General features: G+C 65.7%; 58 protein-coding genes and 3 tRNA genes (2 of these 61 cut by a window edge). 37 read left to right on the plus strand and 24 right to left on the minus strand.

The window, feature by feature from the left end:
- Window positions 1-1,004: the 3' portion of a helix-turn-helix domain-containing protein gene (locus AC13D8_RS14360; protein WP_482969389.1), read on the plus strand. It extends 211 nt beyond the left edge of the window; the window shows 1,004 of its 1,215 coding nt (coding positions 212-1,215); its start codon lies off the left edge, out of view; its stop codon occupies window positions 1,002-1,004.
- Between the two features lie 69 nt (window positions 1,005-1,073).
- Window positions 1,074-2,198 (plus strand): flavodoxin-dependent (E)-4-hydroxy-3-methylbut-2-enyl-diphosphate synthase, encoded by a 1,125-nt coding sequence (gene ispG, locus AC13D8_RS14365; protein ID WP_482969390.1) that lies wholly within the window; start codon window positions 1,074-1,076, stop codon window positions 2,196-2,198.
- Between the two features lie 121 nt (window positions 2,199-2,319).
- Here the strand turns inward: ispG and AC13D8_RS14370 are convergent, their stop codons facing one another.
- From AC13D8_RS14370 to AC13D8_RS14420, 11 genes are all read right to left on the minus strand, one after another.
- The gene (locus AC13D8_RS14370; protein WP_482969391.1) at window positions 2,320-2,562 is read right to left on the minus strand and encodes a hypothetical protein; all 243 of its coding nucleotides are present in this window, start codon (window positions 2,560-2,562) and stop codon (window positions 2,320-2,322) included.
- 49 nt (window positions 2,563-2,611) lie between these two features.
- On the minus strand, window positions 2,612-2,974 hold the full coding sequence (gene grxD, locus AC13D8_RS14375; RefSeq protein ID WP_482969392.1) for a Grx4 family monothiol glutaredoxin: 363 nt from the start codon (window positions 2,972-2,974) through the stop codon (window positions 2,612-2,614).
- Entirely contained in the window at window positions 2,971-3,228 is a 258-nt protein-coding gene (locus AC13D8_RS14380; protein ID WP_482969393.1) for a hypothetical protein, read from the minus strand. The genes grxD and AC13D8_RS14380 overlap by 4 nt, the downstream gene beginning before the upstream one ends.
- The gene (locus tag AC13D8_RS14385) at window positions 3,228-3,464 is read right to left on the minus strand and encodes a BolA family protein (RefSeq protein WP_104019011.1); all 237 of its coding nucleotides are present in this window, start codon (window positions 3,462-3,464) and stop codon (window positions 3,228-3,230) included. The genes AC13D8_RS14380 and AC13D8_RS14385 overlap by 1 nt, the downstream gene beginning before the upstream one ends.
- A gap of 66 nt (window positions 3,465-3,530) precedes the next feature.
- Window positions 3,531-4,100, minus strand: a complete 570-nt coding sequence (locus tag AC13D8_RS14390) for a hypothetical protein (RefSeq protein WP_482969394.1) — start codon at window positions 4,098-4,100, stop codon at window positions 3,531-3,533.
- Window positions 4,101-4,260: 160 nt separating this feature from the next.
- A tRNA-Asp gene (locus AC13D8_RS14395) sits at window positions 4,261-4,337 on the minus strand.
- A 118-nt stretch (window positions 4,338-4,455) separates the two neighbouring features.
- Window positions 4,456-4,531 (minus strand) — tRNA-Val (locus tag AC13D8_RS14400).
- A 71-nt stretch (window positions 4,532-4,602) separates the two neighbouring features.
- Complete coding sequence (locus AC13D8_RS14405; protein WP_482969395.1) at window positions 4,603-6,471, minus strand: SLC13 family permease; 1,869 nt, start codon at window positions 6,469-6,471, stop codon at window positions 4,603-4,605.
- 31 nt (window positions 6,472-6,502) lie between these two features.
- Window positions 6,503-6,817: an HPF/RaiA family ribosome-associated protein gene (locus AC13D8_RS14410; RefSeq protein WP_129432855.1), complete on the minus strand. Its 315-nt coding sequence runs from the start codon at window positions 6,815-6,817 to the stop codon at window positions 6,503-6,505.
- A gap of 127 nt (window positions 6,818-6,944) precedes the next feature.
- Window positions 6,945-7,019, minus strand: a tRNA-Val gene (locus AC13D8_RS14415).
- A gap of 18 nt (window positions 7,020-7,037) precedes the next feature.
- Entirely contained in the window at window positions 7,038-7,472 is a 435-nt protein-coding gene (locus AC13D8_RS14420) for an HU family DNA-binding protein (RefSeq protein WP_129432856.1), read from the minus strand.
- Between the two features lie 147 nt (window positions 7,473-7,619).
- On the opposite strand from AC13D8_RS14420, the gene AC13D8_RS14425 reads away from it, so the two are divergent.
- Entirely contained in the window at window positions 7,620-7,817 is a 198-nt protein-coding gene (locus AC13D8_RS14425; RefSeq protein WP_104019006.1) for a hypothetical protein, read from the plus strand.
- 218 nt (window positions 7,818-8,035) lie between these two features.
- Here the strand turns inward: AC13D8_RS14425 and lon are convergent, their stop codons facing one another.
- Both lon and tgt read right to left on the minus strand, forming a co-directional pair.
- Window positions 8,036-10,450, minus strand: a complete 2,415-nt coding sequence (gene lon, locus AC13D8_RS14430) for an endopeptidase La (RefSeq protein WP_482969396.1) — start codon at window positions 10,448-10,450, stop codon at window positions 8,036-8,038.
- 203 nt (window positions 10,451-10,653) lie between these two features.
- Window positions 10,654-11,784 carry a tRNA guanosine(34) transglycosylase Tgt gene (gene tgt / locus AC13D8_RS14435; protein WP_482969397.1) on the minus strand — a complete coding sequence of 377 codons (1,131 nt, stop codon included), beginning with the start codon at window positions 11,782-11,784 and terminating at the stop codon, window positions 10,654-10,656.
- Window positions 11,785-11,851: 67 nt separating this feature from the next.
- Here tgt and rimK point away from each other — a divergent pair, with 67 nt between their 5' ends.
- From rimK to tpiA, 4 genes are all read left to right on the plus strand, one after another.
- The gene (gene rimK / locus AC13D8_RS14440) at window positions 11,852-13,261 is read left to right on the plus strand and encodes a 30S ribosomal protein S6--L-glutamate ligase (protein ID WP_482969398.1); all 1,410 of its coding nucleotides are present in this window, start codon (window positions 11,852-11,854) and stop codon (window positions 13,259-13,261) included.
- A 109-nt stretch (window positions 13,262-13,370) separates the two neighbouring features.
- Window positions 13,371-13,730, plus strand: a complete 360-nt coding sequence (locus tag AC13D8_RS14445; protein WP_104019002.1) for an SUF system Fe-S cluster assembly protein — start codon at window positions 13,371-13,373, stop codon at window positions 13,728-13,730.
- Window positions 13,731-13,759: 29 nt separating this feature from the next.
- The gene (locus AC13D8_RS14450; protein WP_482969399.1) at window positions 13,760-14,110 is read left to right on the plus strand and encodes a HesB/IscA family protein; all 351 of its coding nucleotides are present in this window, start codon (window positions 13,760-13,762) and stop codon (window positions 14,108-14,110) included.
- Between the two features lie 38 nt (window positions 14,111-14,148).
- Window positions 14,149-14,901: a triose-phosphate isomerase gene (gene tpiA, locus AC13D8_RS14455; RefSeq protein ID WP_482969400.1), complete on the plus strand. Its 753-nt coding sequence runs from the start codon at window positions 14,149-14,151 to the stop codon at window positions 14,899-14,901.
- A gap of 81 nt (window positions 14,902-14,982) precedes the next feature.
- On the opposite strand, the gene AC13D8_RS14460 is transcribed toward tpiA, so the two are convergent.
- Entirely contained in the window at window positions 14,983-15,444 is a 462-nt protein-coding gene (locus tag AC13D8_RS14460; RefSeq protein ID WP_104018999.1) for an Lrp/AsnC family transcriptional regulator, read from the minus strand.
- 146 nt (window positions 15,445-15,590) lie between these two features.
- Here AC13D8_RS14460 and cobA point away from each other — a divergent pair, with 146 nt between their 5' ends.
- The 6 genes from cobA to AC13D8_RS14490 all read left to right on the plus strand — a co-directional run bounded on the left by cobA (window position 15,591) and on the right by AC13D8_RS14490 (window position 20,440).
- Window positions 15,591-16,379 (plus strand): uroporphyrinogen-III C-methyltransferase, encoded by a 789-nt coding sequence (gene cobA, locus AC13D8_RS14465; RefSeq protein WP_482969401.1) that lies wholly within the window; start codon window positions 15,591-15,593, stop codon window positions 16,377-16,379.
- A gap of 1 nt (window position 16,380) precedes the next feature.
- Window positions 16,381-16,692: a DUF2849 domain-containing protein gene (locus tag AC13D8_RS14470; RefSeq protein WP_482969402.1), complete on the plus strand. Its 312-nt coding sequence runs from the start codon at window positions 16,381-16,383 to the stop codon at window positions 16,690-16,692.
- Window positions 16,693-16,720: 28 nt separating this feature from the next.
- Complete coding sequence (locus AC13D8_RS14475) at window positions 16,721-18,391, plus strand: nitrite/sulfite reductase (protein ID WP_482969403.1); 1,671 nt, start codon at window positions 16,721-16,723, stop codon at window positions 18,389-18,391.
- Window positions 18,378-19,112 (plus strand): phosphoadenylyl-sulfate reductase, encoded by a 735-nt coding sequence (locus tag AC13D8_RS14480; protein ID WP_482969404.1) that lies wholly within the window; start codon window positions 18,378-18,380, stop codon window positions 19,110-19,112. The genes AC13D8_RS14475 and AC13D8_RS14480 overlap by 14 nt, the downstream gene beginning before the upstream one ends.
- Window positions 19,109-19,513 carry a DUF934 domain-containing protein gene (locus tag AC13D8_RS14485; RefSeq protein WP_104018994.1) on the plus strand — a complete coding sequence of 135 codons (405 nt, stop codon included), beginning with the start codon at window positions 19,109-19,111 and terminating at the stop codon, window positions 19,511-19,513. The genes AC13D8_RS14480 and AC13D8_RS14485 overlap by 4 nt, the downstream gene beginning before the upstream one ends.
- A 72-nt stretch (window positions 19,514-19,585) precedes the next feature.
- On the plus strand, window positions 19,586-20,440 hold the full coding sequence (locus AC13D8_RS14490) for a ferredoxin--NADP reductase (RefSeq protein ID WP_129432868.1): 855 nt from the start codon (window positions 19,586-19,588) through the stop codon (window positions 20,438-20,440).
- Window positions 20,441-20,514: 74 nt separating this feature from the next.
- On the opposite strand, the gene AC13D8_RS14495 is transcribed toward AC13D8_RS14490, so the two are convergent.
- Entirely contained in the window at window positions 20,515-21,186 is a 672-nt protein-coding gene (locus AC13D8_RS14495; RefSeq protein ID WP_482969405.1) for a translation initiation factor 3, read from the minus strand.
- A gap of 268 nt (window positions 21,187-21,454) precedes the next feature.
- Here AC13D8_RS14495 and infC point away from each other — a divergent pair, with 268 nt between their 5' ends.
- The 4 genes from infC to AC13D8_RS14515 all read left to right on the plus strand — a co-directional run bounded on the left by infC (window position 21,455) and on the right by AC13D8_RS14515 (window position 23,416).
- A complete protein-coding gene (infC, locus tag AC13D8_RS14500; protein ID WP_241691127.1) occupies window positions 21,455-21,949 on the plus strand; it encodes a translation initiation factor IF-3 in 495 nt (164 codons plus the stop codon).
- A gap of 22 nt (window positions 21,950-21,971) precedes the next feature.
- Entirely contained in the window at window positions 21,972-22,307 is a 336-nt protein-coding gene (locus AC13D8_RS14505; RefSeq protein WP_482969406.1) for a DUF4177 domain-containing protein, read from the plus strand.
- Window positions 22,308-22,468: 161 nt separating this feature from the next.
- The gene (locus tag AC13D8_RS14510; protein WP_104018991.1) at window positions 22,469-23,092 is read left to right on the plus strand and encodes a J domain-containing protein; all 624 of its coding nucleotides are present in this window, start codon (window positions 22,469-22,471) and stop codon (window positions 23,090-23,092) included.
- 117 nt (window positions 23,093-23,209) lie between these two features.
- On the plus strand, window positions 23,210-23,416 hold the full coding sequence (locus AC13D8_RS14515; RefSeq protein WP_482969407.1) for a YgaP family membrane protein: 207 nt from the start codon (window positions 23,210-23,212) through the stop codon (window positions 23,414-23,416).
- Window positions 23,417-23,536: 120 nt separating this feature from the next.
- Here the strand turns inward: AC13D8_RS14515 and cysE are convergent, their stop codons facing one another.
- Window positions 23,537-24,370 carry a serine O-acetyltransferase gene (gene cysE / locus AC13D8_RS14520; protein WP_482969408.1) on the minus strand — a complete coding sequence of 278 codons (834 nt, stop codon included), beginning with the start codon at window positions 24,368-24,370 and terminating at the stop codon, window positions 23,537-23,539.
- Between the two features lie 85 nt (window positions 24,371-24,455).
- On the opposite strand from cysE, the gene AC13D8_RS14525 reads away from it, so the two are divergent.
- From AC13D8_RS14525 to gap (AC13D8_RS14545), 5 genes are all read left to right on the plus strand, one after another.
- Window positions 24,456-24,794, plus strand: coding sequence for a TraR/DksA family transcriptional regulator (locus tag AC13D8_RS14525; protein ID WP_482969409.1), 339 nt, complete (start codon window positions 24,456-24,458; stop codon window positions 24,792-24,794).
- 28 nt (window positions 24,795-24,822) lie between these two features.
- A complete protein-coding gene (locus tag AC13D8_RS14530; RefSeq protein WP_482969410.1) occupies window positions 24,823-25,524 on the plus strand; it encodes a CbiX/SirB N-terminal domain-containing protein in 702 nt (233 codons plus the stop codon).
- Between the two features lie 153 nt (window positions 25,525-25,677).
- The gene (gap, locus tag AC13D8_RS14535; RefSeq protein WP_104018986.1) at window positions 25,678-26,679 is read left to right on the plus strand and encodes a type I glyceraldehyde-3-phosphate dehydrogenase; all 1,002 of its coding nucleotides are present in this window, start codon (window positions 25,678-25,680) and stop codon (window positions 26,677-26,679) included.
- 70 nt (window positions 26,680-26,749) lie between these two features.
- The gene (locus AC13D8_RS14540) at window positions 26,750-26,893 is read left to right on the plus strand and encodes a hypothetical protein (RefSeq protein WP_482969411.1); all 144 of its coding nucleotides are present in this window, start codon (window positions 26,750-26,752) and stop codon (window positions 26,891-26,893) included.
- Window positions 26,894-26,985: 92 nt separating this feature from the next.
- Window positions 26,986-27,990, plus strand: a complete 1,005-nt coding sequence (gene gap, locus AC13D8_RS14545; protein ID WP_482969412.1) for a type I glyceraldehyde-3-phosphate dehydrogenase — start codon at window positions 26,986-26,988, stop codon at window positions 27,988-27,990.
- A gap of 13 nt (window positions 27,991-28,003) precedes the next feature.
- Here the strand turns inward: gap (AC13D8_RS14545) and coaD are convergent, their stop codons facing one another.
- The 3 genes from coaD to AC13D8_RS14560 form a co-directional block, all read right to left on the minus strand.
- The gene (gene coaD / locus AC13D8_RS14550) at window positions 28,004-28,495 is read right to left on the minus strand and encodes a pantetheine-phosphate adenylyltransferase (protein ID WP_482969413.1); all 492 of its coding nucleotides are present in this window, start codon (window positions 28,493-28,495) and stop codon (window positions 28,004-28,006) included.
- A 64-nt stretch (window positions 28,496-28,559) separates the two neighbouring features.
- A complete protein-coding gene (locus tag AC13D8_RS14555) occupies window positions 28,560-28,994 on the minus strand; it encodes a CBS domain-containing protein (protein ID WP_104018983.1) in 435 nt (144 codons plus the stop codon).
- Between the two features lie 60 nt (window positions 28,995-29,054).
- Complete coding sequence (locus AC13D8_RS14560; protein WP_482969414.1) at window positions 29,055-29,951, minus strand: LysR family transcriptional regulator; 897 nt, start codon at window positions 29,949-29,951, stop codon at window positions 29,055-29,057.
- Between the two features lie 110 nt (window positions 29,952-30,061).
- Between AC13D8_RS14560 and AC13D8_RS14565 the strand changes: the two genes are divergently transcribed.
- The 7 genes from AC13D8_RS14565 (at window position 30,062) to AC13D8_RS14595 (ending at window position 37,414) form a co-directional block, all read left to right on the plus strand.
- A complete protein-coding gene (locus AC13D8_RS14565) occupies window positions 30,062-31,561 on the plus strand; it encodes a CoA-acylating methylmalonate-semialdehyde dehydrogenase (protein ID WP_482969415.1) in 1,500 nt (499 codons plus the stop codon).
- Between the two features lie 184 nt (window positions 31,562-31,745).
- Window positions 31,746-32,879, plus strand: a complete 1,134-nt coding sequence (locus AC13D8_RS14570) for a carboxylate-amine ligase (protein ID WP_482969416.1) — start codon at window positions 31,746-31,748, stop codon at window positions 32,877-32,879.
- A gap of 116 nt (window positions 32,880-32,995) precedes the next feature.
- Window positions 32,996-33,550: a L,D-transpeptidase gene (locus AC13D8_RS14575; RefSeq protein ID WP_129432877.1), complete on the plus strand. Its 555-nt coding sequence runs from the start codon at window positions 32,996-32,998 to the stop codon at window positions 33,548-33,550.
- A 150-nt stretch (window positions 33,551-33,700) separates the two neighbouring features.
- Window positions 33,701-34,843: an acyl-CoA dehydrogenase family protein gene (locus AC13D8_RS14580; RefSeq protein ID WP_482969417.1), complete on the plus strand. Its 1,143-nt coding sequence runs from the start codon at window positions 33,701-33,703 to the stop codon at window positions 34,841-34,843.
- Entirely contained in the window at window positions 34,840-35,892 is a 1,053-nt protein-coding gene (locus AC13D8_RS14585; RefSeq protein ID WP_482969418.1) for an enoyl-CoA hydratase/isomerase family protein, read from the plus strand. Before AC13D8_RS14580 ends, AC13D8_RS14585 begins: the two co-directional genes overlap by 4 nt.
- On the plus strand, window positions 35,889-36,761 hold the full coding sequence (gene mmsB / locus AC13D8_RS14590; protein WP_482969419.1) for a 3-hydroxyisobutyrate dehydrogenase: 873 nt from the start codon (window positions 35,889-35,891) through the stop codon (window positions 36,759-36,761). Before AC13D8_RS14585 ends, mmsB begins: the two co-directional genes overlap by 4 nt.
- Window positions 36,761-37,414: a Crp/Fnr family transcriptional regulator gene (locus tag AC13D8_RS14595; protein ID WP_129432881.1), complete on the plus strand. Its 654-nt coding sequence runs from the start codon at window positions 36,761-36,763 to the stop codon at window positions 37,412-37,414. The genes mmsB and AC13D8_RS14595 overlap by 1 nt, the downstream gene beginning before the upstream one ends.
- 60 nt (window positions 37,415-37,474) lie before the next feature.
- Here AC13D8_RS14595 and AC13D8_RS14600 read toward each other — a convergent pair whose 3' ends face one another.
- From AC13D8_RS14600 to AC13D8_RS14610, 3 genes are all read right to left on the minus strand, one after another.
- The gene (locus tag AC13D8_RS14600; RefSeq protein ID WP_482969420.1) at window positions 37,475-38,035 is read right to left on the minus strand and encodes a fasciclin domain-containing protein; all 561 of its coding nucleotides are present in this window, start codon (window positions 38,033-38,035) and stop codon (window positions 37,475-37,477) included.
- A gap of 246 nt (window positions 38,036-38,281) precedes the next feature.
- Window positions 38,282-39,646 (minus strand): cytochrome P450, encoded by a 1,365-nt coding sequence (locus AC13D8_RS14605; protein WP_482969421.1) that lies wholly within the window; start codon window positions 39,644-39,646, stop codon window positions 38,282-38,284.
- Window positions 39,643-40,836, minus strand: a complete 1,194-nt coding sequence (locus tag AC13D8_RS14610) for a hypothetical protein (protein ID WP_482969422.1) — start codon at window positions 40,834-40,836, stop codon at window positions 39,643-39,645. Before AC13D8_RS14610 ends, AC13D8_RS14605 begins: the two co-directional genes overlap by 4 nt.
- Window positions 40,837-41,074: 238 nt before the next feature.
- Here AC13D8_RS14610 and argE point away from each other — a divergent pair, with 238 nt between their 5' ends.
- Window positions 41,075-42,238 (plus strand): acetylornithine deacetylase, encoded by a 1,164-nt coding sequence (argE, locus tag AC13D8_RS14615; protein WP_482969423.1) that lies wholly within the window; start codon window positions 41,075-41,077, stop codon window positions 42,236-42,238.
- A 169-nt stretch (window positions 42,239-42,407) separates the two neighbouring features.
- Here the strand turns inward: argE and ileS are convergent, their stop codons facing one another.
- A complete protein-coding gene (ileS, locus tag AC13D8_RS14620; protein ID WP_482969424.1) occupies window positions 42,408-45,323 on the minus strand; it encodes an isoleucine--tRNA ligase in 2,916 nt (971 codons plus the stop codon).
- Window positions 45,324-45,610: 287 nt separating this feature from the next.
- On the opposite strand from ileS, the gene AC13D8_RS14625 reads away from it, so the two are divergent.
- Window positions 45,611-46,570 (plus strand): IS5 family transposase, encoded by a 960-nt coding sequence (locus tag AC13D8_RS14625; RefSeq protein ID WP_482969425.1) that lies wholly within the window; start codon window positions 45,611-45,613, stop codon window positions 46,568-46,570.
- Between the two features lie 211 nt (window positions 46,571-46,781).
- Here AC13D8_RS14625 and AC13D8_RS14630 read toward each other — a convergent pair whose 3' ends face one another.
- Complete coding sequence (locus tag AC13D8_RS14630; protein WP_482969426.1) at window positions 46,782-48,179, minus strand: aminotransferase family protein; 1,398 nt, start codon at window positions 48,177-48,179, stop codon at window positions 46,782-46,784.
- Between the two features lie 440 nt (window positions 48,180-48,619).
- Here AC13D8_RS14630 and AC13D8_RS14635 point away from each other — a divergent pair, with 440 nt between their 5' ends.
- The 6 genes from AC13D8_RS14635 to AC13D8_RS14660 all read left to right on the plus strand — a co-directional run.
- Window positions 48,620-49,615, plus strand: coding sequence for a taurine ABC transporter substrate-binding protein (locus AC13D8_RS14635; protein ID WP_482969427.1), 996 nt, complete (start codon window positions 48,620-48,622; stop codon window positions 49,613-49,615).
- An 84-nt stretch (window positions 49,616-49,699) separates the two neighbouring features.
- Window positions 49,700-50,509: a taurine ABC transporter ATP-binding protein gene (locus AC13D8_RS14640; RefSeq protein WP_482969428.1), complete on the plus strand. Its 810-nt coding sequence runs from the start codon at window positions 49,700-49,702 to the stop codon at window positions 50,507-50,509.
- Complete coding sequence (locus tag AC13D8_RS14645) at window positions 50,506-51,771, plus strand: ABC transporter permease (protein ID WP_482969429.1); 1,266 nt, start codon at window positions 50,506-50,508, stop codon at window positions 51,769-51,771. The genes AC13D8_RS14640 and AC13D8_RS14645 overlap by 4 nt, the downstream gene beginning before the upstream one ends.
- 125 nt (window positions 51,772-51,896) lie before the next feature.
- Window positions 51,897-53,057, plus strand: coding sequence for a CaiB/BaiF CoA transferase family protein (locus AC13D8_RS14650; protein ID WP_482969430.1), 1,161 nt, complete (start codon window positions 51,897-51,899; stop codon window positions 53,055-53,057).
- 42 nt (window positions 53,058-53,099) lie between these two features.
- Window positions 53,100-53,795: a hypothetical protein gene (locus AC13D8_RS14655; protein ID WP_482969431.1), complete on the plus strand. Its 696-nt coding sequence runs from the start codon at window positions 53,100-53,102 to the stop codon at window positions 53,793-53,795.
- 104 nt (window positions 53,796-53,899) lie between these two features.
- Window positions 53,900-55,451, plus strand: the 5' portion of a protein-coding gene (locus tag AC13D8_RS14660) for an ASKHA domain-containing protein (RefSeq protein ID WP_482969432.1). The gene runs 494 nt beyond the window's last position; the window shows 1,552 of its 2,046 coding nt (coding positions 1-1,552); it begins with the start codon at window positions 53,900-53,902; the stop codon falls past the right edge of the window.

Genomic DNA, 55,451 nt, shown 5'->3' on the forward strand with positions numbered 1-55,451 from the left:
GGTTCATCCCCGGTTACGTGCGCTCCTACGCGCGCTATCTCGGCATGGACCCTGACCGCGCCTTTGCCGCGTTCTGCACTGAATCGGGGTTTTCCATCGCGCATGGCATGTCCGAACAGGCGTCGTCACGCTACCGGCCCGCCGCGCCCCGGAAGGAACCAAAGTCCAGACCTGCGGCGGGCGATTCCCTGTCGGGCATAGGCACGCCCTTCGCCCCCGCGCGCGAAAGCGTGCTGTCGCGGATCGAGCCGGGCGCCATCGGCTCGGCCTTGGTCCTGGTCGCGCTCATCGGGGCCATCGGCTATGGCGGCTGGAGCGTGCTTCGGCAGGTGCAGCAGGTCCGGCTCTCGCCAGTAGAGAACACGCCGCTGGTGCTTGCCGAACTCGATCCACTGGACCGAGCGGTAGACACGGACGCGGCCCCGAGCGGATTCGAGGCCCCGCGCGAGGACCGGCTGACACGGCTCTATCGGCCCAGCCCGCTCGAGGTGCCGGTGATGGTCGCGCGCGACGCGCCGATCTCGATGCTCGACCCGAGCAAGGTAGGCACGCTGAGCCCCGCCCCGCCCAAGGCTGACCGCGACAGCGCCATCGAACGCGCCCTGCTCGCGGCGCAGCAGACGACCGATGATGCCCCGGCGGTGGTGCCAAAGGTGGTAGAAGGCGCGCCCGACAAGGTTCAGGTCGTCGCCGTGCGCCCGGCCTGGGTGCGCGTGCGCGCCGCCGACGGCAGCGTGATCTTCGAGGGAATCATGAACGCGGGCGATACCTACGAGGTGCCCGGCACGGAGGAGCCGCCGACCATCCGCGTGGGCGAATCCGGCGCAGTCTATTTCGCCGTGAACGGCGAGCATTACGGCCCCGCAGGCCCGCGCGGTGCGGTAACCGCGAACCTGGCGCTGGCCCCCAATGCGCTGACCGAGCGCTACACGCTCGCCGACCCGGACTCGGATAACGACCTGATGCGCGTCGTCGCAGAGCTGCCCCAAGAACCGCAGCAATAGCCCGGTTGTCCCGACAGGCCCGGCAGGTTATCTGGACCGGGAGAGCATCCCAACCCAACGGGGCCAGCCATGACGCACAATCCCATCCGCCCGTGGCGCAATATCGAACGCCGCCAATCCCGCCGGATCATGGTCGGTTCGGTCCCGGTGGGCGGCGGGGCACCGATCACCGTGCAGACCATGACCAACACGCCCACCACCGACGTGGCCGCCACCGTCGCGCAGGTGCAGGCCGCCGCCGAGGCGGGGGCCGACATCGTGCGCGTCTCGGTGCCCGACGCGCCGTCGTCGCGGGCCCTGCGCGAGATCGTGCGCGAAAGCCCGGTGCCAATCGTCGCGGACATCCATTTCCACTACAAGCGCGGCATCGAGGCGGCGGAGGCGGGCGCAGCCTGCCTGCGGATCAACCCCGGCAATATCGGCGACGAGCGGCGCGTGCGCGAGGTGATCGCTGCGGCGCGCGATCATGGCTGTTCGATGCGGATCGGTGTGAACGCCGGTAGCCTTGAGAAACACCTCCTGGACAAGTATGGTGAGCCCTGCCCCGACGCGATGGTGGAATCCGGCCTCGACCATATCCGCATTCTTGAGGACAACGATTTCTTTGATTTCAAGATCAGCGTGAAGGCGTCCGACGTGTTCATGGCCGTCGCCGCCTACATGCAATTGGCCGACGCGACCGACGCGCCGCTGCATCTCGGCATCACCGAGGCGGGCGGGCTCATGTCCGGCACGATCAAGAGCGCGATCGGGCTGGGCAACCTGCTCTGGGCCGGAATCGGCGACACGATCCGCGTAAGCCTGTCGGCCGACCCGGTCGAAGAAGTGCGCGTCGGCTATGACATCCTCAAGTCGCTAGGGCTGCGGCACCGGGGCGTCAACATCATCTCCTGCCCATCCTGCGCGCGGCAGGGCTTCGACGTGATCGCCACGGTGTCGGAGCTGGAAGAGAGGCTGGCGCATATCAAGACGCCGATGAGCCTCAGCATCATCGGCTGCGTGGTCAACGGCCCCGGCGAGGCGCTGATGACCGACGTTGGATTTACCGGCGGTGGCGCGGGGCACGGCATGGTCTATCTCGCAGGCAAGGCAAGCCACAAGATGTCGAACGACGCGATGATCGCGCATATCGTCGAAGAGGTCGAAAAACGCGCCGCCGAGATCGACGCGAGCGCAGCGCAGGCGGCAGAATAAGCCCGGAAAAACCGGGGCATTCCGGCCAGGCATGGCTGGGACGCCCACGGTTTGACCGCGCGGGAGATGGCCTGCTCTCACGCCCCCCGCACCCCGATCCGACAGCCGGTCCCGGCGGCGCTTACCGCGTCTCGTCCTGTCCGGTGTCGCCGTCGTCGTCCCCCGCGTTCTCGGTCTCCGGGTCGTACCCGCTCGCACCTTCCTCCAGGAGGGTGACGTGGGTGCTGTCGGTCTCGGGATCGTAGGCGAGGCCGTAATTGCTGTGCCCATCCTCCCGCACCCGATGCCATTCGTGCCAGGCTGCATAGGCAAAGATCGCGATGAACGGCGTAAGCAGGACCAAGGCGAACGCGCTGGTAGGCATGGTCACCTCCCCGATCGGCACGGGGCGAGCGGTATGGCGCGTGTTACCCTCACGCGTTGGCTTCGCGGATCTTCTCGGCGGCGGTCTTGTCGTAGGCCACGCCACTCTTGTCGAGAAGCTGGTCGAGCTCCCCCGACAGCGTCATCTCGGTCACGATGTCGCAGCCGCCCACGAACTCTCCCTTGACGTAGAGTTGCGGGATCGTGGGCCACTCGGAGTAATCCTTGATCCCCTGGCGGATGCCCTCGTCGGCAAGCACGTTCACGTCGGCGAAATCGACGCCCATGAAATTGAGCACCCCCGCCACGCGGCTGGAAAAGCCGCATTGCGGCATGTCCTTGGTGCCCTTCATGAACAGCACCACGTCGGAGGCGCTCACGGTTTCCTGGATGCGGGTCTTGGCGTCGGTCATTTTTTGCGGTCCTTGGGTATGAAGAGTTTCGCGTAGGTCTGCGGATCGCGGGAGATGCGATAGGTCATGGATTGCCCGCCGCTCACCCCGGAGGAATAGTGCGATTCGATGATGCTGTCGCCGGATCCCGGCTCGGTGCCGCGCCCGGCCCCGCTCCCGCTCTCGCGCTCCTGGCGCAGGACCTGCGCGGCGCGCAGCACGGCAAGCAACAGGACGAGGCCTGACAGCACCGTGATGATCGCTGCACCCGACATCAGCCGGGGGCCTTGGTGGTCAGCGCGAGCGCATGGATCGCGCCGTCGGGGCCATCCATCCTGCCCTTGAGAGCGGCATAAACGAGACGCTGCTGCTGCACGCGGTTCAACCCGCGAAAGCTCTCGTCGATGACTTCGGCGGCGAAATGCACGCCGTCATCGCCCTCGACGGTGATGCGGGCATCTGGCAGAGCCTCGCGGATAAGCGCCTCGAGATCGGAAGCGAGAAGGGCCATCGGCTTGTCTCCCTTGTGTCCTCTGCCGCAGATGTAGACCGCCGGGGGGCCGCGTGCAAGGGACGCTCAGATTTCCTCGCCCTTCTTCAGAAGTTCGTCGATCAGGGCACGCTGCAACGCGCCGCTGTCGCCACCGCCATATAGCAGCCCGCCCGAGGAATAGAGCGTGCCAAAGCTCTGCGCGAGGTTCACGACCTGCCCGATCCCCGAGATGAACTGATCCTTCTTCAGGGCCGCCAGCGGGTGAATATAGGCCGACCACAGGATCTCCTTGGCGATGGCATAACGGGCGTCGAGCGCGCTGTCGAAATTGGCCTGCATCATGCGCGTCATCTGGTCGGGCGTGACATCGGCGCTGCGCGTGACCGGGGTGATGGCGCGCATCCGGTCGGCGCTCTCATCCGTGACGACGAGCACCTGCACATCGTCGATGATCAATTGCCAGACCGCGCCGCCCCTCTGCGCCTCGGGGTCGAGCGCGCGGATGATCGCATCGAGCCGGTCGAGGGTCATGGCCGGCTCGGCTGCCGCATCCGGCGGCGTGCCGGTCGCAGGCGGTTCCTCCGGCGTGACCTCTTGTGCAAGGAGCGTGAACGGCAACATCAGCAGGGCGGCGAGCAGCGTCAGGCGGGGCATGGCGTGTCCTTCATCCGGGCCGTTCCAAGACTGCCACAGGGGCCGGGACCGCGCCACGGCCCTCGCCAAAACGTGAAGGGGCCACCTGTCAACGGGACCGACCTGCCCGAAAGCAAAAGCCCCCGCCGGGGCGAGGGCCTTTGAAAAACAATGGCAGCAGTGGCGCGGTTGACGGGGCTCGAACCCGCGACCTCCGGCGTGACAGGCCGGCACTCTAACCAGCTGAGCTACAACCGCCCGCTGCCTGCCCGATCGCCCGGGCGTGACGCGCTTCTAAGCGCCGCCCGGTCCCGCGTCAAGCAGCTTTGGCTCGCGAAATCACTGTTTTCACGGCAGGCGCCGACCGGGCTGGGAATGGTGGGTGATGAGAGACTCGAACTCCCGACATCTTCGGTGTAAACGAAGCGCTCTACCAACTGAGCTAATCACCCTGCCCGCGCCTGATAGCCAAGCGCCCGCCCGCGCACAAGGGGCTTGTCGACACGAGGCCCACACCGGCGCCTTACAACGGCCAGAACACCAAAAGCAGCGGCATCGCGACGAGCACGACAAGCCCCTCGAGCGGCAGGCCCAGCCGCCAGTAATCCCCGAACCGAAACCCGCCCGGCCCGAGGATCATGGTGTTGTTCTGGTGCCCCACCGGCGTCAGGAACGCGCAAGAGGCCCCGATCGCCACCGCCATCAGGAAGCTGTCCGGATTGGCGCCCAGCGTCGCGGAAATGCCCAGCGCGACGGGGCACAGGACGGCGGCGGTGGCGGCGTTGTTCATCACGTCGGACAGGAACATCGTGGTCACCAGCACCACCCCCAGCGCGATCACCGGATTGCCCTGCGACACGGTCCCGACCAGGAACCGCGCCAGCAAATCGGCAGCGCCGGTGCTCTGCATCGCGCCCGCCACCGGGATCAGCGCGCCCAGCAGCACGATCACCGGCCAGTCGATCGCGGTATAAACCTGCCGGAGCGGCACCGTGCGCAGCACCATCGAGGCCAGCACCCCCAGCGCGAAGGCCGCCGCCGAAGGCAACAACCCCAGCGTCACCAACGCGATCGCCGAAACCATGATCGCTCCGGCCATGATCGCCATGCGCTTGTCGGGAATGCGCAGGTCGCGCGCGCCCAGCGGCACGCAGCCGGTCTCCTTGACGAAGCCGGTCACGGCCTCCGCCGCGCCCTGCACGAGCAACAGATCGCCGGATTTGAGCTTCAGCGTCCGCAGCCGCGTGCGCGGCGGGTGGCCCTCGCGCGACACCGCCAGCAGGTTGAGCCCGTGGCGCGTGCGCAGCCGCAGGTCGCGGGCCGAGCGCCCGACGATGGTCGCACCCGGCAGCACCGCCAGTTCGCGCAGCACGATCTGGCCATCACCGTCGCGCGACCGATCCTCCTCCGCGTCCTCCTCCTCCTCGGTGTCCGCGCGCTCCGCGTCCTCCGCCGCCCCGTCAGGGCCTGCTTGTTCCTCTCCGTCCTCCACCACCTGCGCCGCCGCCGCATCTTCGAGCGAGATGCCGAACACCGACACCGCCTCGCCCAGCGCCTCGACATCGGCCCCCAGCACCAGCACATCGCCCGCGCGGATGCGCCGCCCGCCATGCGGCGCGGTCAGGCGCACGCCGTTGCGTATCAGCCCGACCACCTGCGCGTCGCTGTCCTCAATCTCGCGCTCAAAACCGCGCAGCGTGAGGCCCACGGCCTTGCTGTCGTCGGGCACCGTCAATTCGGTGAAATACGCCCCCGTATCGAACCCCTCGCCCGCCACGGATTTGCGCTCCGGCACCAGCCGCCAACCGAGCAAGGTAACAAAGATGACGCCCGCCCCCGCCACGGCCACCCCGACCGGTGCAAAATCGAACATGGCGAACTGTCCCAGCCCCGCCTCCTCGCGAAAGCCCGAGACGATCAGGTTGGGGGGCGTGCCGATCAGCGTGGTCATGCCCCCCAGGATCGTGCCAAAGGCCAGCGGCATCAGCACCTGCCCAGGCGTCAGGTCCAGCCGGTCCGACAATTGCATCGCCACCGGCATCAGGAGGGCCATCGCACCCACATTGTTCATCACCCCCGACAGCGCCGCCCCCAGCCCGACCAGCGCGCCCATGCTGGCCAGCCGCCCGGTATCGCGCGGCAACAGCCCGCGCGCCAGCCAGTCTACCGCGCCGGTGGTCTGCAACCCGTGGCTCAGGATCAGGACGCAGGCGACGGTGATCACCGCCGGATGCCCGAACCCGGCAAAGGCCGCGCCCGCGGGCACCAGCCCGGCGATCACACAGGCCATCAGCGCAGCGAGCGCCACCACGTCATGGCGCAGCCTGCCCCACATGAACAGCCCGAGCGTAGCCGCGAGGATCGACAGAATGAGCACCTGGTCGAGTGTCACGGCGCCGGCCTTTCAGACGGGGCGCGCGCGCTCAGCGCGCCGATCGCTTGCCAAACTCGCTGTCCAGGAGCGCCCGTATCTTGCGACCGCCGCCACGCAGCGCGGCCTCCACATCCGCATCGGAATGCCTGATCGAGTGGGGCTGCATCCCCTCGGGGCGCGCCTCGATGGTGCACAGGATGTCATCGCCACCCCCCTTGGCCGCGTTCACGTCGGCCAGGTGAACCTCGACCCGCGTCAGGCGCTCTGCCAGATGCCCCAGCGCCGCGGTGACGATGCCCTCGGCGATCTCCGCCAGCCTGTCATCGCCCTGAATATGCGAGTCGGTGTTGAGCTGAAATTGCATGCCGGACCTCTCTTGAGTGTGACGGATGTGCCGTGACCCGGGCCACGATACCTCTGGGTACCCGAAATCACCGCCCCGGACCACCGCAAACACGCCAGCCGCCAGCCTGTCACCACTACAGGGGAAATGGTGGGTGATAAGAGATTCGAACTCCTGACATCTTCGATGTGAACGAAGCGCTCTACCACTGAGCTAATCACCCGTGCGCGGCTATTTAGCGTCACTTCCGGGGGTCTGCAACCACCTCTTTCGCATCTTTGTCGTCCGCCGTTCCGGCCTCTGCGCCGCGGGCGGCATTCTGCCGGATACGGGCGATGATGACACGGCCATTGGCCATCTGCTTGGTGCGGTTGATCTTGACCTTGCCCATCGGCGCGAGGTTGAGCTCGCGCCCCTCGGCGAGCGCCTCGCCGATGAGCGCCAGCGCCGCCTCGAGCACCGGCTTGGCAAATTTCTTCTTCACGTCCGAGCGCGCGACCACCTGCGCCAGCAATTCCTGCCGCTTGAGATCGGGCAGCACCGGCTCGGGCGCGGTCTCCGCCACCACCACCGGCTTCGGCGCGGCGGCCGCGGGCTTGGCCGGGGGCTCGCTGCTCTTGCGCGAGGTGGTCGCTGCCTTTGGTGCGCCGCCGCGCGGGCCTGCCTTCGTTGCCATGAAACGCCTCGATCCTGTGCTCAAATTGGTGCTTTTGCAGCAACAGCCTAACGCCCCAACGACGACAATTCCACCCAACAGTTGACCTTGCGAGCGCTGAAACCCTATCGTTGACAGCGTCGCAAAATCATACTGGGGAACAAAGTCTTGAAGAATCTTGCTTGCGCCATCGCATGTGCCACCACATTCGCCGCCTCGCCCCTGCTTGCCGGGGCGCTCAGCGACCCGGTGGTCGAACCCGAGGTCATCATCGCGGATACAACCGACAACTCGCAGGATGTCGGACAGCTCATCATCCCGTTGATGCTGCTGATGATCATCGTCGGGATGGGTTACGGCCACTGACACCGCGCGCATCGTCCAGACGGTGATCGGTCGGGGGCGGTGCCCTCTTTCACCGTTTCTCGACCGGCGCTCGGCAAGGTGTGCACACGCACCGCGCCTGAAGCGGAGGCGCGCGTTGCAACGTCCCACGCCGCCCGAACGCCTATTCCCTGATCGCAAATACAGAACGGCGCGAGGTTGCCCCCGCGCCGTTCCTGCTTTCGACCAGGTGCACCGCGTCAGTGCGCCACCGTGCCCCGCGTCTCGTCATCGCCGGATTTGAGCGCGGCCTCGGCGACGGCGGCCTCGTGGGCCTCCTGATCCCAGTCCACCGGCTCGGGCTGCCGTACCAGCGCCAGCTTGAGCACGTCGCGCACGTGATCGACGGGGATGATCTCCAGCCCCTCCTTCACGTTGTCGGGGATCTCGGTCAGGTCCTTCTCGTTGTCGCGCGGAATGAGCACCGTCTTGATCCCCCCCCGCAGCGCCGCGAGCAGTTTTTCCTTCAGCCCCCCGATGGGCAGCGCGTTGCCGCGCAGCGTGACCTCGCCGGTCATGGCGATGTCCTTGCGGATCGGGATGCCCGTGAGCACCGATACGATGGAAGTGACCATCGCAAGGCCCGCCGAGGGCCCGTCCTTGGGCGTCGCCCCTTCGGGTACGTGCACGTGGATGTCCCATTTCTCGAACTTGGGCGGCTTGATGCCCAATTCCGGTGCCACGGAGCGCACATACGAAGAAGCCGCGTCGATCGATTCCTTCATCACATCGCCCAGGGTGCCGGTGGTCTTCATCCGGCCCTTGCCCGGCAGGCGCAGCGCCTCGATGTTCAGAAGCTCACCGCCAACGGAGGTATAGGCGAGGCCCGTGACCACGCCGACCTGATCGCTCTCCTCTGCCAGGCCGAACTTGAACTTCCGCACGCCCAGGAAATCGGCAAGGTTCTCGGGCGTCACGGTGATCGTCTTGTCCTTACCCTTGATGATGCGCGTCACGGCCTTGCGCGCGATCTTGGCGATCTCGCGTTCGAGGTTCCGCACACCCGCCTCACGGGTGTAATAGCGGACAATATCGGTCAGCGCCGCGTCGGTCAGCTCGAACTCGCCCTTCTTCAGGCCGTTGTTCTTGATCTGCTTCTGCAACAGGTGCTGCTTGGCGATCTCGCGCTTTTCGTCCTCGGTATAGCCCGCCAGCGGAATGATCTCCATCCGGTCCAGAAGCGGCGACGGCATGTTGTAGCTGTTGGCCGTGGTCAGGAACATCACGTTCGAGAGGTCGTATTCCACCTCGAGATAGTGATCGACAAAGGTCGAGTTCTGCTCGGGGTCCAGAACCTCCAGCATCGCGCTCGCCGGGTCGCCCCGGAAATCCTGCCCCATCTTGTCGATCTCGTCGAGCAGGATGAGCGGATTGGTGGTCTTGGCCTTCTTCAGCGACTGGATGATCTTGCCGGGCATCGAGCCGATATACGTCCGGCGGTGGCCGCGAATCTCGCTCTCGTCGCGCACGCCACCCAGACTGATGCGGATGAACTCGCGCCCCGTCGCGCGCGCCACCGACTTGCCCAGCGAGGTCTTGCCCACGCCCGGCGGGCCCACGAGGCACATGATCGGCCCCTTGAGCTTTTTCGAACGCTGCTGCACCGCGAGGTATTCGACGATCCGCTCCTTGACCTTCTCCAGCCCGTAGTGATCGGCGTCCAGCACCTCCTGCGCGCGGTTCAGGTCCTTCTTGACCCGGCTCTTGGTGCCCCACGGGATCGACAGCATCCAGTCGAGGTAATTGCGCACCACCGTCGCCTCGGCGCTCATCGGGCTCATGTTCTTGAGCTTCTTGAGCTCGGCCTCGGCCTTTTCGCGCGCTTCCTTGCTGAGCTTGGTCTCGTTGACGCGCGCTTCCAGCTCGGCGATCTCGCCCTCGCCGTCCTCGCCGTCGCCCAGCTCCTTCTGAATGGCCTTCATCTGCTCATTCAGGTAATACTCGCGCTGCGTGCGCTCCATCTGGCTCTTGACGCGGGTCTTGATCTTCTTCTCGACCTGCAACACGCTCATCTCGCCCTGCATCAGGCCATAGACCTTCTCCAGCCGCTCGCTCACGCTCAGCGTCTCCAGAAGCTCCTGCTTGCGCTCGACATCAAGGCCCAGGTGCCCCGATACCAGATCGGCAAGCCGCGCCGAATCCTCGGCCTCGCTCACCGCCGCCAGCGCCTCGTCGGGGATGTTCTTGCGGATCTTGGCGTAGCGCGCGAATTCCTCGGCCACCGTGTGCAACAATGCCTGCGTGGTGGTCGGATCGCCCGGCATCTCGTCGATAAGCTCGGCTCGGGCGGCAAAGAATTCCTCCTGCCCGAGAAACTCGACAATACGCACCCGCCGCACGCCCTCGACCAGCACCTTCACGGTGCCGTCGGGCAGCTTCAGCAGTTGCAGCACATTGGCCAGCACACCGACGCGAAAGATGCCGTCCTCGGCGGGGTCGTCGTCGGCGGGGTCGATCTGGCTCGACAGCAGGATCTGCTTGTCGTCAGACATTACCTCTTCCAGCGCGCGCACCGATTTCTCGCGCCCGACAAAGAGCGGCACGATCATGTGCGGGAACACCACGATGTCGCGCAGCGGCAGCACCGGGTAAGAGGCGTTGAGTTGGTCTGTCATGCTCGGTTTCCTGTCTCTAGCAAGAGGGCCTGCCCCGGCTCGGCGGCAGCGAGGGCCCTCTCCGTTGCGTTACCCCTCATTTGGGGCGTGCACCCCCGGGTTTCAACGAATTGGCGCGCAGAATGCCTCGACAGGCCCCGCCGCACAAGGCCACATCGGTCGCGCCATGTCGAATTGCCGCGCCATCCGCCGGGCTGCCGCCGTCACAGCGGCGCAATATCGCCCTCCGCCCGCGCGGCGTGAAACTCCGTCTCCCACGCCGCAAATCGCCCCCCGGTGATCGCCGCGCGCATCCCTGCCATCAATTCCTGGTAATAATGCAGGTTGTGCCAGGTCAACAGCATCCCCGCGATCATCTCGCCCGAACGATAGACATGGTGCAGGTAGGCGCGCGAATAGCCGCGGCAGGCGGGGCAGGTGCAGTTCTCGTCCAGCGGGCGGGGATCGTCGGCGTGCCGCGCGTTCTTGAGGTTGACCTGCCCCCGGCGCGTCCACGCCTGCCCCGTTCGGCCCGAACGCGACGGCAGCACGCAATCCATCATGTCCACCCCGCGCTTGACCGCGCCGACGATATCGTCGGGCTTGCCCACCCCCATCAGGTAGCGCGGGCGGTCCTCCGGCAGCATGCCGGGCGCGTAATCGAGGCATTCGAACATCGCCTCCTGCCCCTCGCCCACCGCCAGGCCGCCGATGGCATACCCTTCAAAACCGATCGCGCGCAGCGCCTCCGCGCTTTCCTCGCGCAGATCCCGCTCCAGCCCGCCCTGCTGAATCCCGAACAGCGCATGGCCCGGCCGGTCGCCGAACGCCTCGCGCGACCGCGCCGCCCAGCGCATCGACAGCCGCATGCTCTCGGCCAGCCGCGCGCGGTCGGCGGGCAGCGCCGGGCACTCGTCGAACGCCATCACGATATCGCTGCCCAGCAACGCCTGTATCTCCATCGACCGCTCCGGGCTCAATTCATGGCGCGATCCGTCCACATGGCTGCGAAACGTGACCCCCGCTTCGGTCAGCTTGCGCAGCCCCGACAGGCTCATCACCTGGAATCCGCCCGAATCCGTCAGGATCGGCCCGTCCCAGTTCATGAACCGGTGCAGCCCCCCCAGCCGCGCCACCCGCTCCGCGCCGGGGCGCAGCATCAGGTGATACGTGTTGCCCAGCAGGATATCCGCCCCGGTGGCGCGCACGCTTTCGGGCAGCATCCCCTTCACGGTGCCGGCGGTGCCCACCGGCATGAAGGCAGGCGTGGCAATGTCGCCACGCGTCGTGCGGATGACGCCCGCGCGCGCCAAACCGTCGGTTGCCATGAGCGAATAGTTGAATGATGCTGACATACCGCTTCCCGTAACAGAGCGGCACCATATCCGACGAATCCGCGACCATGACAAGGAGGCCGCGCCAATGAGCGACACGCCCACATCACCCCAGCCGCTGCAATTCGGCTGGGAGGAATGGATATCGCTGCCCGATCTCGGCGTGCCCGCACTGAAGGCCAAGGTCGATACCGGCGCGCGCACCTCGGCGCTCCATGCCTTCGATATCGAGACCTTCGGCCCCGCCTCGAAACCCAAGGTGCGTTTCACCGTCCACCCGATCCCGGGGCGCGACGATCTCGTGATCCCCTGCTCCGCACCGATCCTCGACCGGCGCGAGGTGGCTTCTTCAAACGGCGAGCGCGAATTGCGCTACGTGATCCAGAGCGTGCTCGCGGTGAACGGCGATAGCTGGCCCATAGAGATCACCCTCACCAACCGCTCCACCATGACCAGCCGGATGCTGCTCGGGCGGCAGGCGCTCAAGGATCACATCTCCATCGTCGCCACCGACCGCTTCCTGCAGCCCGAGCTCAGCTATGATGTTTACCACACGTCGAAAATGCGCGCCGTCCAGCCCAAGCGCGCCCTGCGCATCGCCGTGCTATCGCGCGAAAACAATTATTCCACGCGGCGCCTGGTCGAAGAGGGCGAGAAACGCGGCCACACCGTAGAGGTGATCGACACCACCCGCTGCTACATGGCGATCAACGCGCTGGCCCCCGAGGTGCATTACGACGGCAAGCGCCTGCCCCGTTACGACGCGGTGATCCCGCGTATCGGCGCCTCCGTCACCGCCTATGGCGCCGCCGTGATCCGCCAGTTCGAGACCATCGGCACCTTCTGCGCCAACACCTCCGCCGGAATCATCGCCAGCCGCGACAAGCTCTACGCCCACCAGTTGATGGCGCGCGCGCAGGTCGGCATGCCCAACACCGCCTTCGCCGCCTCGCCCAAGGATACCGGCAACCTGATCGGCCTCGTCGGCACCGCGCCGCTGATCGTCAAGCTGCTGGAATCGACGCAAGGCAAGGGCGTGGTCCTCGCCGAGACGAAAAAGGCCGCCGAATCGGTGATCGACGCCTTCCGCGGTCTCAAGGCCAATTTCCTCGTGCAGGATTTCGTGCGCGAAGCGGCGGGCGAGGATATCCGCTGCCTCGTGATCGGCACCAAGGTCGTGGCCTCGATGAAGCGCACCGGCGCGGATGGCGATTTTCGCTCCAACCTGCATCGCGGCGGATCGGCCAAATCGGTACGAATCACCAAGGCCGAGCGCGAGACCGCGATCCGCGCCGCCCGCGTGTTCGATCTCAACATGGCGGGTGTGGACCTGCTGCGCTCCGAAACCGGGCCCAAGGTGCTCGAGGTCAATTCCTCCCCCGGCTTCGAGGGGATCGAGACCTCGACCGGCAAGAACATCACCGGCGCGCTCTACGAGATGATCGAGACGCGGGTGCGCCCCGCCCCGGTGCGACGGCGCAAGACCACCGCGCGGTGACCCCCTCGAACCGTGCGGTTCGTGCGCCGAACCGTGAGGTTCGCCCTCTGGACGCGGGCGGGGTTAAATCTTATATGTTTTATCGGAAACACTGCAGGAGCCGTCCGTCATGACCGCAACAGAGCCCCTCGAAGGCGCGCCGCTGATCGCGCCCTCCAGCACCGATCACCCGCTCTACGACCAGGTGGTGGAGGCCTGTCGCTCCGTCTATGACCCTGAAATCCCTGTGAATATCTACGATCTCGGGCTGATCTACACGATCGACATCTCACCCGAAAACGCGGTCGGGGTTGTGATGACGCTGACCGCGCCGGGTTGCCCGGTCGCGGGCGAAATGCCCGGCTGGGTCGCCGACGCGATCGAGCCGCTTCCCGGCGTGAAACAGGTCGACGTCCAACTCACCTGGGAGCCGCCCTGGGGGATGGACATGATGTCAGACGAGGCCCGGCTTGAACTAGGCTTCATGTAACGAAATCAACGAACTGGAAGGATATCCTCATGTTCGGCACCCCCGGAAAGCAGGCCGTCTCCATAACGCCCGCTGCCGCCACGCAAATCACCAAACTGATGGGACGCGACGGCCATCAGGGTTTGCGCATCGGCGTCAAGAAGGGCGGCTGTGCGGGCATGGAATACACGATGGAGTATGTGACCGAGATCGACCCCCACGATGAGGTGGTCGAACAGGACGGCGCGCGCGTACTGATCGCCCCGATGGCACAGATGTTCCTGTTTGGCACCGAGCTCGACTACCAGACCTCGCTCTTGGAATCAGGCTTCGTCTTCAATAACCCCAACGTCACCGAATCTTGCGGCTGCGGAGAGTCGATCAAGTTCGCAGATATGTAATCTTAGCCGCGTAACTCATTGCCAAAAGGCGATTTTTCATGAAACGCAAACTCGCCGCCGGCAATTGGAAGATGCACGGCACCAATGCCAGCCTGACCGAGATCGCCGCGCTCGTCACCGCCCATCCCGCGCCCGGCGCCGATATCCTTCTCTGCCCGCCCGCAACGCTCCTCGCGCGGGCCGCGGTCCTTGCCGCCGACAGCGCCGTGATGATCGGCGCGCAGGATTGCCACCCTGCCGCCTCGGGCGCGCATACCGGCGATATCTCTGCCCCGATGCTGGCCGACGCGGGGGCAACGGCGGTCATCCTCGGCCATTCCGAACGCCGAGAAAATCATAGTGAAACCAATGAGTTGATCGCCAAAAAGGCGCGCTCGGCCCACGCCGCGGGTCTCACGGCGGTAATCTGCCTTGGCGAGACGCTCGCGCAGCGCGAGGCCGCGCAAACCCTTGAAATCATCGCCACCGATCTGCACGCTTCCCTGCCCGACAGCGCCACCGCCGCCAACACCGTCCTCGCCTACGAGCCGGTCTGGGCCATCGGCACCGGCCTCACCCCGACCGAGGCGCAGATCGCCGAGGTCCACGGCCTCATACGCAGCCTGCTCAGCGAGCGACTTGGCGAGACAGAGGCCGTCGCGCTGCGACTGCTCTACGGCGGGTCGGTCAAGCCCGGCAACGCCGCCGGGATATTTGGCATCGCCAATGTGGACGGCGCCCTGGTCGGCGGCGCTAGCCTCAAGTCCGCCGATTTCTCTCCCATTATCAACGCCCTGGAAGCCACAGTTTAACTCTCGTGGCTTCATCTTGCCAAAAATATTCCGGGGGAGTCGGCCCGCAGGGTCGGCGGGGGCAGCGCCCCCATTCTCCGCTCACAGCGGCAGCATCGTGGTCGACTTGATCTCTTCCATCGACAGCAGCGCCGTGACCGTGTGGATCTTCACCTCCGCGATCAACGCCTGGTAGAACACGTCATAAGCCCGGGCATTGGTGACACGAACCTTCAGGATGTAGTCGATATCGCCCGCAAGCCGGTGCGCCTCCATGACCTCTGGACGTTTCTTCAACGTTTCCAGGAATTTCGCCTGCCATTCCGCGTCATGCTCCGACGTCCGTACCAGCACGAAGAAGCACGCCTCCAGCCCCAACGCCTCGGGGTCGAGCAGCACCGTCTGCTGACGGATGACGCCCGCCTCGCGCATCTTGCGGACGCGGTTCCACACCGGTGTTTTCGAGGAGCCCACGGCGCGGGCAATATCGTCGAGCGACTGCGCCGCATCGCGCTGCAACTGCCCTAGGATTTTCCGGTCAAGCTCGTCAATCCGGATCGTCATTCCACCTGCCCTCCAAAACTGGAACACTCCACCACGATCCTCATCAGAATGGAACGTATGTCCTTATTGCTTGTGGCATCTGGCGTTCTGGAGGGAATATTTCCTATATTCTTGGTGAAGTCAAACAGTCCCGGACCCATGTCACCATGCCCAGCCAACTCGCCCACCGCGCTGTAACCCCCGTCGCCCTCGTCGGCGCGGGCCCCGGCGGCATCGACTTGCTCACCATCCGTGCGCTGCGGCTGATCGAGGCGGCGGACGTGGTGATCCATGACCGGCTGGTGAGCGGCGACATCCTCGCGCTCGCCCATGCGGACGCCCACGTGATCGCCGCAGGCAAGCAGGGGTTCGGCCCCACCACGCCGCAAGAGGCGATCAACGCGCTCATCACCGGCCACGCGCTCACCGGCGCGCGGGTCGTGCGGCTCAAGGGCGGCGATCCGGTGCTGTTTGGACGCCTCGACGAGGAGATTGGGGCGCTCGAGGCGGCCGGCCTGCCCTACGAGATCGTGCCCGGCGTCACCGCAGCCTCGGCCGCTGCCGCCGCCATCGGCCAGAGCCTGACGCAACGCGGGCGCAACTCCGGCCTGCGGCTGCTCACCGGCCATGACATGCAGGGCTTTGCCGATCACGACTGGCGCGCGTTGGCCCACCCCGGCGAGGTGGCGGCGCTCTACATGGCCAAGCGCGCCGCACGCTTCGTGCAGGGCCGGCTGATGATGCACGGCGCAGCCCCCGACACGCCTGTGACCCTGGTCGAGAACGCCGCCCGCGCCGACGAGCGCATCCTCGCCACCACGCTGACCGACTGGCCCACCGACTTGGCCGATGCCGGGCTGGACGGCCCGGCGCTCACCTTCCTCGGGCTCGCCCCGCGCGAGGCCCGTGCCCGCATTCCGCAAACGACCCCGCTGACCAGACAGGAGCTTGCCTGACATGCCCCGCGCCTTCACCCCCAAGGTCGTCACCGCCAATGCCCTCGTCGAGGGCGACGTGGTTTATCTCACCTCCGATGACCGCTGGACGCGCAACCTCGCCGAGGCCGAGCTGCTGACCGACGAGGCCGATGCCGATCTGCGCCTGTTGCAGGCGCAGGCCCGCACGTCCGAGGTGGTCGGTGCCTATCTCGCCGACATGCGCCCCGGCGCGAACGGCCCCGAGCCCGCCCATTTCCGAGAGGCGTTCCGCGCCACCGGCCCCTCCAACCGCTTTCATGGCAAGCAGTCCGAAGGGCTGCGCCGCGCCTGACCCACGCGACACGCGCAGGAGACCGAAGATGTATCGCTATACCGAGTTCGACACCGCCTTTCTCGCCGAGCGCAACCGCCAGTTCCGCGCGCAGGTCGAGCGGCGGATCGACGGCCACCTTACCGAGGACGAGTTCAGGCCGCTGCGCCTGATGAACGGGCTCTACCTGCAGCTGCATGCCTACATGCTGCGGGTGGCGGTGCCCTACGGCTCGCTCGACGCCGCGAAGATGCGGCAACTGGCCTATCTCGCCGAACGGTGGGACAAGGGCTATGGCCACTTCACCACGCGCACCAACATCCAGTATAACTGGCCGAAACTGCGCGATGTTCCGGACATGCTCGACGCGCTGGCCGAGGTGGGGATGCACGCCATCCAGACCAGCGGCAACACCATCCGCAACGTGACGTCGGACCATTTCGCGGGGGCCGCGCCGGACGAGATCACCGATCCCCGCCCGATCGCGGAACTGATCCGGCAATGGTCCACCGACCATCCCGAGTTTCAGTTTCTGCCGCGAAAGTTCAAGATCGCGGTCATCGCGTCCGAAACCGACCGCGCGGTGATGAAGAGCCACGATATCGGCGTGAAGATCGTCGAGCGGGACGGCACGCGCGGTTACGAGATATGGGTCGGCGGCGGCATGGGGCGCACGCCGATGGTGGCGCGGCTCCTGCGCGAGTTCCTGCCAGAGGCCGACCTGCTGCCCTATCTCGAGGCGACGGTTGCCACCTATAACCGCATGGGCCGGCGCGACAACAAGTACAAGGCGCGGATCAAGATCACCGTGCACGAGCACGGGCTCGACGCATTCCGCGACGAGGTCGAGGCAGAGTTTCCCGATCGCCGCGCGGCGTTCACGGGCGTCGATCAGGCGTGGCTCAGTGATATCCGCGCGCGCTTCGTCACGCCCACGCTCTCCGAGCGCGATGCCGCCCCCTATTACGCCGCGCGCGTCACAGACCCGGTGCTCCGCGCCTGGGCGGATACCAATGTGGTGCCGCACCGGCATCCCGATCACGGCATCGTCAGCATCAGCCTCAAGGCGCATGGCGCGACGCCCGGCGACGCCTCGGCCGATCAGATGCGACTGGTGGCCGACCTGGCGGAGCAGTATGGGCACGACGACATCCGCGTGAGCCACGCACAGAACCTCGTGCTGCCGCATGTGGCGTTGGCCGACATACCGGCAGTCCACGCCGCCCTGCGCGAGGCGGGGCTTGCCACCGGCAATATCGGCCTCGCCTCCGATATCATCGCCTGCCCCGGCATGGATTACTGCGCGCTTGCGACCGCGCGCTCGATCCCCGTGGCGCAAGGTATCGCGACACGGCTCGAAGAACTGAAGATCGAGCACGATGTAGGCCATCTGCAAATCAAGATATCGGGCTGCATCAATGCCTGCGGCCACCACCACGTGGGGCATATCGGCATTCTCGGCCTCGACCGCGCGGGGGTGGAGAACTACCAGATCACCCTCGGCGGCGACGCGTCGGAGAGCACGGCAGTCGGCACCCGCACCGGTCCCGGCTTCGCCTATGACGAGATCGTGCCGGCGGTGGAGCGGTTGATCCTCGCCTATCTCGACCTGCGCGAGGGGCCCGACGAGACATTCCTGCAGGCCTATACCCGGCTCGGCATGGCCCCGTTCAAATCCGCCCTCTATGATCACGAGGCCCGTGCCCATGCCGCAGAGTGAGCTGACAAACCGGGTGACCGCGCTCAACGCGCGCTATCGCCACCATTCGGCAAGCTCGGTGCTCGCCCGCGCGCTCGCCGACCCGGCGGCGGGGCGGCTGGCGCTGGTGTCGAGCTTTGGCGCCGAATCGGTGGTGCTGCTTCACATGGTGGCGGTGACGCGCCCGGCGACGCCGGTGATCTTCATCGACACGGAGATGCTGTTCGCCGAAACGCTGGTCTACCAGCAAGAGCTGGCCGAGCGGCTGGCCCTGCGCGATCTGCGCATCATCAGCCCCGAGGCGGACGACGTTGCGCAAACCGACCCCGACTCCACCCTGCACCGGCGCGATCCCGACGCCTGCTGCGCGCTGCGCAAGACGCGGCCGCTCCTGCGTGCGCTCGACGGCTTCGACGGCTGGATCACCGGGCGCAAGCGCTACCAGGCGGGTACGCGCGCCACACTGGAATTTTTCGAGGTCGAAGAGGGGACGGGGCGCATCAAGGTCAACCCGCTGGCCCACTGGGCGCGCGAGGACATCCAGACCTACATGGAAGAAAACCGCCTGCCCCGGCACCCGCTGGTGGCGCGCGGCTACCCGTCCATCGGCTGCATGCCCTGCACCACCCCCGTCAGCGCGGGAGAAGACCCGCGCGCAGGCCGCTGGCGCGACCACGACAAGTCCGAATGCGGCATCCACATCGTGGATGGCCGCGTCATTCGCAAAGGAGTCTCCGCATGAGCACCATCGTCACCGACCGGGGCTTTGGCCCCGATGACTGGACCGCGCCCATCGTGGCGCTGGAGGATGCCCGCCCCGGCGTGGGCATCAATCTGCCCGCGAGCGCCGATCCGATGGAACTCGCCGGACGGCTCCGCGACACGCCGCTGATCCGCGTGAACTTCTCATCCTTCGCCGACGGGCGCGGCTTTAGCATCGCGCGACGGCTGCGGCTTATGGGCTACAAGGGGCGGCTGCGCGCCGGTGGCCACGTGATCGCCGATCAATACGCGATGGCGCGGCGTTCGGGCTTTGACGAGGTCGAGATCAGCGACGAGATCGCCGCCCGCCAGCCGCAGGATCAGTGGCAGTTCCGCGCCAACTGGCAGGCGCATGACTATCAATCGCGGCTGCGGGGCTGAATATCGCCTTCACCTGACCTAGGTCAAAGATTAGAAGAGGATGTCGGTTTAGACGCACCGGCAGAGTGAACCATGACCGAGATGAGCCCAGTGACCCAGACCACCGCCGCCAAGGCCCCCAAGGCCCCGACCCTGCCCGACGCACAGACCGTGACCTCGGTTCGGCATTACACCGACCGGCTGTTCGCCTTTCGCGTCACACGGCCTGCGTCCCTGCGCTTTCGCTCGGGCGAGTTCGTGATGATCGGGCTGATGCAGAAGGACGAGAAGACGGGCCGCGAGAAGCCGCTCCTGCGCGCCTATTCCATCGCCTCGCCGTCCTGGGATGACGAGCTGGAATTCTACTCGATCAAGGTGCAGGACGGCCCGCTCACCTCGCGGCTGCAACATATCGAGCCGGGCGACGAGATCATCCTGCGGCCCAAGCCGGTTGGCACGCTGGTGCATGACGCGCTCCTGCCGGGCAAGCGGCTGTGGCTGTTTGCCACCGGCACCGGCATCGCGCCCTTCGCCTCGCTGCTGCGCGACCCGCAGACCTATACCGATTACGAGGAGGTGATTCTCACCCATACCTGCCGCGAGGTGGGCGAATTGACCTATGGGCGCGAACTGATCGAGAGCATCCGCGGCGACGAGATGCTGGAGGAACTGATCGGTGAAGGCTTTGCCGACAAGCTGCGCTATTACCCCACCACGACGCGCGAGGAGAGCCCCAAGATGGGCCGCATCACCGACCTGATGCGCGCGGGCGAGGTGTTCGATGATCTCGGCGTGAAACCGCTCGAGCCCGGAACCGACCGCGCGATGGTCTGCGGCAACCTCGCCTTCAACCTCGAGATCAAACAGATGCTCGAGGATTACGGGCTACGCGAGGGCGCCAATTCAGAGCCCAAGGAATACGTGGTGGAAAAGGCGTTCCTCGACTGAAACGCCTCCGCTGAAATGAGAAAACCCGCGCAAGGACAATGGCTTGCGCGGGTTTTTTCATACCTGATCCGGCTTCAGTAGCCGAGCGCCTCGCGCGCCGTTTCGAGCGCGCCCCGGAGCAGGTCGGGATTGTCCTTCGCGGCCTTGATCCCCTCGATCAGCAGGTTTTCCTGCATCGCCCCGAGGTCGGCGCCCTCGATGAGGTTCAGGGCGCGCTCCATGTCGAACCCCTCGGCGGTGAGCGCGTCGGGCGTCCTGCCCGCATCCTGCGCCTCCGGCTCGGGCAGGCTCTCGGTGGAGTCTTCCGGCACGGCGTCGGCGGCGGGATCGGGCGCGCCGTCCACAGTCTCGGCCCCGGCTTCCGCTGGCTCGCCGCTCGTATCCGTGGCCGCGTCGGCGGCATCGCCCGCCGCATCGGCCGCACCGGTTACCGCGTCTTCTGCGGCATCAACGGTGTCGGTCGCGGTCTCGGTTACCGCCTCAGCTGCGTCGCTCGCCGCTTCCTCGGCGGCCTCGACCGCCGCGCCCGCCGCGTCCCCGGCGGCCTCTGCCGCCTCCTGCGCAGCTTCGGTCACGGTGTCGGCCGCCTCGCCGGCGGTCGTCTTGGCCTCTTCCAGCGCCTCGGGCGCGTCGATCTCGCCTTGCGAGACCTCCTCGACCACGTCGGTCACCGATTTGCCGGTTATCAGGAGGTATCCACCGCCAAGAACGGCAACGGCCACCACGATCCACACAAGGTTCTTCATCGCCATCTCCCAGATATGACTGAGGCCCGCCGCCCGTGCCGCGGTCCCCATTTTGTCCTTGTCTCACAGATGAGGGCATCGCCCCGGCACCTCAAGGGGAAAAACCATGCCGCGCGCCCCGATTGGCCGGATTTTGCCGCTTGAAAGCTGCCGCCCCCCCGTTTACCTTCCACGGCCAAATCCATCATACGATCGCAACGACAAAAGGACCAAAGCCATAGCCCGCAGACCTCACAACGCGCCTCCGACGCGCGATACCGGCCCCCGCGTGAACGACCGCATCCGCGCCGAAGAAATCCGCCTCATTGGCGCTGACGGAGAGAACGTCGGCGTTGTTTCGCCCGCAAGGGCGATCGAGATGGCCGAAGAGGTCGGACTCGACCTCGTGGAAATCTCGCCCAACGCGACGCCGCCGGTCTGCAAGATCATGGATTTCGGCAAATTCAAGTACGAACAGCAGAAACGCGAGGCCGAGGCGCGCAAGAAGCAGAAGACCATCGAGGTCAAGGAGGTCAAGTTCCGCCCCGGGACCGACACCCACGACTACGAGGTCAAGATGCGCAACGTGCTGAAATTCCTCGAAGGCGGCGACAAGGTAAAGATCACGCTGCGCTTTCGCGGGCGCGAGATGGCGCACCAGAATCTCGGGCGCGACCTTCTCGAACGCATCGCGGGCGATGTCGAGGGCGTGGGCCGGATCGAGAATATGCCCAAGATGGAGGGGCGGCAGATGATCATGATTATCGGCCCGGGGGCCAAGTGATCCGGGCCGCCGCCACAGCCCCATGAGCGGCGCCGTGGCCGGGCATGAATACCGTGTCCTGCCCGCGCCGACGCGCGGGCGCAAGGCGCCGGGCATCAAGACCCCCGAAGACCGCTTTGCACTTGGCATCGAGGACATCCTCAACGAAATGGCGCGCGACGGCTGGCGCTACCTGCGCAGTGACATCCTGCCCAGCCAGGAGCGTCAGGGCCTGACATCGACGACGACGGTCTACCGCTCGGTGCTCGTGTTTGAACGCAGCCTCGCGCCAGCGGCCCAGCCGGAGCCGGAACCACCCGAAGAATTCGTGGCCGAGGACGTGGCGCGTTCGTTGGTCCCTGATCGTCCCGACGGCTGAGTACAGAGCGAAACCCTTTGCAATCAGGACCCTGGCCGGCATTTGCGCGGCGCGCGAAGATTTGACCGTCACAGTGACGCCACGCGTTTTTTTGCCGCTCCCCCCTTCTAATCCGCGCGTTTTGGCATACACTCTGCGCCCTGACTCGGAAAGGTTCGCGCATGTCCAAGACTGATCCCTTCGGCTTCGATCTGTCCGTTTCCTCGGCCAAGCGCAAGAAGCCGCGCGGGCGGCGGGCGATGTCCGGCGCGTCGGAGACCTCGACCCGCGTGTGTGAGCACGAGGGTTGCGACGAGGCGGGGCTCTACCGCGCGCCCAAGTCCCCGGACGTGCTCGACGACTACTACTGGTTCTGCCAGCAGCATGTGCGCGAATACAATCTCAAGTGGAATTTCTTCGAAAGCACCACCGAGGCCGAGCTCAACGCGCAGATGTCACGCGACAAGGTCTGGGAGCGCGAGACCAAGCGCCTGTCGGACCCCGAGGCGCGCGCATGGGCCCGGCTCGGCATTGAGGACCCGCACCAGGTGCTGGGCGAGAACGCCACCCGCAACCCGGGCCGCAAGCAGACCGGCAAGCGCAAGCTGCCGCCGACCGAACGCCGCGCACTGGAAATCCTGGAGGCGGGCGACGACTGGTCCAAGGCGGACCTGCGCAAGGCCTACAAGTCGCTCATCAAGGTGCTGCACCCCGACATCAACGGCGGCGACCGGAGCCAGGAAGAGCAGTTGCAGCAGGTGGTCTGGGCCTGGGACCAGCTAAAGGACAGCCGCAACTTCAAGTGAGCCGGGGCAACCGCGTGTCTTGTGTGACCAGATCACAGACCGCGCCCGGCGATCGGGGCGATAATCACTATCGTAAACAGGCGCTGATCGCGCGCCTCCAACCACGAAGGCGACACCATGCTCAAGAAAAATGTCGGAACGATCGACCGCGCGCTGCGCATCATCCTTGGCCTCGCGCTCCTGGCCGGGTTCTTTCTCAACAGCGGCGGGGCCTATAGCTGGCTCTACCTCATCGGAATCATTCCGCTGGCCACAGGGCTGATGTCGTCCTGCCCGCTCTACTCGATGTTCGGGATATCGACCTGCCCGATCGACCGAAAGTGACATGAACGTGCCATCCTCTGGCCTGGCCTGAGGGTGACGCGATACCCTCACTTCCGTCGGGGGTATCGTGCCCAATTTCGCAGCGCGTCCAAACGGACCCGAGCAAGACGCTCCGGGTGACTAGGACGCGTCAGCGTCTTCCTCCGAGCCGCGCACGCCCAGAAGCTGATCCATGCTCACCGACGGCTGGTCGCAGCCCGCCTCGCCGACAATTCGCGCGGGCACGCCCGCCACGGTCTTGCACGGCGGCACCTCTTGCAGGACGACCGAGCCTGCGGCGACGCGGCTGCAATCGCCGACCTTGATATTGCCCAGAACCTTGGCGCCCGCGCCGATCAGCACGCCGTTGCCGATCTTGGGGTGGCGGTCTTCTTCCTCCTTGCCGGTGCCACCGAGCGTCACCGAATGCAGCATCGACACGTTATCGCCCACCACCGCCGTCTCGCCGATGACGATCGAATGGGCGTGGTCGATCATGATGCCCTTGCCGATCCGTGCCGCGGGATGGATATCGACGCCGAAAACCTCCGAGCAGCGCATCTGAAAGAACCGCGCAAGATCGCGCCGCCCCTGCCCCCAGAGCCAATGCGCGATGCGGTAGGCCTGGATCGCCTGGAACCCCTTGAAGAACAGCAAGGGCAGCAGGAATCGGTCACAGGCCGGGTCGCGGTCGTTGACAGCCACGATATCGGCGCGCGCGGCGAGCCCGATCCGGTCATCGGCGCCCAGCGCCTTGTCGCAGATCTCGCGCAGTATCTGCTCGGGCATCTCGGCGGAGGCGAGCTTGAGCGAGATGCGATAGGCCAGCGCCGACTCAAAGCTGCCGTGATGCAGCACGCTGGAATGAATGAGGCCACCCATCAGCGGCTCGTCGGCGATGGCCGCCTCGGCCTCGCGGGCGATGCGCGCCCAGACGGGATCGAACTCGGCCAGTTTGGTCTTTGTATGCGCCACGGGACATGCTCCTCTGGATCGGTACGATCATAACAGATAGGCAGGGCAGGTAAAATGCAAAGGGCTGTTGCCGAGGATCACCGTTATGAATGACACCGAGCGCGCCCGCTTTCGCGCCCGCATCACCGCGCGGCTCGCCGAGATCGACGAGGAGGACGCGCGCGGACGCGAAGGGCAGGCCACGGTCACGCTCGACCAGCAGGCCATCGGGCGGCTGAGCCGTCAGGACGCATTGCAATCGCAGGCCATGGCGCGCGCCACCCATGCCCGCCGCGACGTCGAGCGGCGCCGCCTGCGCGCCGCGCTCGACCGGATCGACGAGGGCGAATTCGGCTATTGCGAGGACTGTGGCGAGGAGATCGCGCCAGCGCGGCTCGAACTTGACCCCGGCACAACGCGCTGTATTTCCTGTGCGGCGGGCTGAGCCGCCCACGTCACGGCAGGAGCAACGGATGACCGAGACCAGAAGCGCCCTGATTGTCAGCCACGGCCAGCCCTCCGAGCCGGATCCGGCGGAACGCGACCTCGCGCGCTTTGGCACCCGCGTGGCGCGCGCCCTGCCCGGCTGGCACGTGGGCACGGCCACGCTGGCCAAGCCCGGCGCACTCGACGCGGCCTTGGCAGTGGCGGGCCCGGCGCCGGTCGTCTATCCGATGTTCATGACCGAGGGCTGGTTCACCGGCGAGAACCTGCGCAACCGGCTCGGCAATGCACCGGGGGCGCGCGTGCTGCGCCCCTTAGGCGTTTCGCCGGACCTGCCCGGCCTCGCCGCCGACCTGATCGACGACCAGATCGCCCGCGCCGGGTGGAACCCCGGCGAGACGCGGCTGTTTCTCGCCGCGCACGGTTCTGGCCGCAGCCCCAATTCGGCCCGCGACACCCGCGCCTTTGCCGCGGCGCTCGCCCGCCACATCGCGCTGGCAGAGATCAGCGTGGGCTTTGTCGAGGAGCCGCCATACCTCGCCGATGCCGCCACCGGCATCGGCGAGCGGAGCCTGTGCCTGCCGTTCTTTGCCGCCGCCGGGGGGCATGTCACGGATGACATTCCCGAAGCGCTCGACAAGGCGGATTTTTCCGGGCTTCGGCTCGCACCCCTGGGCCTTGCCCCCGCGGTGCCTGATCTGGTGGCCCGTGCCATCGCGTCGGACCGTTAGCGCCACCGCATTGCGTTGGCGCCAACAGGCAGGAATTTGCGCTAACAGTTATCGCTAACATCCTGACTTGACGCTGAAAATTTCCGTTTTCCGGGTTTTCGGGACCGACGCCTGCGTTTATACCGCAGCCAAATCCCGGATCAGGAGAGCCCAATGACCATCACCGTCGGCATCAACGGCTTCGGCCGGATCGGCCGCGCCACTCTGGCGCATATTTCCGAAAGCCTGCGCAACGACATCAAGGTCGTGAAGGTAAACGCCACCGGCCCGCTGGAGACGGCCGCGCACCTGATGCGCTATGACAGCGTGCATGGCCGCTTTCCCCATCCGATCACGGTCGAGGGCAACACGATGGACCTCGGACGCGGCCCGATCGAGATGTTTTCCACCTACGACATGACCGCGCTCGACTGGGAAGGCGTGGACGTTGTGATGGAATGCACCGGCAAGTTCAACGACGGGCTGACCGCCAAGACCCATCTGGAGCGCGGCGCGCGCAAGGTGCTCTTGTCGGCACCGGGCAAGAACGTGGACCGTACCGTTGTCTACGGCGTCAATGACGGGCTGTTGCAGCCGGGCGAGCGGATGATCTCGAACGGCTCTTGCACCACCAACTGCCTCGCGCCGCTGGCCAAGGTGCTGCACGAGGGCATCGGCATCGAGAGCGGCATCATGACCACGATCCACGCCTATACCGGCGATCAGCCCACCCATGACCGCCGCCACAAGGACCTCTACCGCGCCCGTGCCGCAGCAATGTCGATGATCCCCACCTCCACCGGCGCGGCCAAGGCGCTGGGCGAGGTGTTGCCCGATCTCGCCGGGCGGCTCGACGGCTCGGCCATCCGGGTGCCAACGCCCAATGTGTCGGCGGTGGACCTGACCTTCGTGGCACAGAAGGACGTGACCGCAGCGGACGTGAACGCAGTGGTGGCTGAGGCCGCCGCGGGGCCGATGGCGGGTGTGCTCGGCTACGATCCCGAGCCCAAGGTCTCGGTCGATTTCAACCACACCGAGGAGAGCTCGATCTTCGCCCCCGACCAGACCAGGGTGACGGGCAAGCGCCTGGTCCGGGTTCTGGCGTGGTACGACAACGAATGGGGATTCTCGTGCCGCATGGCCGACGTGGCCGTGGCGATGGGGCGGTTGCAATAAGCCCGCGACGCTTGCGCGATTGCGTCCCGTCGGGCATACCCGGCGGGATCATTTCGCCAGGGACATCCCGATGACCAACCGCATCGCCATCGTGCTGGTTCTGCTGATCGTCGCGGCGGTTGCTTATGACGTGCAGCGCAACGACCACGCCGGCCTGCTGTTCCTGGCGCGCAAGTTGATCGACCTGATCGAATACCTTGCATTCTGGCGCTGACAGAGTTCGAATGACGCGCGCTTGACAGGAGTACGTTTTCGTTTATCTTCGCAAATGATTGTTAGCGCTATCAAGCATCCGGAGGAACGATCATGGCACTCAGACTGGCCATCAACGGCTTTGGCCGGATCGGGCGCAACGTGCTGCGCGCGTTGATGGAATCAGGGCACACGGATATCGAGATCGCGGCAATCAACGATCTCGGCCCGGTCGAGACCAATGCCCACCTGCTCGAATTCGACAGCGTGCACGGCCGCTTTCCCGGCCCCGTCACCGTCGCGGGCAACACGATCGACGCAGGAGGCGGCCCGATCCGCGTCAGCGCCGAGCGCGATCCCGAGTCACTCGATTGGTCCGATATCGATATCGTGCTGGAATGCACCGGCATCTTCACCGACCGAGACGCCGCCGCACGGCACCTGAAGAACGGCGCACGCCGCGTGCTCGTCTCCGCCCCCTCGAAAGGGGCGGACCGGACCGTGGTCTACGGCGTCAACCATGCCAGCCTGACGCCGGAGGATATCGTGGTCTCGAACGGTTCTTGCACCACCAACTGCCTCGCGCCGGTGGCAAAAGTGCTTCACGAGAGCCTCGGCATCAAACGCGGCTTCATGACAACGGTGCACAGCTATACCGGCGACCAGCCGACGCTCGACCGGATGCACAAGGATCTCTACCGCGCACGTGGCGCGGCGCTCAACATCATCCCGACAACCACGGGTGCTGCGCGCGCCGTGGGGCTGGTGCTGCCCGAACTCGACGGACGCCTCGATGGCACGGCGATCCGCGTGCCCACACCCAACGTGAGCGCGGTGGACCTGACGTTCGAAGCGGGACGCGACACGAGTGTCGACGAGATCAACGCCGCCATCGCCGAAGCAGCGCAAGGGGCGCTCAAGGGCGTGCTCGACGTGACGGGCCGTGAGCTGGTGTCGTCAGATTTCAACCACAACCCGATGAGCGCCATATTTGCCACCGATCAGACGCGGGTGATGGATGGCAATTTCTGCCGGGTGCTGGCGTGGTATGATAACGAGTGGGGCTTTTCCAACCGGATGCTCGACGTGGCCGCCGAGATGGGGCGGCGCGCGGGGTAAGTAACCGCCGCTCTCAGGCGAATTTTGCGATCAGCGCATCGCGCACCGGGGCCGTGACAAATTTTGACACGTCGCCGTTTAGCCGCGCGATCTCCTTGACGAGCTTGGATGCGATCGCCTGGTGGCTCGCGTCGGCCATCAGGAACACCGTCTCTACCGTATTGTCGAGCGTCCGGTTCATACCCACCATCTGGAACTCGTATTCGAAATCCGCCACCGCCCGCAAGCCGCGCACGATAAGCTGCGCGCCCACGTCATGGGCGCAGTCGATCAGCAGGTTGTCGAACGGATGGGCGACGATCTCGGTGCCGGTCTGCTCGGTGAGCTTGACGCATTCCGCCTCGATCATCGTGACGCGCTCCTCCAGCGAGAAGAGCGGGCCCTTGTCCCGGTTGATCGCCACCCCGATCACCAGGCGATCTACCAGCATGGCGGCGCGGCGGATGATGTCGATATGCCCCAGCGTGATCGGATCGAAGGTGCCGGGATAGAGGGCGATGCGCATCTGGCCGCTCCGTTGTTGCGGTGTCGCGGCACGCAACGATATTGCGCCGCCGAATGCAACCCCCTCAATAGCCCATTATCATCCCTTCAAGCGCCGTCTTTTCCAGCGACAATTCGTCGAGCCGCGCCTTGACCACGTCGCCAATTGTGACGATCCCCACGAGCTTGCCCTCTTCGACCACCGGCATGTGGCGGAAGCGGCCATCGGTCATCCGCGCGAGCACCGCGTCCGAGGTGTCCTGCCTGGCGCAGCAGACCGGGTTGCGCGTCATCATCTCGCTCACCGTCTCGGTCAGGCAGCTCGCGCCGCGCACCGCCAGTGCGCGAACGATGTCGCGCTCCGACAGGATGCCGTCGGCAGCCTCGCCATCGGCGGACACAACCAGCCCGCCGATCCGGCGCTCGGCCAGGATACTGGCGGCCTCCGCGATCGGCGTGTCGGGCGTGACGGTGATGACCCCGTCATCGCCCTTGGACTTGAGAATCTGCTGGACCAGCATCGCGACGCCCTCCAAAATGAAAATTGCGTGAACGAAGCGTGAGCCACAACAATATTCCTGTCAAGCCTGCGCCTCGAGCCGCGCCACCTCGGCGCGCATCCCCTCGACAAGCGCCGCGGCAAAGCGGTTTTGTCGTTCCAGCCGGCGGTCGTCGGCGTGGCGCACGAGGTAGAAGCTGCGGGTGAGCGTGAAGAGATCGGGCAGCACCCGCCGCGCACCGCGCAGCCAGGGCAGAGAGAAATCGTGCAGCACGCCGATCCCGCCGCCTCTCGCGACGAGGTTAAGCTGCACCGAGACCGAGTTGGAGGCCAAATCGACCCGGTTGATCCCCGCCTCGCTGAGGTAATCGAGCTCGCGATCAAAGATCATGTCGGGGATGTAGCCCACGATCCGATGCGCGCGCAGATCCTCGAGCCGCGCGATCGCCGAGTGTCGGCGCAGGTAGCGCGCGGTCGCCGCGAGGTGCAGGTGGTAATCGGTGACCTTCTGCACCGAGAGCCGTCCAGCCGTGGGCGGGCTCACCGCGATCACCATGTCGGCCTCGCGCCGGGTGAGGTTGAACACCCGCGGCAGCGCGACGATCTGGATTTCGAGGTCCGGGTTTTCGGCGGCGATCTCGGTACAAACCTGCGGCAGCACGAAATTGGCGCAGCCATCGGGCGCGCCGATCCGAATTTGCCCGGCAAGCCCCCCCGCCTGCCCGGCCACGTCATGGGCGGCGGCCTCCATCGCCTGCTCGGCGCGGATCGCGTGCTCCATGAGCCGCGCCCCCGCCTCGCTCAGTGCGTAGCCGGTGGGCGACTTGGCAAAGAGCGGGGCGCCGAGCGCCTCCTCGAGCCGCGCCACCCGCCGCCCCACGGTGGCCGGATCGATCCGCAGCACGCGCCCCGCCCCCGACAGGCTCTCGGCGCGCGCCACCGCCAGAAAAATGCGCATGTCGTCCCAATGCGGCGTCACGGGCGCGTCTCCTTTGCAATAATGCAAATCGGTATTGGAAACTTGCCCCTTTTACGGTGAGTTTTGCAAGGCTACCTTGATGCCAACGCGCATTTCAGGAGGAGATGACGATGAAAGAGCTTACCCACTACATCAACGGTCAGCATGTGAAGGGCGCCTCGGGGCGCTTCTCGGACGTGTTCAACCCAGCCACCGGCGAAGTGCAGGCCCGTTGCCCACTCGCCAGTCCCGAAGAGATGGCGCAGGCCGTGGCCGCCGCGCAGGCCGCACAGCCCAAATGGGCCGCCACCAACCCGCAGCGACGCGCGCGGGTGATGATGGAATTCGTGCGGCTGCTCAACCGCGACATGGACAAGCTCGCCGAAGTGCTGAGCGCCGAGCATGGCAAGACCTTCCCCGACGCCAAGGGCGACGTGCAACGCGGGCTCGAAGTGGTGGAATACTGCATCGGTGCGCCGCAGATGCTCAAGGGCGAGTTCACCGACAGCGCCGGTCCCGGCATCGACATGTATTCCATGCGCCAACCCCTTGGAGTTACAGCAGGAATAACGCCGTTCAACTTTCCGGCGATGATCCCGATGTGGATGTTCGCGCCCGCATTGGCCTGCGGCAATGCCTTCATCCTCAAGCCCAGCGAGCGCGACCCCTCGGTGCCCTTGATGCTGGCGGAACTGATGGAGGAGGCGGGGCTGCCCAAGGGGCTCTTGCAGGTCGTGAACGGCGACAAGGTGGCGGTGGACGCGATCATCGAAGACCCGGTGATCCAGTCCATCGGCTTCGTCGGGTCGACCCCGATCGCCGAGTATATCTATGGCCGCGGCTGCTCGAATGGCAAGCGTGTTCAATGCTTTGGCGGGGCCAAGAACCACATGATCGTCATGCCAGATGCCGATATGGACCAAGCCGCCGACGCGCTCATTGGCGCGGGCTATGGCGCGGCCGGCGAGCGCTGCATGGCGATTTCGGTGGCCGTGCCGGTGGGTGACGAGACTGCCGACCGGCTGATCGAAAAGCTGGTACCGCGCATTGAAAAACTCAAGGTCGGACCCTGGACCGCGGGCAACGACGTGGATTACGGCCCCGTCGTGACGGCGGAGGCCAAGGCCCGCATCCTCGGGCTGGTCGAGAGCGGAATTTCTCAAGGAGCTCAATTGGTTGTCGATGGGCGGGACTTCAAGTTGCAGGGGTATGAGGACGGGTTCTTCGTGGGGCCGCACCTGTTTGACCGGGTGACGCCGGAGATGGACATCTACCGGCAGGAGATTTTCGGGCCCGTGCTGACCACTGTGCGCGCGGGCAGCTACGAGGAGGCCCTGAAGCTGGCGATGGACCACGAATACGGCAACGGCACCGCGATCTTTACCCGCGACGGCGATGCCGCCCGCGATTTTGCCAATAGAATCAACATCGGAATGGTGGGTATCAACGTGCCGATCCCGGTGCCGCTGGCCTACCACACATTCGGTGGATGGAAGAAATCGGGCTTTGGCGATCTCAATCAGCACGGGCCTGACGCGTTCAAGTTCTACACCCGCACCAAGACCGTCACGTCGCGGTGGCCGTCGGGGATCAAGGATGGCGGCGAGTTCAACTTCAAGGCGATGGACTGAGACAGGCCGCCCGAACCTGTAGGTTCAGGCGGTGAACCGGGAGGTTCGGCGGGGGGCACCGTGACGGTGCCCCCACCCCCCGGGGTGTTTCCACGACGAAGAAACGCGGCGCCCAATGCTTTTCCCTTGGCAGCGCCCCTTCCGCCGGTGTTTTCTGGCGGGGAGGGGACTGGGGAGGCAGGGCATGGCGATCACGCATCCGGATTTCACCATCGGCGTCGAGGAAGAATACCTGCTCGTCGATCTCGACAGTCTCGCGCTGGCCAACGCGCCCGAGGGGTTGATGGAGGCGTGCAAGAGCGAGCTGGAGGACCAGGTCAGCCCCGAATTCCTCAATTGCCAGATCGAGATCGGCAGCCGGGTGTGCAAGACCATCGCCGAGGCGCGCGAAGACCTGAAGCGCCTGCGCAGCACCGTGGCGCACCATGCCCGCGCCCACAACCTCGCCCCTATCGCCGCATCGTGCCATCCATTGGCCGACTGGCGCAGCCAGACCCATACCGACAAGCAGCGCTATAACGACTTGCAGCACGATCTGGCGGGGGTGGTGCGGCGGATGCTGATATGCGGAATGCATGTGCATGTGGGCATCGAGCCGCCCGACCGGCGCATCGATCTGATGAACCAGATGAGCTATTTCCTGCCACACTTCTTGGCGCTGAGCGCGTCCTCGCCTTATTGGCAGGGGCAGGATACCGGGCTGGCGAGCTATCGCCTGACCGTGTTCGACAACCTGCCGCGCACCGGGCTGCCGCCGCGGATGGAGAGCTTTGGCAGCTTCGAGCGGTCGGTGCAGGTGCTGGTGGATATGGGGGTGATCGAGGATGCGTCGAAAATCTGGTGGGATTTGCGCCCCTCGTCGCGCTTTCCCACCCTGGAATCGCGCATCTGCGACGTGCAGCCCCGGCTGGAGGATACGCTCACCCTTGCCGCGCTCACGCAGGCGATCGCGCGGATGCTGTGGCGGCTGGCCATTCGCAACCAGCGCTGGCGCATCTACGACGCCTTCCTGGTGAGCGAGAACCGCTGGCGCGCGCAGCGCTATGGCACCACCGAGGGGCTGATCGACCTTGGGCGCGGCGAGATCGTGCCGATGGAGGAGCTGGCAGCAGAGATGATTGAGCTGGTGGCCGAGGATGCCGAGTTCTTCTCGTCGCTGCCGGAGGTGACGCGGCTGCGCGACATGGTGGCGGGCGGCACCAGCGCCGAGCGCCAGCGTGCCGTGGCCTGCGCGGCGCGCGAGGGGGGCGCGGACGAGAAGGAGGCGTTGCGCGCGGTGGTCCGCCACCTGATCGAGGAATACCACGCCGACCTGTGAGCCAGCGTCGATGACAATCCTGTGAGCGGATCGGCGGAAAATGCCGCCGCCTCTTCGGATTTGCGGTTATCTTACCTATATAGCGCGCATATCCCCGACATAGAGGACCGAGCAAAGTGACGCCGAAATTCACCCGCCGCACCGCCATCACCACCGGCCTCGCCGCGCTGGCCACGCCCGGCCTGCTGCGCGCCGAAACATTGGTGAACCGCCGCAACGTCTCGGCCTTTGTCAAACGCGACTGGCGCGATCATTTCGACAGTCTCGGCCAGGGCTGCCTGCTCGCCGATATCGACAGCCGTGCGGTGCATTACTGGGGACCGGATAACGAGACCTATGCGCTCTACCCCTCCTCGGTGCCGATGACCGAGGATCTGACGCGGCGCGGCTATACACGGATCGTGCGCAAACGTGTCGGCCCCGACTGGACACCCACCCAATCCATGCGCGAGCGCGACCCCACGCTGCCCGCCTACATGCCGCCCGGCCCGGGCAACCCGCTGGGCACCCATGCGCTCTATCTCGACTGGCCCGCCTACCTGGTGCACGGCACCCATGACACCCGCAAGATCGGGAGACAGTCCTCCTCGGGCTGCATCGGCCTCTACAACCGGCATATCGAAGAGCTTTTCAGCATGGCGCAGGTCGGCACACAGGTGCTCTTGCTGTGACCGCGCGGCCCTTGCAAACTATCAGCGCCCCGGGTTACCCCTCGGGGCGTTTTCTATTGTCACATCAGGTTCGGAGGCGTTGCGCCTTGCAACAGTTCTGCAATAGTTGTTAATTAAACAACCGTTCATTTCAGCGAACAGGAGCCGGTGATGGATTTCGCCCTCACAGAGGAACAGACCGCCATATTCGACATGGCCCACGCCTTCGGGCAGGACCGGATCGCGCCCCACGCCCGCGACTGGGAGCGCGAGGGCACCATTCCCAAGGAGCTGTGGCCCGAGATCGCGGCGCTCGGCTTCGGTGGGCTCTACGTGAGCGAGGACTCGGGGGGATCGGGGCTGGGCCGGCTGGATGCGACGCTGGTGTTCGAAGCGCTGAGCATGGCCTGCCCCTCGGTCGCCGCGTTCCTGTCGATCCACAACATGTGCGCCAAGATGATCGACAAGTTCGGATCGGACGAGATCAAGGCGCGGGTTCTGCCCCGCGCCATGACGATGGAGACGGTGCTCTCGTACTGCCTGACGGAACCGGGATCGGGCTCGGATGCCGCGGCATTGAAGACCCGCGCGGAGCGGACGAACGAGGGGTATGCACTCAACGGCACCAAGGCGTTCATCTCGGGGGGCGGATATTCGGACGCCTACGTGGTGATGGTGCGCACTGGCGGCGACGGTCCCAAGGGTATCTCGACCGTCTATGTCGAGGACGGCACGCCGGGCCTCAGCTATGGCGGACTGGAAGACAAGATGGGCTGGCGCAGCCAGCCAACGCGGCAGGTGCAGTTTGACAACTGCAACATTTCCGCCGCGAACCTGGTGGGTGAAGAGGGTAAAGGTTTCAGTTACGCGATGAATGGGCTGGATGGCGGGCGGCTCAACATCGCCGCCTGTTCGCTGGGCGCGGCACAGCAGGCGATCGATATGACGCTGGGCTACATGGCCGAGCGCAAGGCGTTCGGCAAGCCGATCAGCGAGTTCCAGGCGCTGCAATTCCGGCTGGCCGACATGGAGATCGAATTGCAGGCCGCGCGCACATTCCTGCGGCAGGCGGCGTGGAAGCTCGACACCGGCGCGCCCGATGCGACGAAGTTCTGCGCGATGGCCAAGAAGTTCGTCACCGAGGCGGGCAGCCGCATCGTCAACCAGTGCCTGCAACTGCATGGCGGTTATGGCTACCTGGCCGATTACGGGATCGAGAAGCTGGTGCGCGACCTGCGCGTGCACGAGATCCTGGAGGGCACCAACGAGATCATGCGCCTGATCGTGGCGCGGGAGATGCTGGCGGACCAATGAGCGACGATATCCATATCCGCAAGGAAGGGCGCGCGGGGCGGATCACGCTGACCCGGCCGAAGGCGCTCAACGCGCTGAGCTATGATATGTGCACGGCGATCGAGGCGGCGCTTGACGGCTGGCGCGACGACCCGGAGGTGGCGCTGGTGCTGATCGACGCGGAGGGCGACAAGGCATTTTGCGCGGGCGGCGACATTCAACAGCTCTATGACACGGGCCGCGCCGGGGATTTCGCCTATGGGCGGCGATTCTGGGCCGATGAATACCGACTGAATGCCAAGATCGCGCGCTATCCGAAACCCTACGTGGCGCTGATGCAGGGATTTGTCATGGGCGGCGGTGTGGGGATTTCGTGCCACGGGTCGCACCGGGTGGTCTGCGACAGCACGCAGGTGGCCATGCCGGAATGTGGCATTGGGCTGGTGCCGGATGTGGGCGGCTCTCTGCTGCTGGCACGGGCGCCGGGGCGCTCGGGCGAATACCTCGGGGTGACCGGCACGCGAATGGGACCGGATGACGCGATATATTGCGGTTTTGCCGATAGTTATATCCCGAAGTTGAAGTGGGACGAGATGTGCGCCGCGCTCGTCGAGAGCGGCGATCCGGGCGTGATCGACGGGGTTGCCGAGACCCCGCCGGAGGGCGATTTGCGGGCGCAGCAAGGCGAGATCGACGCGCATTTCGGCGGCGAGGGGCTGCATGACATCCTCAATTCCCTGCGCGCAAGCGACAGCGATTTCGCGAGCGGCGCGCTGAAGGCGATAGGGCGCGGCTCGCCGCTGTCTATGGCCTGCGCGGTCGAGATGATCCACCGGCTGCGCGGGCCGGGCGCGGATATCGGGCGCGCGCTGGGCCTGGAATACCGGTTCACCTACCGGGCGATGGAAACGGGCGATTTCCTGGAAGGGATTCGCGCCGCGATTATCGACAGGGACCGGAACCCGCAATGGAAACACGGGCTTGACGCCCTGCCGGGCTATGCGGCGTCGCAGATGTTGATGCCGCTGGGGCCGGATGCGCTGATACTGGAGGAGGAGGCAGAGACATGAAGATCGGATTTATCGGGCTGGGAAACATGGGGGCGCCGATGGCGGCGAACCTGGCAAAGGCCGGGCACGCGGTGACGGGCTTTGACATGGCCGAGGTCAGCGTCGAGGGCGTGGAGATGGCCGCAAGCGCGGCAGAGGCGGCGCGGGGGGCGGAGGTGGTGATCACCATGCTGCCCAATGGCGACATCCTGCGCCGCGTGGCAGGCGAGGTGATCCCGGCGATGGACAAGGGCGCGGTGCTGCTCGACTGCTCGACCGTGGATGTCGCGAGCGCGCGCGACGTGGCCGAGAAGGCGCAGGCGGCGGGGCTGTCGGCGCTCGATGCGCCGGTGTCTGGTGGTGTCGGCGGCGCGGCGGGCGGCACGCTCACCTTCATGGTTGGGGGTGACGAGACGGGCTTTAACATCGCCCGTGAACTATTTGATATAATGGGTCAAAAGGCGGTTCATTGTGGCCCTTCTGGCAATGGGCAGGCGGCCAAGATATGCAACAACATGATCCTCGGCGCCACCATGATCGCCACCTGTGAGGCGTTTGCCCTGGCCGACAAGCTGGGCCTCGACCGGCAGGCGATGTTCGACGTGGTCTCGACCTCGTCCGGTTCCTCGTGGTCGATGAACACCTATTGCCCGGCGCCGGGCATCGGCCCCAAGTCGCCCGCCGACAATGACTATACCCCCGGCTTTGCCGCCGACCTGATGCTCAAGGACCTGCGGTTGTCGCAGCAGGCGGCCGAGGCGGTGGATGCCGACACGCCGATGGGCCGCGCGGCCTGTGATCTTTACGCACGGTTCGTCGAGGACGAGGACGGCAAGGGTCGCGATTTCTCGGCCATGCTGCCCCGGTTCGAGAAGCGCGGACGCGGTTGATGGGCTGGCGCGCGCGGGCGACGGGGCTGCCGCCGCTCGGCGCGGCGGCAGCGGCGGCCCTCGACGCGCTCTCCCCTATGGAGGTGCCCGAGGGCACGGTGCTGTTTCGCCCGGGCGAGACGGTCAAGGGTTTCGTCATCGTGCTCCGGGGGCGGGTCGAGGTCTATCTCACCGGGCTGTCGGGGCGCGAGATCCTGCTCTACGAGGTGACCCCGGGGCAAAGCTGCGTGCAGTCCACGCTGGGCCTGATGGGCGGCGAGGATTATTCCGGCGAGGCGGTGGCGCGCACGCCCGCCGAGATCGTGCTGGTGCCGCGCGAGACGTTTCTGCGGCTGATGGACGACGATCCGGGCTTTCGCGGCTTTGTCTTTGCCGCCTTTGCCGAACGGCTGCAATCCATGATGCACCTGCTGGACCGGGTGGCGTTTCAACGGATCGAGACGCGGCTGGCGCAATGCCTGCTGGCGCGGGCCGAGGAGGGGCGGCTGCGGGCCACGCATGCCGAGATCGCGGTAATGATCGGATCGGCGCGCGAGGTGGTTTCGCGCCGCCTTGACGCGCTGGCGCGGCGGGGGATCGTGGCGCTGGAGCGGGGCACCGTTCGCATTCTCGACGCCGGGACGCTGGCCGAGCTGGCCGAAGCGGAGCAATGAAGCGGGGCGGCGCGCTGCGCCGCCCCGCCGGGGTAACGACCCATACTCGAACCGCACCTCTTACGGCTTGGGCGGCAGGATCACCCTGTCGACCACGTGGATCACGCCGTTCGATTGCTTCACGTCGGCGATGGTGACGTTGATGGTGCGCCCGCGCTCGTCCTCGAGCATGATCTTGTCGCCCGAGTAGGTCGCCTGAAGCTCGCAGCCGCCGAGCGTGGGCACGATGTGCATGCCGCCGTCATCGTCGATCATGCCCTTGATCGCATTGGCCATCGCGTCGGCACCGACCACGTGACAGGTGAGGATCTGCGTGAGCTGTTTCTTGGCCTCCGGTTCCAGCAGCGCCTCGACCGCGCCGTCGCGCAGCATCCCGAAGGCGTCATCGGTGGGTGCGAAGACGGTGAAGGGCCCCTCGCCCGAGAGCGTCTCGACGAGACCGGCGGCCTTGACGGCGGCGACGAGGGTCTCGTGATCGGCGGAGTTCACCGCGTTCTCGATGATGTTCTTGTCGGCGTACATCGGCGCGCCGCCGACCATCGGGTTATCCATCCCGGCCAGCGCCACGGTTGCCGTGAATGCAAGCGCGCCGGTGGCGGCAAAAATCCTGGTGCGTGTCATGTCGTGTCTCCTCGGTTGGTTGCCATGCCCCCGACCTTCTTGGCCGGAGGTCACGGGGAGGCACGCAGCGGGCAGGCCAAGAGTTTCAGATTTTTTTCGCAGGACGTTCAAGGCGGTGCTGCGCCGGGGGAAGCGGGGCTGAACAGGGGCCTTCAGGGCTTCGCTCCCATGCGTGGAATCGAGACGTGCTCGCGTCTCTTTCGACCCCTGCGCCCCACGTTGGTCGCCGGATCACAGGCCCGGGAATCACCGGCGCGGCGTCATCCGCAGCCATATCCCGTCGCGCCCGCGCACCGTCAGATGCGCGACCGGCATGGCGGGGCGCCCCTCTACCGGCGCGAACCGGAAGGCGCGCACCAGCATCGCCAGCAGAAGCGGCCCCTCGATCATGGCAAACCCGGCCCCGGTGCAGACACGGCTGCCGGCGGAAAAGGGGATATAGGCCCGGCGCAGGCAGTCGCGTCCGTTCGCGGCAGCAAAACGCGCGGGGTCGAATTCGTCGGGCCGCTCCCACAGCCGCTCGTGGCGGTGGAGGTGCCACGGGCTCAGCACCACCTGCGCGCCGGGGGGCACATCGCGGCCGCGAAACCGCTCGGGGCAGGTCGCCTCGCGCACCATCATCGGCACCGGCGGGTAGAGGCGCAGCGTCTCGCGGAACACGTCGCGCGCCACCCGCAGCCGCCCCATGTCGGCAAACTCCGGCGCGCGGTCGCCCATCACCTCTGCCGCCTCGGCGGCCACCTTGTCCTGCCATTCTGGATAAAGCGCCAGCAGGTAGAGCGCCCAGGCGAGCGCCGAGGCGCTGGTCTCGTGTCCGGCGAGGAAGAAGATCGCCACCTGATCGACCATTTCCGCGGTGGTAAACCGCTCTCCGGTCTCGGGGTCGGCGGTCGTCATGATCTTGGTGGCGAGGTCGTCCGGCGCGGTCCCTGCCGTGATCTCGTCCATCCGCGCCGCCGTCAGCCGCTCGATCAAGCCCCTGATCCGCCGCGCCGTGGCCCGCGTCTCGCGCCGGTGAAAGCGCGGGATCCAGTGCGGCAGCGGGATGAAGGCAGCGAGGTTGAGCACCGGTTGCGTGCGCTGATGCGCCTTGAATTCCTCGAAGACCCGCGCCGCCGTCGCGTTCTCGATCGGGATGGAAAACAGCGTGCGGAATATCACGTCCGCCGCCGCGTGACTGGTCTGCGCCTCGACCTCCACCGGGCTGCCATCCGCCAGCCCTGTCAGCCGCGCCACCGCCCCCTGCCCCGCGTCCACCATCGCCGGGAACGTGTCGCGCAGCCGCCCACCCTCGAAGGCGGGGTCGATAATGCGCCGCTGCCGCTTCCATGTCTCGCCGTTGGTGACAAAGACCGACTGCCCCAGGAGCGGGCGCAGCCCCTCGCTCACCCGGCCGGATTTGGGGAAATCGCCGGGCCTCTCGCGCAGCACCAGATCGACGAGTGCGGGCTCGTTGCACAGGTACGAGCGAAAGAACGGCGTGCGAAATTCGGCCATCCACGCCCGGTAGAGCCGCGCGGGCTGCGCCGAGAGGATATCGGCGCGAAACAGCCGCAGGTAGCGCCAGAGCGATACGCGGTCCGACCGTGCGGGTGGCTTGGGCGGGATCATGGCGCCACGCTCCGATAGCCGGACGTGGCCCGTTCGATCCGCGCGGGAGAGGGCGCGCGCCCGGCGAATCGCGCGGCCAGCGTCTGCGGCCCGGCGGTGATCGCGAAGTAATCGTAATCGCCGGGGCGGTCGAAGGCACAGAGATACTGGAAATGCAGCCGGAAGAAGCGCCAGCGAAGGCTGCGCCAGCGCGCCGGGCTGAGCGTCTGCGTGAACGCCGCCGAGATGACCAGCGGCCAGCGCTTTCCCTCTGGTGCCACGCCGCTCACCGCCACCGGGTCGCAAAGCGCGAATGCACAGCCATCCCCCGGCGCCGTCACGTCGAGCCAGAACAGCTCGTCTCGCGTGCTCAGATAGGCGAGGTCAGCGCGCAGCCGCCATGCCCGCGGCAGGAAGGACACCATCGGCACCACCTGTCCGAGGCTCAGCAACGACAGCGCCGGGCCGGTCGCGGGCACGCGGCCTTCGCGGATCAGGTCGGCCAGCACCGACACCGCCAGATGCGCGCCCGAGGAATGGCCCACCACCAGCACCTCGTCGCACCCACCCTTCAGGGCCTGTGCGATCGCGTCGCCGAATTCCGCCATCCGGGTTTCCAGCTCTGGCGGGTTTGCCCCGAGCCACCGCGCCGACCAGGCGTAGTCATGCATCAGGTAATAGGCGAAGAACCGGCCATCCAGGCGCCGGAACGTTTCCAGCACCACCGGCACCGCCACCAGCCCGCCCCACGCGGCCCAGGGGTGCAGGACCGCCAGCACGCGCCCCAGAAGCCACGCGGCGAGGAGTGCCAGTGCAAGCTGCGCGAGCAGGAACCCCACGGGGTAGAGCGCCGCGATGACCGGCCCCTTGCGCAGCCGCATCAGCCGCCAGAGCGCCCCGGTGCCGATGTAGATGGCCGCCGTGCGGATGAGTTGCAGATAGGTGCCGGCCTTGCCCTGGTCCATGCTGTTCTTGACGATGTCGGACCAGACCAGCACCTCGATCCCGGCCTCGGTCCGGGCCCCCTCGATCCGCGCGTCGACGCCCCAGCCGAACCGGTCCTTGCCGATGGCGGGCCGCAGCGCGATCTCGTGGCCCGAAACCTGCGCCTGCGCCGCCGCCTGCTTGCGATAAAGCTCTCGGTAGCGGCGTGGCGGGATCGGGTCGTAGCCGGGGATGTAGAAGACATGGCGGCGGCGCACGGCGGTCATGGCTTGCCCCCGCGCGCCGTCCCTGCCCCCAGTCTCGCACGTAACCGCATCCATTCGCGTCCCTGCCTCACCGCCCCACCCTAGCGCCGAAATCCGGCAAGCTTAAGGCCCGCGCGCGGCATGCGCGCCACAGCCGCACCCGATCGTCGTTTTCTTCCCCCATGACAGGGGCTTGACGCCGGGCGAAGAGGCTCTCACTCTGGCACGGTTTGCATCACAGACCAGCACCGAGGCCCCCTTGAGCACCCAGCTTGCCGATACCGTCGCCCTCCTGCGCGAGCTTGTCGCCTTTCCGACCATCTCGGAGGTGAGCAATCTCGACATGATCGCCTATCTCGGCCACCGGCTGGAATCGTGCGGGGCGCGCGTCGATATCTTTCACGACGAGATCGGTCACAAGGCCAACCTCTTTGCCACGTTCGGCCCCGACACCGATGGCGGCATCGTGCTGTCGGGCCATTCCGACGTGGTGCCGGTGGCCGAACAGGACTGGGCCTCGGACCCGTTTGACCTGATCGAGCATGACGGGCGGCTCTACGGGCGCGGCACCTGCGACATGAAGGGCTTCATCGCCACCGCCGTCTCGATGGCCCCGTTGCTCGCGAAGCGTGCCCTCTCGCGGCCGCTCCACCTCGCGTTTACCTATGACGAGGAGGTGGGCTGTCTTGGCGGGCAGGCGCTGATCGAGAGCCTGAGCGCCCGCGGCATCCGCCCCGGTGTCGCCATCATCGGCGAACCCACCTCGATGCGGGTGATCGAGGGGCACAAGGGCTGCTACGAATACACCACCCGGTTCTACGGGCAGGCCGGGCACGGCTCGGCGCCCGAACGGGGGGTGAACGCGGTGGAATACGCGGTGCGCTACGTCAACCGCCTGCTGGAACTGGCCGAGGCGCTGCGCGCCCGCGCCCCCGAGGGCAGCCGTTTCGATCCGCCCTGGAGCACGATCAACACCGGCTCGATCAAGGGCGGCGTGGCGCATAACGTGATCGCCTCGAACGCGGCGGTGGAATGGGAAATGCGCCCCGTGCGGCGCGCGGATGCCGACTTCGTCAAGGACGACCTGCGGCGCTATTGCGAGGAGATGCTGCTGCCACGGATGCGGGCGATCTTTCCCGATGCCAACATCACCACCGAGACGATCGGCGAGGTGGACGGGCTCGAACCCGCCGAGATCAACGAGGCGCGCGACATCGTGATGGAGCTGACCGGTGCCGACGGACCCGAACTCGTCCCCTTCGGGACCGAGGCGGGGCTGTTCCAGAACTACGGCACCTCGGCGGTGGTGTGCGGGCCAGGATCAATCGAGCAGGCGCACAAGCCCGACGAGTTCATCTCTCTCGACCAGTTGCAGCACTGCATCGACATGCTCTGGCGCCTGGGCGACAAGCTCGACGCCTGACAGCCCGTGCGCCGCAGCCGCGCCGTGGCGCGACTGCGGGATTAACCGGCCTCGTTCCTCGCGCCCTAGAGCGTGTCGCGTTCATTCGCATTCACGCGACACGCTCCAACTCGTTGATTCCGCATGTTCAAGGAGCTCAAAACCGGTTTCCACTTTTGAGCAACATGCTCTAGCCCAGCGCCTCGGAACAGCGCTTGCAGGTGCCGGGATGGGCATGGCGGCCCACGTCGGGCAGGATCTTCCAGCAGCGTTGGCATTTCTCGCCGCCCGCGCGCTCGAACACCACGCCGATATCGTCGACCTCGGGCATGCGGAACGCCTCTGCCGGGCGCGGATCGGCGGTCAGCACGATATCCGAGGTGATGCAGATATCGGCGAAATTCACCGATTTCAGCGCCTTGAGCGTCTCGGCATCGCGCACATGCACCACCGGCGCGGCCTCGAGGCTGGCGCCGATCACCTTGTCGGCGCGCTGCACCTCCAGCGCCGCCGTCACCACCCGGCGCGCGCGCCGCACATTGGCCCATTTCGCCGCCAGCGGCTCGTTCAGCCAGTCGGCGGGCGTGTCGGGCATGTCGTGCAGGTGCACGCTGTCGCCCTCGCCGGGGAATCGCGACAGCCACACGTCCTCCATCGTGAACACCATCACCGGCGCGAGCCAGGTGGTCAGCCGGTGGAACAGCAGGTCCATCACCGTGCGCGCCGCGCGGCGGCGCGCGGTGTCGCCGTCGCAATAGAGCACGTCCTTGCGGATGTCGAAGTAGAAGGCGCTCAGATCGAGGGTGCAGAAGTTGAATACCTGCTGGAAAACCCCTTGGAAATCATAGGCATCATAGCCTTTCTTCACCTTGTGATCCAGCTCTGCCAGCCGGTGCAGCATCCAGCGCTCCAGCTCTGGCATCTCCGAGGGCTCCACCCGGTCTGCCTCGGTGAAATGGCTCAGGGCGCCGAGCATGAAGCGCATCGTGTTGCGCAAGCGGCGATAGCTGTCGGCCACGCCCTTGAGGATTTCCGGCCCGATCCGCAGGTCGGCGGTATAATCCGCCTGCGCCACCCACAGCCGCAGGATATCCGCGCCGTATTGCTTCGTCACGTCCTCGGGCGCCACGGTATTGCCGAGCGATTTGGACATCTTGTTGCCCTTCTCGTCCAGCGTGAAGCCGTGGGTCAGCACGCCGCGATAGGGCGCGTGGCCGATGGTGCCGCAGGCCTGCAACATCGAGGAATGGAACCAGCCGCGATGCTGATCGGTGCCTTCGAGGTAGAGATCGGCCATGCCGTCCTCTGACCCGTCCTCGCGGTCGCGCAGCACGAAGGCGTGGGTGGAGCCGCTGTCGAACCAGACGTCGAGGATGTCGTCGACCTGTTCCCAGGCCGCCGGATCGACGATGCCATTGAGGAACCGCTCCTTGGCCCCGTCCTTGTACCACGCATCCGCGCCCTCGGCCTCGAAGGCGTCGAGGATGCGGGCGTTCACTTCCTCGTTTCGCAAAAGGTATTCCGGATCAGTTGGTTGCGCGCCTTTCTTCACGAAACAGGTGAGCGGCACGCCCCAGGCGCGTTGGCGAGAAAGCACCCAGTCGGGCCGCGCCTCGATCATCGAATAGAGGCGGTTGCGGCCGGTTTTCGGCGTCCATGTCACCAGCTCGTCGATCGAGCGCAGCGCGCGCTCGCGGATGGTGGTGCCATACTCGTCCTGCCCGTCGCCCACGGGCCGGTCGATGGCGGCGAACCATTGCGGCGTGTTGCGGTAGATCACGGGCGCCTTGGAGCGCCAGGAATGCGGGTAGCTGTGCTTGATCTTGCCGCGCGCGAGCAGGCCACCGACGGAGGCGAGCTTGTCGATCACGGCCTTGTTGGCGTTGCCCTCTTTCCCTTTGCGGTCAAGGATATGGGTGCCGCCGAAGAAGGGCAGATCGGGGCGGAAGGAGCCGTCATCGAGCACGTTATAGGTGATCACCTGATCGAGCATGCCGAGGCCGCGATAGAGCTCGTATTCCTCCATCCCGTGGGAGGGCGCGCAATGGACGAAGCCGGTGCCCTCCTCGTCGGTGACGAAATCGGCGGCGCGGAAATCGCGGGGGGCATCCCACTCGCCGTTTGATCCTTCGGCATTGGCGAGGGGGTGGGATAGCTTGAGGTGGCTCAGCTCATCGGCATCGACACTGCGCACCCTGTGGTACATGCCTTCCTCCAGCCGCGCCCGCGTCATGACATCCCCGGCAAGCTTGTCCGCGAGGATGAAGCGGTCGCCCACATTGGCCCAGCACTCGCCGGGCGTGCCGGTCACTTCGTAGAGCCCGTAAGCGATATCCTCACCATAGACGACGGCCTTGTTGGACGGGATCGTCCAGGGCGTGGTGGTCCAGATAACGACATGCGCGCCTTGCAAGTCGCCTTCGGTGGCAACCCGGAACTTCACCCAAACCGTAAAGCTCTCCTTGTCGTGATACTCCACCTCCGCCTCGGCGAGCGCGGTTTTCTCGATGGGCGACCACATCACCGGCTTGGAGCCCTGGTAGAGCACGCCCGACATCAGGAATTTCTGGAATTCCTCCGCGATGATCCGTTCGGCGCGGAAATCCATCGTCAGGTACGGCTTGTCCCACTTACCGGTGATGCCGAGCCGCTTGAACTCATCGCGCTGCACGTCGATCCAGCCTTCGGCGAACTTGCGGCATTCCTGCCGGAAATCGACGGTATCGACCTTGTCCTTGTCCAAACCTCGCGCGCGGTACTGCTCCTCGATCTTCCACTCGATGGGCAGGCCGTGGCAGTCCCAGCCGGGGATGTAGCGCGCGTCGCGGCCCATCATCTGCTGCGAGCGCACCACCATGTCCTTGAGGATCTTGTTGAGCGCGTGGCCGATATGCAGGTGCCCGTTGGCGTAGGGGGGGCCGTCGTGCAGGGTAAAGGGCTGACGGCCCTCGGCGCGTTCGCGCAGGCGGTCATAGATGCCGATCTCTTCCCACCGGGCGAGCCATTCGGGCTCGCGCTTGGGCAGGCCCGCGCGCATCGGGAAATCGGTTTGCGGCAGGTTCAGCGTGGCTTTGTAATCGGGGTAATCGGGCGTGTCAGAACACATGGGTGACGTCCTTTGTCACTGGGTGTTGGAATTCTGCGGGTGGGGGGCGGCGCGATGGCTCGAACGCCTGTGATCCCGGCGGCTCGTCAGGGTCAGAGCGCCGGGCATGTAATTCGAATGACGATCGCTGCGCATGTCATCATGGCCCGCCTTATAGGCGCGCACCCGGCAAGCGTCCAGAGGCGCGGCCCTCGCTTTCTTGAAAAGAAAGCGTGACGAAATCCTTTCGGAGACCTCAGCGAAACTCTTGGGATTCCCTGAGATGGTTTGGTGGGGTATGTTTTGTCATGAGACAGAGTTTTTCGACCCAGCCCGCCTTGTTTGCTCCGCAGGAGTTGTTCGACCACCCGGCGCTTTGTGCCCTGGATGGGGTGGAGGTGCTGATTGACTGGGACCGCATTGCGGCGCTTTTGCCTGCGGGAGAAGAGAAGGTTCAGACCGGGCGGCCGGGATATCCGGCGCTCACGCTGTTCCGGGCGCTGCTGCTGGGGCTTTGGTATGATCTGTCGGACGTGAAGCTCTCGGCTCAGCTGGCCCGGGACCTTCTGTTTCGCAAGTTCTGCCGCCTGGAGCTGGATGCGGGCGTGCCGGAGGCCTCGACGCTGGGGCGGTTCCGGGCGCGGCTGGGGGACCGTTTGGACGGCATTCTTGCGGAACTCGTCGCCATGCTGGAGGAGGCCCGGGTGATCCTCGCGGAGGGCCGGGTGGCCATCGTTGACGCAACCGTGGTCGAGGCGGCCCGCAGCAGGCTCTCGACGCAGGACCCGGAGGCGGGCTCTGCGGTGAAAGTCACCGTGAAGGGCCGCAGGCAGGCGGTCTGGGGCTGGCAGGCCTTTGTCAATGCCGACGAGGACGGGTTCGTGCGGCGCGTGACCGTGAGCCCCGGGAACCGGGCCGAAGTGGACAGCCTGTGCGATCTGATGGTCGGCGACGAGACCGCCCTCTATGCGGACAGCGCCTATATCGGGCCGCGAACCCGGGCGCTTCTGGCGCATCACGGGATGTGCGATCGGGTTCAGAAGCACGGGGTCCGCAGGCGCAAGCTGACGCCACAGGAGCGTGCCCGGAACGTTGAAATCGGCGTCACACGCGGGCGGGTGGAGGCGATTTTTGGCCACTGGAAGCGGCACTGGGGCCTGCGCCGAACCCGGTTCCTCGGGGGTGCCAAAATGCAAGCCCTGACCCGTCTTGCGGCCATTGGCTGGAACCTGTGGAAAGGTGCCGGGTTCAAAGCGAGATACGGCTGATAACCCGGCTCCCTCACCAATCTCACCTGCCAGTCAAGGCCACCACCGAAGCCTAACAACCGGCCCAAAACCATCCCGGGGGAAACAAATCCCACCTCACCCCTCAAACGAGGCGTTTCGCTGAGGTCTCTTAAAAGTTTCCGGTCCGGAATTTTTTGAAAATTCCGGCTCCGTCTCGCCCCGAAACCTGTGTTTCGGGGCGATTTGGGTTTTATCCGAACACGCGGGTCAGCGCCGCGTCGGTGGCCGTGATGATCTGGTCGATGTCATCCTTGGTGGCGATGAGCGCAGGCGAATAGCACAGCGTGTTGTTGAAGCCTGGCAACGAGCGGTTGGTCGCGCCAATCACCACGCCACCCGCCATGCAGTCGGCGACCACGGCCTGCACCTGTTTCTCGGGCGCCGGCTCCTTGGTCGCACGATCCGCCACCAGTTCCGCGCCGAGAAACAGCCCCTTGCCGCGCACATCGCCGATCACCGCGTGCTTGTCCTGAAGTGCGCGCAGCTGGTCGAGCATGTAGTCGCCCATTGCATTGGTGTTCTCCAGCAGGCCCTCTTCCTCGATGATCGCCATGTTCTCGAGCGCCGCGGCAGGCCCCGCCGTGCAGCCGCCGAAGGTGGAGATATCGCGGAAATAGTTCATCGGGTCGGTGGCGTCGTCCTGAAAGAGATCAAAGACCCGCTCATTGGTCACGCAACAGGCGATGGCAGCGTAGCCGGAGGCCACCCCCTTGGCCATGGTCACGAAATCGGGCTCGACCCCGTAATGCTGATAGCCGAACCATGTGCCGGTGCGTCCAACGCCGCACACCACCTCGTCGATATGCAGAAGGATGTCGTATTTGCGGCAAATCTCCTGCACGCGGGGCCAGTACCCCTCGGGCGGCACTATGACACCGCCGCCCGCCGTCACCGGCTCGAGGCAGAGCGCGCCCACGGTATCGGGGCCTTCGCGCAGGATCACCTCCTCGATCGCGTTGGCGGCAGCCTCGCCATAGGCTTCGCCCGCCAGATCCCATTGCGCGCGGTACTCGAGGCAATGCGGCACCCGCACGAAACCGGGTGTGTAGGGGCCGTATTGCGCGTTGCGCTCGTCCTGACCGCCCGCCGACAGGCAGGCAATGGTGGTGCCATGATAGTCGCGGTCGCGGTAGAGGATCTTGTGCTTCTTGCCACCATACCGCTTGTGCGCGATCTGACGAACCATCTTAAACGCCTTCTCGTTCGCCTCAGAGCCCGAGTTGGTGTAGTAGACCCGGCTCATCCCCGGCATTTTCGAGATCAGCTTTTCCGAGAACATCGCGCCGGGGATTGACCCGGCGGAGCCTGCAAAATAGGGCAGTTGAATGAGTTGATCCCGCACCGCATTGGCAATCCGCTCGCGCCCATAGCCCACGTTGACCGTCCAGACCCCGCCCGAGACCGCATCGATATGCTCGCGGCCCTTCTGGTCCCAGACGCGCATGCCGCGCCCCTCAACGATGATGCGCGGATCGGCCTTTGGATCGGAGCCGGTCCACGGTGCGTGCTGGATCAGGTGATGCCAGACATGGGCGCGATCGGCCTCGACCACGTGGCTGATATCGTTGTCGCGAAGTTTTCCATCCATGTCGTCACTCCTTCATCAATCGCGCACAGTCACACGCCGGATGCGGGGCTGGGCATCAGCGGTCTATCTCAAGACCCGATGTCGCCTCAATCGCAAGCGTTCGAATAGGTCCAAAAATAGGCATTCGATATGTCCAAAATATCCGGCGGCAAATCAATATTCGCGCCAAAATGCTGAAAAACAGCCCAAATTTCCGCACGACACCACCGTGCGCCCCTCTATCCACCTAATCGAAAATCTCTTTTCCAACTTACTGAAATCTCCGTAGGCTCGGGAATATGGCGTTGATCGCCGAACAGCTATCGGGTTGACTTTGCGCTGCGGCGACCACGTCAGCCGCGACCGACGCCTGAACGACAAGCGGCACAGACCGCGAAGACCAACTGGCAGACAAGCGGGGACAAGCCCCGCACAACATGACCAACGGGAGATAGATAGACATGACACTCAGGGCGAAACTCCTCTCCGCCGTGACCGGCGCTACGCTGCTTGGCGGCGCGGCCGGGGCACAGGAACTCAATGTGGCGTATTTCCTCGAATGGCCGATGCCGTTCCAGTATGCCAAGGAAACCGGCATGTACGAAGAAGCACTCGGCACGAAGGTCAACTGGCGCGCCTTCGACACCGGCACCGCGATGAGCGCGGCGATGGCCTCGGGTGATATCCACCTGTCGGTGAGCCAGGGAGTGCCGCCCTTTGTGGTCGCGGTCAGCGCCGGGCAGGATCTGCAGATCGTGGACGTGGCGGTGAGCTATTCCGACAACGATAACTGCGTCGTGGCAGAGGCGCTGGAGATCGACAAGGATAGCGCCAAAGAGCTTGAAGGCAAGAAGGCCGCCGTGCCGCTCGGCACCGCCGCGCATTACGGCTTCCTCAAGCAGATGAACCATTTCGGCGTCGATATCTCGACCATGGACGTGGTCAACATGGCGCCGCCGGAGGGCGCGGCGGCGATCGCGCAGGGTGCGGTTGACCTGTTCTGCGGGTGGGGCGGCTCGCTGCGCCGCGCCAAGGAGCACGGCAACGTGCTGCTGACCGGTCAGGAGAAGGAAGACCTCGGGATTCTCGTCTTCGACGTGACCTCTGGCCCGGCCGATTTCGTCGTCGAGAATTCCGACATCGTGGCCAAGTTCCTCGCCGTGACCGCCGAAGCCAACGCCATGTGGGCCGACCCCGCCAATCGCGACGAGATGCTGCCGGTGATAGCCAAGGACAGCGGCATGGATCTCGACTCGACTGCGGCCACCATTGACACCTTTGTCTTCCCACCCGTGGACGAGCAACTCTCTGCAAAATGGCTCGGCGGCGGCGCGCAGGATTTCATGAAGGGCGTGGCCGACGTGTTCGTCGAGGCGGGCAGCATCGACGGGGCTCTCGATACCTACGAGAACAACGTCAATATTGGCCCGCTTCAGCAGGCGGCCGGCGGCTCCTGATCCGCCTTCTCCCCGCACGGGCCGGCGCATTTCGCGCCCGGCCCGCGCACCCGGATTTCACTATTAGTCGAAAAGGGGCGGAGGATGTCGACACTCTCCATCGAAAACATCTCGATGCGGTTCGACCTGCCGAATGGCGGTCACGTTCAAGCGCTTCAGGATATCACGCTCGAACTTAACACCGGCGAGCTGATGAGCGTTCTGGGACCCTCGGGCTGCGGCAAGACCACGCTACTTAACATCCTAGCCGGTTTTCTTGCCCCGACCGAGGGCCGCATCATCCTCAACGATCATCCCGTAACCGGCCCCGACGCCGAACGCGGCATGGTGTTTCAGCAAGGCGCGCTGTTCGAATGGATGAGCGTGCGCGACAACGTCAGCTTTGGCCCCCGCATGGCCGGCAAGCGCGAGAAGGAATGGCGCGGCACGGTCGATCACCTGCTCGACGTGGTGGGCCTGCAGGATTTCAAGGACAAGGCGGTGTACGAGCTGTCAGGCGGGATGCAGCAGCGCGTGGCGCTGGCGCGGTGCCTGGCCAATGACCCCGACGTGATCCTGATGGACGAGCCGCTCGGCGCGCTCGACGCGCTGACCCGAGAAAAGATGCAAGGGCTGGTGCTCAAGCTCTGGAAGGAGACCGGCAAGACCATCATTCTCATCACCCACTCGGTCGAGGAGGCCCTCCTCCTGGGCGAGCGCCTGCTTGTCATGGCCCCGCGCCCGGGCCGCATCCACAAGGAATACCGCCTGCCCTTCGCCGATGACGGCGTGGGCAAGGACCTGCGCGAGGTCAAGAAGATCCCCGCGTTCGGGGAGAAACGCGAGGAGATCCTGTCGATGATCTGGGACATGGAAGAAGAGATCATGGGCCGCACAGAGGAGGTGGGCGCATGATCATCCTCATAATATATATCGCGATCTTCGCCGCGGCCTTCTTCGTGGTCCGCTTTGGCGTGCGCAAGTTCCGGCAGATGCGGGATTTCACCTCGCTCAAGACCGTCACCTTCGGTGATGAAAGCGCGGTGCGCCCCGACCGTTGGGCAAGCGTTATCTCGGTGGTGACGATATTCCTGTTGTGGGGCGCGTTCACGGGGTCGAACTGGGTGCCGATCCACGCGCCGGGCCCGTTCGTGGGCGATGCCGAATTCACCTACACACTCGAGGCCCCCGACGGAGCGCGCGATGACGCCACCGTTCTCGTTCGGGTCTTCAACGTCGGCGAAGAGGTCGAGATCCCAGAGGTGGAGCCGGGGGAGGGCTTTGCCAAGAACGACGCCTCGTCGGTAGGCGCATGGCGATCTGACCTCATCCTGATGGACAAGAACGACGAGATCACCCGCAAGGACGGGGCCAAGGTCGTGGCCATCGACGGGCAACCGATAAGCGCGGGCGAAACCGTCTCCGTTGCGGCGGGCAAGGTTGCGGTCACCTCCAAGGGATCGCTCAACTTCAGCCCCGCAGGCGGCATGCAGATGGAGCCGATCTGGCTGCCCCCGCCTGAAGACGTGGTCAAGCGGGTGGGCGAGATCGCGAATGAGGGCTATCAGAACTTCACCCTGTGGGAGCATCTCTACTGGTCGCTGTTCCGCGTCATCGTGGGCTTTGCGCTCGGGGCCGCTGTCGGCATCCCGCTGGGCTACGCGATGGGCCTCAGCGACTGGTTCCGCGGCTGGTTTGACCCGATCGTGGAATTCATGCGCCCCGTTCCGCCGCTGGCGCTTATCCCGCTGGTCATCATCTGGGCGGGCATCGGTGAATCGGGCAAGATCATCCTGCTGTTTCTCGCAGCCCTCTGGATCATGACCATCTCGGCACGCGCGGGTGTGTCGGGTGTCGCCATTTCCAAGGTGCACGCCGCCTATTCGCTGGGCGCGTCCAAGTGGCAATTGATGCGCCACGTGATCGTACCGAACTCCCTGCCCGAGATTTTCACCGGCGCGCGCGTCGCGATGGGTGTCTGCTGGGGCACGGTCGTGGCCGCCGAACTGGTGGCGGCGGAAAAAGGTGCGGGCATGATGATCATGGTCGCCTCGCGGTTTCAGCTCACTGATATCGTGATCATGGGGATCATCCTCATCGGTATCATCGGCTACGGTATCGACATCCTGATGCGCAAAGCCGAGACATGGCTGGTACCGTGGAAGGGCCGCATCTGACGGTGCAGCCAGAATAAACGCAAAAATAAAGGGGGTTGCATCGCGACCCCCTTGATCCGTGTTAGAGACACGTCACGCACGGTCGCTAGAACCGGACCAGAAACCACCGAAACAAGAGCCATGCCATGACCAGCCCGCTGCAAGACCTCCTCGTGCTCGACCTCACCCACGTTCTGGCAGGCCCCTTCGCCTCGCTTACCCTCGGCGATCTGGGCGCGCGGATCATCAAGGTCGAACGGCCCGGCACGGGCGACGACACCCGTGCCTTTCCGCCCTTCAAGGACGGAACAAGCGCCTATTTTGCCGCCATCAACCACGGCAAGAAGTCTATCGCGCTCGACCTCAAGGCCAAAGACGACCGCGCGATATTCGAGCAACTTCTTGAGCGCGCCGACATCGTGCTGGAAAACTTCCGCCCCGGCGTGATGGAAAAGTTGGGTTACGGCTGGGATGTTCTTCATGCCCGTTATCCGCGCCTGATCTATGGCGCAGTCAGCGGCTTTGGCCATACCGGCCCGGATGCGCTGCGGCCTGCCTATGACATGGTGGTGCAGGCGCGCGGCGGGGTGATGTCGATCACCGGCGAGGCAGGACGCGAGCCGGTGCGCGTCGGTGCCTCGATCGGCGATATCGTGGCGGGAATGTACCTGGTGCAGGGCGTGCTCGCCGCCGTGATAGACCGCGCGAAAACCGGCGCGGGGCGCAAGATCGATGTGGCCATGCTCGACAGCCAACTCGCGATTCTCGAACACGCGGTGGCGATCACCACCACCACGGGCACCCCGCCGGGACCATCCGGCGCGCGGCACCCCTCGATCAGCCCCTTCGAGACATTTCACGCCGCCGACGGCCTCTTTGTCATCGCCGCCGGAAACGACGCGCTCTTTGCCCGGCTTTGCGACGTGCTCGGCCTGCCGCTCGCGCAGGACCCGCGTTTCGCGACCAACTCGGCACGCTGCGAGAATGCGCGCACGCTCAAGCGGCTGATTGAGGCGATCACGCTCGACCAGCCGAAATCCCACTGGATCGAGAAGCTGGAAGCCTCCGGCGTCCCGACTGGCCCGATCCAGAACGTGGCCGAAGTGCTTCATGATCACCAGATTCTGGCGCGCAACATGGTGGTGGACGTGCTGGACACCGAGGGACAACCGGCCTTCGTGGCTGCTGGCAACCCGATCAAGATGAGCGGCCTTGAGGACACCGCGTCGCGCGCGCCCGCCCCATCGCTCGACGGGGATCGCGCGGCGATCCTCGATTGGCTGCAAAAGAACGTGAACAAAGCGTGACGCGCATTGTTCGAGCCGCAGATCACGGCCTAGACTCGGCACATGGAGAATAGCCGCCCGGCCCCTGCCACCCTGCCCGATCCCCCTCCCCTCAAGCTGGGCGTGCTGCGCACGCTCGCGCGGCTTGCCATCATCGCGCTTCTCGCGATCGGGCTGCACTTCGTCTTCGTCTGGGCGGAGAACTGGATCATGAGCAACGAGTACGGCTGGGCAATGCCGGGCCTGCTGCTGGCGGTGCTTGTCATCTATGCCGTGCTCATCGCGATCCCCTTCGTTCCGGGGGTGGAGATCGGGCTTTCGGTGCTTGCGGCAGGTGGACCCGGGATCGCGCCGCTGGTGTGGGTGGCCACGGCGAGCGGTCTGTCGCTGGCGTTCATCGTTGGGTGCACCGTGCCGATCGCCTGGCTGCGCCGCGTGCTTACGGATCTGCACATGATCCGCGCGGCACATAACGTGGCCCGGTTCGAAGTGATGCCGCAAGAAGGCCGGGTTGCGTTTATCCATGCTCTCCTGCCCCGCAAGTACTGCGGCTGGATCATCAAGTACCGCTACGTGAACCTCGCCGTTCTCATCAACATTCCCGGCAATTCGGTGATCGGCGGGGGCGGCGGGATCGCCTTCCTCTCGGGGCTTTCGGGCACGTTCCGCGCACCGCTGGCGATCCTGACCATCGCGATCGCCTCTGCCCCCGTGCCGCTAGCCATCTGGCTCTTCGGGCTGAAACTGCCCTGGGCCTGAGGCCGCCATGCCGCGCGCGTACCGATTCCTGACGCTTGCGGGCTTTCGGGCGCGCGCCTATGGCTTATGTTCCGACAAAGGCACATATGAGCAGGACCAGCCCCATGCCAAACGATCCTCTTGTCGTCTTCACCCCCTCGGGCAAGCGTGGGCGTTTCCCTGTGGGCACCCCGGTGCTCACCGCGGCGCGGCAATTGGGCGTCGATCTCGATTCGGTCTGCGGTGGGCGCGGTATCTGCTCGAAATGCCAGATCACGCCGGGCTACGGCGAGTTTTCCAAGCATGGTGTGACGGTCCGCGACAATGCGTTGTCGGAGTGGAACAAGGTCGAGGAGCGCTATGACCAGAAGCGCGGGCTAAAACCGGGTCGCCGCCTCGGCTGTCAGGCACAGGTCATGGGCGACGTGGTGATCGACGTGCCGCCCGAATCCCAGGTCCACAAGCAGGTGGTGCGCAAGGCCGCCTCGGCCCGGGTGATCGAGATGGACCCGGCAACCAAGCTCTATTTCGTCGAGGTGGACGAGCCCGACATGCACGAGCCGACCGGCGATCTGGAACGGCTCGCGCGCGCGCTGAAGCGCGAATGGGGCATCGGCGATATCCGTGCCGATCTCACGCTCCTTTCCAGGCTGCAACCGGTGCTGCGCAAGGGCAAGTTCCAGGTGACCGTGGCACTCCATCGCGGCCATGAGAACGACCCGGCGCAGGTGCTCGAAATCTGGCCGGGGCTACACGAGGACGGGCTTTATGGGCTGGCCATCGACCTCGGCTCCACCACCATCGCCGCCCACCTGACCGATCTCGTGACCGGCGAGGTAAAGGCGTCCTCGGGCATCATGAATCCGCAGATTCGCTTTGGCGAGGATCTGATGAGCCGGGTCAGCTATTCGATGATGAACCCTGGCGGCGACAAGGAGATGACGGCGACAGTGCGCGATGCGATCAACGCGCTGGCCGGGGAAATTGCCAGGGAGGCGGAGATTGACCCGGCGCTGATCGTCGAGACGGTCTTCGTCTGCAACCCGGTCATGCACCACCTCCTGCTCGGCATCGACCCGGTCGAACTCGGGCAGGCGCCTTTCGCGCTCGCCACCTCAGGCAGTCTGACCCTGGGCGCGAAAGAGCTCGATCTCGCCGCCATCAACCCGCGCGCGCAGGTCTATATCCTGCCCTGCATCGCGGGCCATGTGGGGGCCGATTGCGCCGCCGTGGCACTGTCGGAAGAGCCGGGCAAATCTGAGGATCTGGCCCTCATCGTCGATGTGGGCACCAATGCCGAGATCCTGCTGGGCGACAAGACCCGCGTTCTGGCGTGTTCCTCGCCCACCGGCCCGGCCTTCGAGGGCGCACAGATTTCTTCCGGCCAGCGGGCGGCACCGGGCGCCATCGAGGCGATCCGCATCGACCCCGAAACCAAGGAACCACGCTTTCGCGTTATCGGCTGTGACAAGTGGTCGGACGAGGACGGGTTCGCGGACGAAGTGGGCGCGGGTGGCATCACCGGCATCTGCGGCTCCGGCATCATCGAGGCGGTGGCAGAATTGCGCATCGCTGGGTTGATGGACGAGTCGGGTCTTCTGGGCTCGGCCGAGGCCACCGGCACGCCGCGCATGCAGGCGGAGGGGCGCACGCATGCCTACCTCATCCATGACGGCA

The sequence above is a fragment of the Roseovarius sp. B-10 genome (genome assembly GCF_056859295.1).

Bases quoted from the DNA above. Each gene is read 5' to 3' on its own strand.
- AC13D8_RS14390 (WP_482969394.1), bottom strand. From the start codon at position 4,100: ATGCCCCGCCTGACGCTGCTCGCCGCCCTGCTGATGTTGCCGTTCACG.
- grxD (WP_482969392.1), bottom strand. From the start codon at position 2,974: ATGACCGACGCCAAGACCCGCATCCAGGAAACCGTGAGCGCCTCCGAC.
- AC13D8_RS14385 (WP_104019011.1), bottom strand. From the start codon at position 3,464: ATGGCCCTTCTCGCTTCCGATCTCGAGGCGCTTATCCGCGAGGCTCTG.
- tgt (WP_482969397.1), bottom strand. From the start codon at position 11,784: ATGTCAGCATCATTCAACTATTCGCTCATGGCAACCGACGGTTTGGCG.
- AC13D8_RS14630 (WP_482969426.1), bottom strand. From the start codon at position 48,179: ATGGATGGAAAACTTCGCGACAACGATATCAGCCACGTGGTCGAGGCC.
- AC13D8_RS14540 (WP_482969411.1), top strand. From the start codon at position 26,750: ATGACCAACCGCATCGCCATCGTGCTGGTTCTGCTGATCGTCGCGGCG.
- AC13D8_RS14625 (WP_482969425.1), top strand. From the start codon at position 45,611: ATGAGACAGAGTTTTTCGACCCAGCCCGCCTTGTTTGCTCCGCAGGAG.
- AC13D8_RS14370 (WP_482969391.1), bottom strand. From the start codon at position 2,562: ATGCCTACCAGCGCGTTCGCCTTGGTCCTGCTTACGCCGTTCATCGCG.
- AC13D8_RS14410 (WP_129432855.1), bottom strand. From the start codon at position 6,817: ATGCAATTTCAGCTCAACACCGACTCGCATATTCAGGGCGATGACAGG.
- rimK (WP_482969398.1), top strand. From the start codon at position 11,852: ATGAGCGACACGCCCACATCACCCCAGCCGCTGCAATTCGGCTGGGAG.
- AC13D8_RS14580 (WP_482969417.1), top strand. From the start codon at position 33,701: ATGGATTTCGCCCTCACAGAGGAACAGACCGCCATATTCGACATGGCC.
- tpiA (WP_482969400.1), top strand. From the start codon at position 14,149: ATGAAACGCAAACTCGCCGCCGGCAATTGGAAGATGCACGGCACCAAT.
- ileS (WP_482969424.1), bottom strand. From the start codon at position 45,323: ATGTGTTCTGACACGCCCGATTACCCCGATTACAAAGCCACGCTGAAC.
- AC13D8_RS14585 (WP_482969418.1), top strand. From the start codon at position 34,840: ATGAGCGACGATATCCATATCCGCAAGGAAGGGCGCGCGGGGCGGATC.
- lon (WP_482969396.1), bottom strand. From the start codon at position 10,450: ATGACAGACCAACTCAACGCCTCTTACCCGGTGCTGCCGCTGCGCGAC.
- AC13D8_RS14525 (WP_482969409.1), top strand. From the start codon at position 24,456: ATGAATGACACCGAGCGCGCCCGCTTTCGCGCCCGCATCACCGCGCGG.
- AC13D8_RS14480 (WP_482969404.1), top strand. From the start codon at position 18,378: ATGCCGCAGAGTGAGCTGACAAACCGGGTGACCGCGCTCAACGCGCGC.
- AC13D8_RS14650 (WP_482969430.1), top strand. From the start codon at position 51,897: ATGACCAGCCCGCTGCAAGACCTCCTCGTGCTCGACCTCACCCACGTT.
- AC13D8_RS14445 (WP_104019002.1), top strand. From the start codon at position 13,371: ATGACCGCAACAGAGCCCCTCGAAGGCGCGCCGCTGATCGCGCCCTCC.
- mmsB (WP_482969419.1), top strand. From the start codon at position 35,889: ATGAAGATCGGATTTATCGGGCTGGGAAACATGGGGGCGCCGATGGCG.
- AC13D8_RS14485 (WP_104018994.1), top strand. From the start codon at position 19,109: ATGAGCACCATCGTCACCGACCGGGGCTTTGGCCCCGATGACTGGACC.
- ispG (WP_482969390.1), top strand. From the start codon at position 1,074: ATGACGCACAATCCCATCCGCCCGTGGCGCAATATCGAACGCCGCCAA.
- AC13D8_RS14570 (WP_482969416.1), top strand. From the start codon at position 31,746: ATGGCGATCACGCATCCGGATTTCACCATCGGCGTCGAGGAAGAATAC.
- AC13D8_RS14510 (WP_104018991.1), top strand. From the start codon at position 22,469: ATGTCCAAGACTGATCCCTTCGGCTTCGATCTGTCCGTTTCCTCGGCC.
- AC13D8_RS14645 (WP_482969429.1), top strand. From the start codon at position 50,506: ATGATCATCCTCATAATATATATCGCGATCTTCGCCGCGGCCTTCTTC.
- AC13D8_RS14600 (WP_482969420.1), bottom strand. From the start codon at position 38,035: ATGACACGCACCAGGATTTTTGCCGCCACCGGCGCGCTTGCATTCACG.
- cobA (WP_482969401.1), top strand. From the start codon at position 15,591: ATGCCCAGCCAACTCGCCCACCGCGCTGTAACCCCCGTCGCCCTCGTC.
- coaD (WP_482969413.1), bottom strand. From the start codon at position 28,495: ATGCGCATCGCCCTCTATCCCGGCACCTTCGATCCGATCACGCTGGGG.
- AC13D8_RS14475 (WP_482969403.1), top strand. From the start codon at position 16,721: ATGTATCGCTATACCGAGTTCGACACCGCCTTTCTCGCCGAGCGCAAC.
- AC13D8_RS14495 (WP_482969405.1), bottom strand. From the start codon at position 21,186: ATGAAGAACCTTGTGTGGATCGTGGTGGCCGTTGCCGTTCTTGGCGGT.
- AC13D8_RS14460 (WP_104018999.1), bottom strand. From the start codon at position 15,444: ATGACGATCCGGATTGACGAGCTTGACCGGAAAATCCTAGGGCAGTTG.
- AC13D8_RS14420 (WP_129432856.1), bottom strand. From the start codon at position 7,472: ATGGCAACGAAGGCAGGCCCGCGCGGCGGCGCACCAAAGGCAGCGACC.
- AC13D8_RS14450 (WP_482969399.1), top strand. From the start codon at position 13,760: ATGTTCGGCACCCCCGGAAAGCAGGCCGTCTCCATAACGCCCGCTGCC.
- AC13D8_RS14635 (WP_482969427.1), top strand. From the start codon at position 48,620: ATGACACTCAGGGCGAAACTCCTCTCCGCCGTGACCGGCGCTACGCTG.
- AC13D8_RS14530 (WP_482969410.1), top strand. From the start codon at position 24,823: ATGACCGAGACCAGAAGCGCCCTGATTGTCAGCCACGGCCAGCCCTCC.
- gap (WP_104018986.1), top strand. From the start codon at position 25,678: ATGACCATCACCGTCGGCATCAACGGCTTCGGCCGGATCGGCCGCGCC.
- AC13D8_RS14610 (WP_482969422.1), bottom strand. From the start codon at position 40,836: ATGACCGCCGTGCGCCGCCGCCATGTCTTCTACATCCCCGGCTACGAC.
- AC13D8_RS14655 (WP_482969431.1), top strand. From the start codon at position 53,100: ATGGAGAATAGCCGCCCGGCCCCTGCCACCCTGCCCGATCCCCCTCCC.
- AC13D8_RS14605 (WP_482969421.1), bottom strand. From the start codon at position 39,646: ATGATCCCGCCCAAGCCACCCGCACGGTCGGACCGCGTATCGCTCTGG.
- AC13D8_RS14595 (WP_129432881.1), top strand. From the start codon at position 36,761: ATGGGCTGGCGCGCGCGGGCGACGGGGCTGCCGCCGCTCGGCGCGGCG.
- AC13D8_RS14380 (WP_482969393.1), bottom strand. From the start codon at position 3,228: ATGTCGGGTGCAGCGATCATCACGGTGCTGTCAGGCCTCGTCCTGTTG.
- AC13D8_RS14490 (WP_129432868.1), top strand. From the start codon at position 19,586: ATGACCGAGATGAGCCCAGTGACCCAGACCACCGCCGCCAAGGCCCCC.
- AC13D8_RS14515 (WP_482969407.1), top strand. From the start codon at position 23,210: ATGCTCAAGAAAAATGTCGGAACGATCGACCGCGCGCTGCGCATCATC.
- gap (WP_482969412.1), top strand. From the start codon at position 26,986: ATGGCACTCAGACTGGCCATCAACGGCTTTGGCCGGATCGGGCGCAAC.
- AC13D8_RS14470 (WP_482969402.1), top strand. From the start codon at position 16,381: ATGCCCCGCGCCTTCACCCCCAAGGTCGTCACCGCCAATGCCCTCGTC.
- AC13D8_RS14555 (WP_104018983.1), bottom strand. From the start codon at position 28,994: ATGCTGGTCCAGCAGATTCTCAAGTCCAAGGGCGATGACGGGGTCATC.
- AC13D8_RS14565 (WP_482969415.1), top strand. From the start codon at position 30,062: ATGAAAGAGCTTACCCACTACATCAACGGTCAGCATGTGAAGGGCGCC.
- AC13D8_RS14505 (WP_482969406.1), top strand. From the start codon at position 21,972: ATGAGCGGCGCCGTGGCCGGGCATGAATACCGTGTCCTGCCCGCGCCG.
- AC13D8_RS14640 (WP_482969428.1), top strand. From the start codon at position 49,700: ATGTCGACACTCTCCATCGAAAACATCTCGATGCGGTTCGACCTGCCG.